The sequence below is a fragment of the Streptomyces sp. NPDC029296 genome, from assembly GCF_055569255.1.
The window spans coordinates 109,112-155,441 of the sequence record NZ_JBVHXT010000018.1; the positions used below are offsets into that span (position 1 = coordinate 109,112).

Sequence of the window (46,330 nt, forward strand, 5' to 3'; positions counted from 1 at the left end):
CGTCCGCGGCTTCGGCCCGCAGGTGGACCCGGCGGCCCTCGGCTATCCGGTCACCGCGTTCGCCACCCTCCAGATCCGGCAGGGCCAGGGGACCGACGTCCGCGCGCACCTGGCGACCGTGCCGGAGGTGCTGGAGCTGCTGACCACCACGGGCAGCGGGGACATGCTGTGCCGGCTGGTGGCCCGCTCGAACGCGGATCTGCAACGGGTGATCGACCGGGTGGTGGGCTTCGACGGCATCGTGCGGGCCTCCACCACGATCGTGATGGAGACACCGGTGCCGCTGCGGGTGATCCCGCTGGTGGAGCAGGCGGCCCGGGAGGGGAGGTAGGCGGGGGCGCGGCTAGCAGCCGGGGACCGGGCCCTTGCCCCTCTCCAGGGCCACCAGGGAGCCGACGGCGCTCTTGAGCGTGGTCACCGGCACCAGGCGCAGTCCCTCGGGCAGCTCGGCCTTGGCCTCGGCGCACTCCGCCTTCGGCACCAGGAAGACGGTGGCCCCGTCGCGGCGCGCGGCCTGTGTCTTCAGCGCCACCCCGCCGACCGCGCCGACCCGGCCGGCGGCGTCGATCGTGCCGGTGCCCGCGACCGTGCGGCCGCCCGTGAGGTCGCCGCCGCGGCCGTCGCCGTCCAGCTTGTCGATGATCCCGAGGCTGAACAGCAGGCCCGCGCTGGGCCCGCCGACGTCGGCGAGGCGCAGGTTCACCTTGACCTTGTCCGCGCCGAGCCCGAGGTACCCCAGCGCCGCCTGGGTCGCGGAGTCCTGGGACTGCCGCATCTGCGCCAGGTTGTGCTTCTCGATCTCCTTGACGGTGTCCCCGCTCGGGTAGACCGAGTCGCGGGGCATGACGGCCCGGTCGGTGCGGAACCAGTTGCCGACCACGTCGCCGAGGGAGATCCGGGCGTCCGGACCGGTCGCCATGATGGTGGTCATCCGCAGCTGCCCGCTGGTCTTCCGGGTCGCCGCGCCGGAGACGGTGATCACCGGGGTGCCCTGGTGCTCGCCGAGCACGTTCGTCGTCGCACCGGGCTGCGCCACCGAGAACGGCAGCGGCGCGAACCCCGCGGTGGCGAGCAGGGCCACGACGGGCAGCGCGCAGACGGCGAGGGCCTGGGGGCGTGTGAGACGTGAGAGCACGGGATCAATCTAACGCGAGGCCCGAAGGCCGCGGTGAGCAGCGGAGCGCAGCGCTTTTCGGGTGGGGGGTGGGGGTGGAGGGCCGGGGGTGGCACGGGTGCGCGGTGCGCGGTGGGCTGGCTTCCGCGCGGGCGGGGGTTGGCGTCTGTGCGCGGGGGCGCTCGCGGGGGCGTCTGTGCCTGGGGCGTCTGTACGTGGGGCGACTCGCGGGGGGCGTCTGCATGTGGGGGCGAGGGCGCCTTGCGCGCGGGCGAGGGCGGCTTGCGCGGGGGCGGGGGCGGCTTGTACGTGGGCAGGGTCGGCTCGCGGCGGCCAGGGCCGGCTTCCCCCGGACGGAGTTCAGCTCGCACGTGGGCAGGGTTGGACTCCGCGCGGGCGGTGCGGCGGCTTCCGCCCGCGGCGGGATCCGGCATCCGTACGCGGCGCGGGCGGGGTTCGCCTCCGCGTGCGGGCGGGGGCGGCGACCACGCGGACGGCATTGGCGTCCGTGCGCGGGCAGGATCAGCCCGCGACGGGCAGGGCCGGCTTCCACGCCGGCGGAGGTCGGCGGCTTCCGCCCGCGGCGGGAGTCAGCACCCGTAGGCAGGCGGCGTCGGCGTCCACGCGCGGGCGGGAGCGGCAGCCACGCGGCGGGCGGTCAGCTCGCGCGCGGGCGAGGCCGGCGTCCACGCGGGCGCCGGTCAGCTCGCGGGGGCGAGGACGGCTTTCCACCCGCGGCGGGAGCCAGCAACCGTACGCGGGCGGGGGCGGCAGCCACGCGCGGGTGGGAGCGGTGTCCACGCGGCGGGCGGGAGCGGCAGTAACGCGGCGGGCGGTCAGCTCGCGTGGGCGAGGACGGCTTCCGCCCGCGGCGGGAATCGGCAACCGTACGCGGGCGGGGGCGGCGGCCACGCTGGCCGGGGCGGCAGCCACCCGCGGACGGGGGTCGGCTCCGCGCCCGGCTGGGGCCGGGGTCAGCGCAGGGCCTCCGCGACCTCGCGGGCCGCCTCCAGCACCCTCGGGCCGACCCGCTCCGGCACGGCGTCCGCCAGCATCACCACGCCCACGCTGCCCTCGACACCCGTGACCCCGACCAGCGGGGCGGCGGCCCCGCTCGCGCCGGCCTCCAGTTCGCCGTGGGTGAGGGTGTAGCCGGGATCGGCGCACGGCGACTGGCGGGCGGCGAGGATGGCCCGGCCCGCCGCCCCCCGGTCGAGGGGGTGCCGGAAACCGGCCCGGTAGGCCACGTGGTAGTCGGTCCAGGTCGGTTCGACCACGGCGACGGCGAGCGCCTCCGTGCCGTCGACCAGTGTCAGGTGCGCGGTGGCCCCGATGTCCTCGGCGAGGGACCGCAGGGCGGGGAGCGCGGCCTCGCGTACCAGCGGGTGCACCTGCCGGCCGAGCCGCAGCACCCCGAGGCCGACCCGGGCCCGGCCGCCCAGGTCGCGTCGTACCAGGGCGTGTTGTTCGAGGGTGGCGAGCAACCGGTAGACGACGGTCCGGTTCACGCCCAGTTTGGTGGACAACTCGGTGACGGTCAGTCCGTGGTCGGTGTCGGCCAGCAGCTTGAGGACGCGCAGTCCCCGGTCGAGCGTCTGAGAGGTCTCCGCGGTCACGACGCCCACTCCTTCGGCGGTGAGGTCGGCGGGTCCCTGAGCGGCGGATGCGTCACCGAGTCCCGTCGGCGACGCGCCTCAGAGGCCGCCGGTCGGCAGGACGGCCCGGCAGCTCCGAGCCGATGTCGCTTCACGGCTGCGCTCCGCGGCGGCGCTGCCACGGGGCGTATGCGTAGCCGGACAGTAGCGAAGCCGGTTCGCTGAGCGGAAGTCTCAGTCCAGAATCCGGGCAAGGCCAGATCCGGCCTGCCTGCATTCGTCCGGATACGCACACCGGGAGGGCGTCGAAACGGACTCGAACAGGAGGGTGGGGGTTCACCCCGGCGCCGGGTGACGGCCTGCCGGGGGCGGCGGCGGAACGCCGTGGCGGGGCCTCACAGCCGGGCGAGCGATACCGGCCGGGGGTGCGCGGCGGCCTTGGTACGGCGCCGCTTCCGCCGACCGCCGCCACGGCCCACCGGAGCCGGGGCGGAGCCAATGGCGGCGCCCCCTCAGCCGACCGGGACGGATCCCCGCGCCGCCCTCTCCCCGGGGTCCGGGGCGGAGCGGCCGTCACTTCATTCGCGTCGCCCACTCCTGGACCTTGGCGATCCGCTGCCGCAGCTGTCCCGCCGTGGCCTCCGCACTCGGCGGCCCCCCGCACACCCGCCGCAGCTCGGTGTGGATCACCCCGTGCGGCTTCCCACTCTGGTGCACATACGCGCTGACCATCGTGTTCAGCCGCTTCCGCAGCTCCATCAGCTCCTTGTGCGACACCACCGGCCGCCGCTCCGCCGGCAGCTCCAGCAGGTCGGCCTCCGTGTCCGGCTTCTTCCGGCTGTGCGCGATCTGCCGGGCCTGCCGCTTCTGCAGCAGCAACTGCACCTGATCGGGCTCCAGCAGCCCCGGAATCCCCAGGTAGTCCTGCTCCTCCTCGCTCCCGGGGTGGGCCTGCATGCCGAACTCGGCGCCGTCGTACAGCACCCGGTCGAACACCGCGTCGGACTCCAGCGCCTCGAACGGCAGCATGTCCTGCTCGCCGGTGTCCTCGTCCTCCTGCTTGTTCGCCTCCTCCATCTCCTTCTCGGATTCGGCGTACGGGTCCTCCTCGCCCTCCTTCTTCGGCTTGTCGAGGGCGTGGTCCCGTTCCTTCTCCATCTCGTTGGCGAAGGTCAGCAGGTCGGGCACGGTCGGCAGGAACACGGACGCGGTCTCGCCGCGCCGCCGGGACCGTACGAAACGCCCCACGGCCTGCGCGAAGAACAGCGGCGTCGAGATCGTCGTGGCGTACACCCCGACCGCGAGCCGCGGCACGTCGACGCCCTCGGACACCATGCGCACGGCGACCATCCACCGGTCGTCGCTCGCGCTGAACTCGTCGATCCTCTTCGAGGCACCGGTGTCGTCCGACAGGACGAGCGTCGCCTTCGTCCCCGTGATCTCCCGGATCAGCTTGGCGTACGCGCGCGCGGAGTCCTGGTCGGAGGCGATGACGAGCGCGCCCGCGTCCGGGATGGCCTTGCGGACCTCGGTCAGCCGCTGGTCGGCGGCGCGCAGCACGCTCGGCATCCAGTCGCCGCGCGGATCGAGGGCCGTACGCCAGGCCTGGCTGACCGCGTCCTTGGTCATCGGCTCGCCGAGCCGGGCGGCGACCTCGTCCCCGGCCTTGGTGCGCCAGCGCATGTTGCCGCTGTAGGAGAGGAAGATCACCGGCCGGACGACGCCGTCCGACAGCGCCGACCCGTACCCGTACGTGTAGTCCGCGGCGGACCGCCGGATCCCGTCCGCCCCCTCCTCGTACGTCACGAAGGGGATCGGGTTGGTGTCGGAGCGGAACGGCGTACCCGTCAGCGCGAGGCGCCGGGTGGCCGGCTCGAACGCCTCCAGGCACGCCTCGCCCCAGGACTTCGAGTCGCCGGCGTGGTGGATCTCGTCCAGGATCACCAGGGTCTTGCGCTGCTCGACCCGGTTGCGGTGCAGCATCGGGCGCACGCCCACACCGGCGTACGTCACGGCGACGCCGTCGTACTCCCTGCCGAGCGGGCCCGCGCTGTACTCGGGGTCGAGCCTGATCCCGATCCGGCCCGCGGCCTCGGCCCACTGCTTCTTCAGGTGCTCGGTGGGCGCGACCACCGTGACCTGCTGCACGACGTGGTGGTGCAGCATCCAGGAGGCCAGGGTCAGCGCGAAGGTGGTCTTGCCGGCTCCGGGCGTGGCGACGGCGAGGAAGTCGCGCGGCTGCTCCTGGATGTACTTCTCCATCGCCCCCTGCTGCCAGGCGCGCAGCTTGCTGGCGGTACCCCAGGGGGCCCGGCCCGGGAAGGCGGGCGAGAGGTGGTGGGAGGAGGCGGAGGCGGAGGATGCGGCGGTGGTAGTCACGGTCTCCGTGGATCAGGGTCGGGCGGCTACGTACGACAACCGGGCCACCCTACCGGCGCCGTCCTCCGCGCACGGCGCGAACGAGCCGGGGTCGCCCCCGGGTGGGAGCGACATCACAGCGGCCCCCTCGCACCGGCCGTCACTCAGCTCGCGGGGGTACGTTCCCGTAGCCGCGTGGTCACCCAGGAGCCCGCCAGCGCGACCGCGGCCATCGGCAGGAAGACGGCGGCGAAGGCGGCGGGGTGGCCGCCGTCACCCGCGCCGGTGGCGGCGGTGCTGCCGCCGCCGAGGGCGGCGAAGGCCGCGCCGGTCGCCGCGAGCAGGACGACGTTGGACAGGGCGTCGGAGATCTGGAGCGCGGCGGAGTTGGCGCCGGCCTCCTCGGGGGCGGACAGCTTCAGCAGCAGCACGCTGGTGGAGGAGAGCACCAGTCCCATCCCGAAGCAGCCGACGCCCCAGGCGACGGCGACCGTCCACACGGGCACGGAGTGGATCAGCACGCCGGGCGCGGTCACGATCGCGGCGGCGACCAGCACCATGCCGAGGGTCATCAGCCGCTCCCGGTACGGCGCCAGGCGCGGCCGGGACTGCACGAACGAGCCCAGCGCCCAGGTCCCGCCGCCGGCCGCGAGCGAGAACCCGGCGAGCGTGGGCGACAGACCGCGCTGGGTGACCAGCATCAGCGGTACGAAGGACTCGGCGGAGATGAAGGACCCGGCCGCCACCCCGCGCAGCAGCACGACGGAGGGCAGACCGCGGGCGGCCCGGTAGGTGCCGCGGGGCAGCAGGCCGAGGACGGCGGGCACCAGCAGGGCGGCCCCGGCCAGCCCCGGGAGCAGGGAGAGGGGGCGCAGGTCCTGGGCGGCGTACTGGAGGAGCCCCGCGCCGAGGGAGATCGCGAGGGCGAGCCGGATGCGCCGCCGGTCGAGGGCGGCGGCGCCGGCCCGCTCGTCCACCGGGCCCGAGGCCCGCCGGCGTATCTGGGGCAGGGCGAGGGCGAGCGGGAACACGACGAGGACGGGGATGCCGAGGAAGACCCAGCGCCAGCCGAGCTGCTCGGTGACGGCGCCGGAGGCGAGGGGGCCGACGATGGACGGCACGACCCACCCCGCGGCGAACGCGGCCATGATCGCGGGCCGCAGCCGTTCGGGGTAGGCCCGGCCGACGACGACGTACAGCGCGACGATGACCAGCCCGCCGCCCAGGCCCTGCACGGCCCGGCCGAGGATGAACACCCACATGACCTGCGCGGTCCCGGCGACGACGAGTCCGGCGGCGAAGGCCGCGATGCCGCAGGTCAGCGCGGAGAACGGGCCGCGCCGGTCGGACCACTGCCCGGCGAGCACCATGCCGAAGAGGCTGGTCGTGAAGTACCCCGAGAAGGCGAACGCGTACAGCGCCACGCCGTCCAGCTCCCGGGCGGCGACCGGCATCGCCGTTCCCACGGCGGTCGCCTCGAACGCGATCAGCACGACGACGGACACGATCCCGACACTGAGCGCCCGGTAGGCCCGGCTCAACACGCCGGACGCCTGGTCGGACCGGGGATCAAGGACGGCGGGGTCGTGGGATTCGAGGGCGCTCATGCTCGTCAGGGTAAGTCCCACAACCGACTTTGACCCCTGTCAGGAGCCGCACCCGCTCTGGTCCCTTGGTCGTACGCCCGCCCCCGCTTCATGAACGCCGTGTGGCAGTCACATTGCAGCCCCCAACGCCCCCTTGAGCCCCGCCCCTCACCCCCCGTAGGTTCATCTCACCAACACGGCCGTGTGCCCGAGTGGTTCAGGGACTCGCCTGCGCTGCATCCAACAGCGGGCTCCGCCCGCGGGGAGTTACGCGGGTTCGATTCCCACCACGGCCGAGAACAACAACACAACACGGCCGTGTGCCCGAGTGGTTCAGGGACTCGCCTGCAAAGCGAGTTACGCGGGTTCGATCCCCGCCACGGCCTCCACTGCCTCGAGCAGGCAAAGCGACAGGGTGGCACCTCCATAAGGGGTGCCACCCTGTCGGCCGTCCGTCCACTTGCCCGCGCGCTTCCGCGTCCGTCCAGGGTCCTTCAAGGCCGACCGGACACCGTCAGAGCACCCCGTTCCTCTCGTCCTGGAACAGGTGGGTCCAGTAGTGCCAGGTCGTTTCCGGGAGGGTGCCTGTGGGGTCGATGGATTCCAGGGTGTGGAGCATGAGGGTGACCAGGTGGTCGTAGGCGTGGGTGGCCAGTTCGTGGTTCAGGTGGGTGTCGATCGTGCGCTCGTGGTGGATGAGCCACAGGGTGAACGCCAGGGTGGAGACGTCGGTGTTGAGGGGGTGGAGCGTGGCGTCCGGCTCGCTGAACGTCAGCACCGCGCCCGTTCTGCCGTCCACCACCAGGCTGGTCTCCTCCCTCAGGTGGCCGAGGCGGATCAGGTGGTCGCAGTGGGCCGGGAGGTCCGTGCCGGGGTGACCGGGGTGTTCCTCGGTGAAGTACTCCCGGAGCGTGGGCAGCCGGACGTCCGTGTCGGCGTGGTAGAAGACCGCCGACTCCGGCAGTCCCGTCTCGCGCAGGAAGCGGCGCGTGGGCTCGTGGGTGAGCGTCGGCGGGAAGTCGACCTCCTCGAAACGGGTCACCCTGCCGTGCCCGAACTCCTGCTCCAGCAGGCGCGCGGAGACGTCCAGGGCGAGCCCCGAGGCCGTACCGGGGCCGGCGGCCAGGGCGAGGGGGCGGATCAGTGCCGCCGCCTTCCAGTATGGCGGGACCGCGCCGTCCGAGCCCTCCTCGAAGAGGGTGAGCAGGCGGCGGGATGCCTCGGTCGCCGTCCGGGGGCCGTACCGGCCCGCCAGGGACGCGAACCGGCCGCGCAGGCCCGCCAGTTCCTCGGTGACCGCGGCGAAGCGCAGCAGGGTGTGCAGGGACGACGCTAACGGACGCGCGTCGTACGGGTCGCGCAGGTAGGCCGTGGTCAGCTCGCCCGTGGCGCCGTCCAGCAGGATCGACTCGCGCTCCCGGCCGGCCGGGGTGAGCAGTTCGCCTATGACCAGCCGGCCGCGCAGCTCCTCCGCCAGGCGCAGGGGGCCGTCGGCGGCGTCGGCTAGGGTGCGCAGGCCGTGCGTGCGCAGCGGGGAGAAGGTCAGCAGGTCGGTCACCGCGGGCAGGCCGGCGCCGGCGAGCAGGCCGCGCGTCGGCGCGTGGGTGACGTAGCGGTCCAGTTCCGCCTCGGTCAGCGTGATCGCCGGAACCCCGGCGTCGGTCGTGCTCATCGCTCCCCCGCGATCTTCCCCGTGCGTGACGGGCCCGCGCACACCGTCGTACGCGGCCCCGGGCAGGTGCCCCCACCGCTTCGCAGCCTATGCCGCACCACTGACAACGGCCGCCCTCAGGCAAGACGTCGGGCGGGCCGGGCACGTTGCCCGCCCGGCCGGATCGGCGTCCAGGGGTCCGCACGCCGGCCGGCCCCGGGTGGAGTAGACCCCACCGAGGTCAACGGCCGGTGCCGCCGCGGCGAACAGCGGGAGCCGCGGGGCCCGCCGGCCTCCCCCGCGCGGGAGGAGCTTCCCGGCGCGGTACGCCGGGAGCGTCCGGCGGGGTGCTCACCGGTCCGCGGCCACCGCCGCCTGCGGGCGGATCGGGAGGCGGTTGACCGGGCGGCCGGTGGCGGCGCGTACCGCGGAGGCGATCGCCGCCGGGGCCGTCACCACCGGGACCGCGCTGACCGACTTGGCGCCGAAGGGAGCCACCACGTCCCGTTCCTCGACCAGTTTGACGATCCGGATGTCGGGGGCGTCCAGGGCGGTCGGGAGGGCGTAGCCCGTCAGGTCGGGGTGGCGGACCAGGCCGCGGGGCGTGCGCAGGTTCTCGGTGAGGGCGATGCCCACGCCCTGGGTGACGCCCGCCTCGATCCGGGCGGCCAGCTGGGCCGGGTTGAGGACGCGGCCGACGTCCTGGGCGACCGCCAGCTCCACCACCCGCACCGAGCCCAGCTCCACGTCCACGTCCACCACCGCGCGGATCGCGCAGAACGCGAGGCCCACGAAGGCGTCGCCCTGCCCGGCGGCGTTCAGCGGCTCGGTCGGATGCGGCCGGCACTGGGCCGTGGCCCACAGCTCCTTGCCCTCCAGCGCCTCCATGACGGTGGTCGACAGCACCCCGTCGTACGAGGTGATCTTGCCGTCGGTGATCTGGAGCAGCTCCGTCGACATGCCGAACTTGTGCGCGAGCGGCTGGAGGAGCTGGGCGCGGACCATCTTCGCCGCGCGCTCCACCGCGCCGCCCGACACCCAGGTGTGCCGGCCCCGGCAGCCCGCGCCGGCCGGCGGCTGGTCGGTGTCGACGGGCGCGACGTGGACCTCCTCGATGCCGAGGGTCTCCTGGACGATCTGCCGGGCCAGCGTGGTGAAGCCCTGGCCGGTCTCCACGGCGGCGCACAGCACGGTGGCCACGCCGTCGTGGACCTTGACCGTGGCCGTGGACACCTCGTCGGCGCCCTCCGCACCCAGCATGTGCACCATGCCCAGGCCGTAGCCGACGCCCCGGCGCACCGCGCCCGGTTCGCCCGCGCCCTCCAGGCCGCCGGGCAGCAGCCACTCCTCCTCGGGCGTGTCCTTCGGCAGCGCGGGCAGCGGGAAGTCCCGCACCGCCTGGAGGAGTTCGGCGACCGGCGCCGGGCAGGTCACGGTCTGGCCGATCGGGAGGACGTCCCCGGTCGCCAGGACGTTGCGCAGGCGCAGCTCCGCCGGGTCCAGGCCCAGTTTCCGCGCCAGTTTGTCCATCTGGGCCTCGTAGGCGGCGCACACCTGCATGGCGCCCTCGCCGCGTACGTGGCCGGAGGGCGGGTTGTTGGTGCGCACGGCCCAGCCCTCGATGAAGGCGTTCGGGACGACGTACGGGCCGCACGCGAAGGAGACGGCGGCGGCCAGGGCGTCGGCGGAGGTGTCGGCGTACGCGCCGGCGTCCAGCAGGATCTGCGCCTCGACCTTGACCAGCCTGCCCTCGGCGTCGGCGTGGTGGCGGTAGCGCAGCAGGGTGGGGTGGCGGTGGGCGTGGCCGAGGAAGGACTCCTCGCGGGTCGCCGTCAGCTTCACGGGGCAGCCGGTCCGCAGCGCGAGCAGGCCGAGCGGGAGCTGGAAGCCCTGGTCCTCGCGGTCCGCCGTGGCGCCGGGCACCCCGGTGACGACGATCTTCACCCGTTCGGGGGACAGGCCGTAGCAGGCCGCGGCCGTGTTGCGGTCGGTGTGCGGGTCGGTGGAGGCGAGGTACAGCTCCACCCCGCCGTCCGGGCGCGGCACGGCGAGACCGGCCTCGGCGCCGATGGGGGCGGGGTCCTGGCGGCCGATGCGGTACAGGCCCTCGACCACGACCTCGCCGGCCGACTCCGGGTCGCCGTGGCGCAGCGGGATGTGCCGGATCAGGTTGCCGTCGGGGTGCAGCGGCTCGGCCTCGAAGGCGTGTTCCGGGTCGGTGACGGGGTCGAGGACCTCGTACTCGACGATGACGGCGGCGGCGGCCATCCGCGCGGTGTCCGGGTGGTCGGCGGCCACGGCCGCGATGGGCTCGCCGTGGTGGCGTACGACGTCGGAGGCGAACACCGGCCGGTCGGGCGTGCCGCGGCCGTGGCGGGGCGTGCCGGGGACGTCCTCGTGGGTGATGACGGCGCGGACGCCGGGCATCTCGCGCGCGTGGGTGGTGTCGATGGAGACGATGCGCGCGTGCGCGTGCGGGGAGCGCAGGACGGCCGCCCACAGCAGGCCCTCGGCCCACAGGTCGGCGGCGTACGGGAAGGTGCCCTCGGTCTTGGCGCGGGCGTCGGCGTGCGGCAGGGAGGCGCCGATGCCGTGCGGCGACGGGTCGGTCTCGGGGGCGGGTTCCGCGGCGGTGGCCGCGATGCCGGCTTCGTTGCTCACGCCTGGCCTCCGTCCTGGCCGTAGTGCTGCTGGTCCTGCGGTCCCGGGGGCGTCGTGCCGTACGGGTCCGGCGCGTCGTACTGCTCGGGTGACCGGGGGGCGGCGAACGCGCCCGGCGCCTCGAAGGCCGACGGGTGGACGCCGCCGGAGCCGGGGGCCGCCTGGTGCGGGATGTGGGCCTCGTCCGTGTCCGTCCCGGGGCCGGCGTGGGCAGCCTCGCGTTCGGCGACGACCTCCTTGACGGCCTCCAGGACGCCCCGGTAGCCCGAGCACCGGCACAGGTTGCCGCACAGCGCCTGGCGGGCCTCCAGGTCGGTCGGCGCCGGGTTGCCCTCCAGCAGGTCGTGCACGGTCATCGCCATGCCGGGTACGCAGAAACCGCACTGCACGGCGCCGCAGCGGGCCAGTGCGCGCTGGACGTCGGAGGGCTGTCCGTCGGCGGCCAGGCCCTCGACCGTACGGACCTCGCTGCCGGCCGTGGTGACCGCCGGGACCAGGCAGGACGCCACCAGGCGGCCGTCGACCTGGACGTTGCAGGCGCCGCACTCGCCCTGCGAGCAGCCGTCCTTGGCGCCCGCGAGACCGAGCCGTTCGCGCAGCACGTAGAGCAGCGACTCCCCGATCCAGGCGTCGGTGACGGGCCGGTCGGTGCCGTTGACCCGCAGGACGTAGGAGGCGAGGGGGTGGTCGTCGTGCGGCGGCAGGGGTGCGGCGGGGGGCTCTTCGGCGCCGTCGGGTACGGCGTCCCGGGCTTCCTGGTCCGCGTGGTCCTCCGGCGCCTCGCGGGCCGGGGCGGCGTCCTCGGACGGCTCCGCGGGGGCGGGTGCCCCGGCGGCTTCGGGTACGGCGGCCTCGGGTACGGCGGCCTCGGGTACGGCGGCCGGGGCCGGTTCCGCGGGCGCGCCGGGGTCGGCGGCGGGCGGGTCGCCGGCCGTGTCGTCGGCTGCCGCCGGGTGGGCGGCGGGCTCCGGGGCCACGGCCGTACCGGCGGCCGACTGCTCGGTGGACGCGGGGGTCTCGGGCGTGTCGGCCGGGTGTGCCGTCGGCGCCGGGTCCCCGGGGGCCGCCGGCGCGGCCGGGGCCGCCGCTGCGGCGGGCCCGGGCACGGGGGCCGGGCCGGTGGGCCGCTCGTGGCCCGCGGGGGCCTCGGCGGGGCGCTCGGGGGCTTCGGCGAGGCCGTGGGCGTCCGCGTCCGGGGCCGCTTCACGGCCGGCCGGCCGGTGCGCCGGGACGACCGGTGCGCCGGGCGCGGCGGACGTGACCTCGGCGCCGGGCGGGACCGTACCGCCGGGCGTGTCGCCGACGGCGGCGTCGGTGGGTCCGGCGTGGCCGTGCTCCGCCGCGACGGGGCCGGCGGCCACGAGACCGCCGTCGGCGTGCCCGCCCTCCGGCAGGGCGCTCCCGGAGCGGCCCGCGTCCCCGTGACCGCCCTCCGCGTGTCCGGCGTCCGGGTGGCCGCCCTCGGCGGCGTGCTCCGCCCCGGCCTCGACGGAACCGGCCCCGAAGGGACCGCCCTCGGCCTCCACAAGCCCGGCGTCCGCGTGCGCACCCTCGACGCGGCCGGCGTCCGCGTGACCGCCCTCCGCGTGAGCGTCCTCGGCGTACCCCCCGTCGACGTGACCGGCGTCCCCGTGGTCCTCCTCGGCGTACGCGCCGTCCCCGTGACCGTCCTCGGCGTACGCGCCGTCCCCGTGACCGTCCTCGGCGTACGCGCCGTCCCCGTGACCGTCCTCGGCGTACCCGGCACCCGGGTGACCGCCCTCGGCGTGCCCCGCGTCCCCGTGACCGCTCCCGGTGTGGCCGGGATCCGCGTACCCGGTGCCGTGGCCGTACCCGGGATCGGGGGCGTACCCCGCCTCGGGGGCGTACGCCTCCGGGGCCGGGCCCGACGGGTGGGAGGTGGTGTGGTCGGGGAGGGGGCCGTCCCAGGGGCGGGGGGTGTCCGGGGTCGCCCAGGGGGCCGGGGCGCCGCCGGGCAGGGTGGCCGGGGGCGCGCCGCCCCACTGTTCGACCAGCGAGGACGTGGTGTACTCGCCGGACTCGTCCGGAAGGTCGCCCCCGGCGACGGGGATGGACCACTGCCCGGTGACGTCGTGGCCCGGGGCGGCCGGGGCCGCGGGGTCCTCGTAGGTCCACTGCTGGGTGGCGCCGGGCTCGTAGGTGAACCGGTCGTCCGCGGCGTGCGACGGGGCCGGCGCGGTGTTCGGGTCGGGCCACTGGCCGCCCCCGGGCACCGGCCAGGCGGGCGCCGCGTCGGTGTGGGCGGCCGTGATCGGCGGCGGCACGTAGCCGTGGCCCGGCGCGGCCAGCGGGCTGTCGCCGGCCAGCAGCGCGTCGATGCCCCCCTCGGGGAGCTGGACGAAGGCGGTGGCGCCGTCGTCGTAGTCGCCCTGGGGCAGCGGGTTCCAGCGTCCGCCGCCCTGGGGCGTGCCCTCTCCGTGCTGGTCGTCGGTCACGACAGCGCCCTCCCCAGTGCTCGTCGGGCCAGCGCGGCGACGGTGCGCCGCAGGTGCAGTACGGCGGGCGGAAGCGGGACCACCGTGCCGTCGGCCTCGGGGGCCGGGTCGGGGATGCAGGCCGCGGCGACGTACTCGCCGAAGGCGTGCAGGGCCTCCGGGACGAGGGCGCGGTCGTTGTCCCAGTCGATGAGTCCCGCGATCCACTGCTCGGCCTCCAGGGGCCTCAGCGGCATCGGCGCTATGGCGCCGACGGCGCAGCGCACGCCGCGCCGGGCGGGGTCGAGGACGAGGGCCACGGAGGCCAGCGCGCGGCCCGGGCCGGTGCGTCCGGTGGCCTTCAGGAAGACCTGCGGGGCGTGCAGCAGCGGCACGCGGACGTAGCCGATGAGTTCGCCGCCGCCCAGCATCTCCACGCCGGCCAGCAGGTGGGACACCGGGATCTCCCGGCGGGCCCCGTCCGGGCCCGCGATGATCAGCGTCGCCTCCAGGGCGGCCAGCACCGGCAGCGCGTCCCCGGTGGGCGCGGCGGAGGCGATGTTGCCGCCCAGGGTGCCCGCGTTGCGGATGTGCGGCGGGCCGGCGGCGCGCGCGGCGGCGGCGAGCGCCGGGATGAGGGCCGCGAAGTCGGGGCGGCCCATGCGCGCGTGGGTGAGGCCCGCGCCGAGCAGCGCGTGGCCGTCCTGGTACTGCCAGCCCCGGATCTCGCTGATGCGGCCCAGTCCCACCAGCGCGGCGGGCCTGAGCTGGCCGGAGTTGACGGCGGCCATCAGGTCGGTGCCGCCCGCCACGGGGACGGCGGTGGGCGTGGCCGCGAGGGCCGCCACCGCCTCGTCCAGCGTCGTGGGCAACGTGACGGCCTGCGCCGTCCGCGGTGCGTGCGTGGTCAAACCGGCTGCCCCTTCCCGCTGCCCCACCTGGTCCCGCCCGTGTTGCCGTACGGTACGTGCTGACAGGGCGGACGACGCAACTCTGGCACATCTTCGCAACGCCCGAACGCGGGGGTCCGCTAGGAGGCTTTCGCCCACCTCATCGGGGGGATGGTCCGGTTTCGCACGGCATCACCGGTGCGTGCGGATTGCCACTCTTCGGTGATCCTGCCGGGGTTTTTCCGGTACTTGTTCGGGGTGGGGCGGTGCGGGGCGGGGCGGCCGTGCGGTCAGCGGTTCGGGGGCGGTCCCTCGATCGGGCGGCCGGGCACGCCGGGGCGGCGCTGCCACGGGCGGGGTCCGGTGGGTGGCCGGTAGGCGACCCCGAGGGCGTCAAGTCGCCGGTAGTGGGCGGTCATCCGGCGTTCGAAGTCGGGGTAGTCCCGGTCGGCGGGGGCGGGCAGCGGGCTCCAGGCGACCTCGGCCAGGGCGGCGAGGCGGGGGAAGGCCTGGTAGTCGACGCGCGCGGAGTCCTCCAGCACCTCGGTCCACACGTTGGCCTGGGTGCCCAGCACGTGCCGGGCCTCCTCCTCGGTGAGCCCGGCCGGTACGGGTTCGAACCGGTAGACGTCCTCCAGGGTGCGCACGAAGCCGATCGGCACCGGTTCGTCGTCGCCGGGGGCCTGCCGGTGGTCCAGGTACACGTACTGCTCGGGGCACATGACCACGTCGTGGCCGGCCCGGGCGGCGGCGACGCCGCCCGCGTAACCGCGCCAGGAGGCGACGGCCGCGCCCGGCGCGAGCCCGCCCTCCAGGATCTCGTCCCAGCCGATGAGGCGGCGTCCGCGCGCGGCGAGCCAGGCGTCGAAGTGGCCGATGAACCAGGACTGGAGCGCGTCCTCGTCGGTGAGGCCGAGGTCGGCGATGCGGGTCTTGGCGGTGACGGACTCGGTCCACTGCTCCTTGCGGCACTCGTCGCCGCCGACGTGCACGAACGCGGAGAACTCGGCCGCGTCGGCGGGGAACAGGTCCAGGACCTCCTCGAACACCCCTTCGTAGAAGCGCAGGGTGGTGTCGGTGGGGGCGAGGACGTTGGACGAGATGCCCCACGTGTCCCAGACGGAGAGCGCGGAGGTGTCGACGACGTCGGTGTTGCCGAGTTCGGGGTACGCGGCGATCGCGGCCTGCGAGTGGCCCGGTACGTCGATCTCGGGGACGACGCCGATGTGCCGCTCGGCGGCGTAGGCGACGATCTCCCGGATGTCGTCCTGGGTGTAGTAACCGCCGTGCGGTTTCTCGTCCCACAGCGGTGAGGCGCGGTGGCCGAATTTGGTCCGCGCGCGCCAGGAGGCGGTTTCGGTCAGTTTCGGATACCGCTTGATCTCGATCCGCCAGCCCTGGTCGTCCGTCAGGTGCAGGTGCAGGACGTTGAGTTTGTGCGCGGCCATCAGGTCCAGATAGCGCAGCACGCCCTCCTTGGGCATGAAGTGCCGGGCGACGTCGAGGAGCAGGCCGCGCCAGCGGAACCGGGGGGCGTCCTCGACGGACTGCCGGGGCACGCGGTGGGCGGCGCCCGGACGCAACGGTGCGCGGCGGAAGGCGTCGGCGCCGAGCAGCTGGCGCAGGGTCTGGGCGCCCCAGAACACGCCGGCCGGCCCGCCGCCGCGGATCTCCACGCCGTCCCCGGCATCGGCGGTGAGCCGGTACGCCTCGGGGGCCAGGGTGTCGTCCAGCAGCAGCCGTACGCCGTCACGGGCGCCCCTGGGCCCGGGACGCAGCGGCAGGCCCAGGGACGCGCCGAGGGTGGCGCGCAGCCAGCGTTCGGTGCGTTCGGTGCCCGGGCCGGCCCACAGCGTGGTGTCCGGGCCGAGCGGCACGCCCGGTCCGGTCGGCTCCTCGACGGCGCGCGGCGCCGGAATCAGTTCCACGTCCTCAGCCCCCAGAGAGAGGTCGTTGCAATATGCGCAACGGTCGTTGCACAAAGCGACACCTCGAAGGCTAGGCACTGCGCCCGGCCCCCACAAGAGGTCTGGACCAGTCGGCGGCCGGAAAACGCGAAGATCCCCGGGACGCGCCGCTTGCGCGTCCCGGGGACCTCACCGCCTCCGGCCGGACCGGGGACCTACTTGTCGCCGCCCTTGCCCTTGTCGTCGCCGCCGCTGCCCATGGATTCGTAGATCTCCTTGCACATCGGGCAGACGGGGTACTTCTTCGGGTCGCGGCCCGGCACCCAGACCTTGCCGCACAGCGCCACGACGGGGGTGCCGTCGAGGGCGCTCGCCATGATCTTGTCCTTCTGGACGTAGTGGGCGAAGCGCTCGTGGTCGCCGTCACCGTGGGACACCTGCGGCGTCGGCTCTACGAGGGTCCCCGTACCAGTCCCGCGCTCGGGCTCGAGAGTGCTCATAACAGCCAGGGTACTGAAAGCCCTGGCGCATCAGTTGAGCGAAGGGTCGTCCGGGTACGTGGCCACCATCGCCAGCTCGCTGCGCTGGCGGCGCAGCACCTCGCGCCACAGCCGCTCCGGGGCCGGCGAGGAGACGTCGCCGGGCTCGGACTCCACCACGTACCAGGCGCCCTCCACCAGCTCGTCCTCCAGCTGGCCGGGGCCCCAGCCGGCGTACCCGGCGAAGATCCGCAGACTGCCCACGGCCGAGGCGAGCAGCTCCGGCGGGGCCTCCAGGTCGACCAGGCCGATCGCGCCGTAGACCCGCCGCCAGCCGAGCGGCGCCCGGTCGCCGTCGGCGCCGCCCGGGATGACCGCCACGCCCAGCGCCGAGTCCAGCGACACCGGGCCGCCCTGGAAGACCACACCGGGCTCGCCCGCGAGGTCGGCCCAGCCCTCCAGGATGTCGCCGACGACCACCGGGGTGGGCCGGTTCAGGACGACACCGAGGGAACCCTCCTCGTCGTGGTCGAGGAGGAGCACCACCGCACGGTCGAAGTTCGGGTCCGCCAGGGCGGGAGTGGCCACGAGCAGCCGCCCTGTGAGCGAGGACACCTCGGTCATGCCAGACATGATCCCGCATCTTCCCCGGGTGTGGGGACCCAATCGGGGGCACGGGGGTGAAGCCGCCCGGGGGTGGACACCACCCCGGCGCGCACCGGGGCGCCGGTGACCCCATGTGCCCGAAAGGGAACGGTTCGTGTTGTGACACAGCTATGACGGAGTGGCCGGGTACTGGGCTTACGGGAGGGGGGTAATCGGCGATTACCCTGTCTTCCCGGCCCCCGCGCACAGTGATCGGCCGGCCCCTGACCAACTCATCGGAACGCGAGATTCATGACCGTCAACGACGATGTCCTGCTTGTCCACGGCGGAACCCCGCTGGAGGGCGAGATCCGTGTCCGCGGTGCGAAGAACCTCGTGCCGAAGGCCATGGTCGCTGCCCTGCTGGGCAGCGAGCCGAGCCGACTGCGCAACGTTCCGGACATCCGTGACGTGCGGGTCGTCCGCGGCCTGCTCCAGCTCCACGGGGTGACGGTCCGTCCGGGCGAGGAGCCCGGCGAACTGGTGATGGACCCGACGCACGTCGAGAGCGCCAACGTCGCCGACATCGACGCCCACGCGGGTTCCAGCCGCATCCCGATCCTCTTCTGCGGCCCCCTCCTGCACCGTCTCGGCCACGCGTTCATCCCCGGTCTCGGCGGCTGTGACATCGGCGGCCGGCCCATCGACTTCCACTTCGACGTGCTGCGGCAGTTCGGCGCGACGATCGAGAAGCGGGCCGACGGGCAGTACCTGGAGGCTCCGCAGCGGCTGCGGGGCACGAAGATCCGGCTGCCCTACCCGTCCGTCGGCGCGACCGAGCAGGTGCTGCTGACGGCCGTACTGGCCGAGGGCGTCACGGAGTTGTCCAACGCGGCCGTCGAGCCGGAGATCGAGGACCTCATCTGCGTGCTGCAGAAGATGGGCGCGATCATCGCGATGGACACCGACCGCACGATCCGCATCACCGGTGTGGACAAGCTCTCCGGCTACACCCACCGCGCCCTGCCGGACCGCCTGGAGGCCGCCTCCTGGGCCTCCGCGGCGCTCGCGACCAACGGCGACATCTACGTCCACGGCGCCCAGCAGCGCTCGATGATGACGTTCCTGAACACCTACCGCAAGGTGGGCGGCGCCTTCCGGATCGACGACGAGGGCATCCGTTTCTGGCACCCCGGCGGACAGTTGAAGTCCATCGCCCTGGAGACGGACGTGCACCCCGGTTTCCAGACGGACTGGCAGCAGCCGCTGGTGGTGGCCCTGACCCAGGCCACGGGCCTGTCCATCATCCACGAGACGGTGTACGAGTCCCGGCTCGGCTTCACCTCCGCGCTGAACCAGATGGGCGCGCACATCCAGCTCTACCGCGAGTGCCTGGGCGGCTCCGCCTGCCGCTTCGGCGCGCGCAACTTCCTGCACTCCGCGGTCGTCTCCGGCCCCACCCGGCTCCAGGGCGCCGATCTGGTCATCCCCGACCTGCGCGGCGGCTTCTCGTACCTCATCGCGGCGCTCGCCGCCGAGGGCACGTCCCGCGTCCACGGCATCGACCTGATCAACCGCGGCTACGAGAACTTCATGGACAAGCTCGTGGAACTCGGCGCGAAGGTCGAGCTCCCGGGCAAGGCGCTCGGCTGACGGTCCGGGAACACCAAAGGGCGGCCCCCCTCGGCGGAAGGGGGGCCGCCCTTTGCGGTGTCCTCAGCTGATGCGCGCGAGAAACGGCGCCTCAGCGGGCCGGCGCTCGAAGCGGAGCGCTTACTTGCCCTTGGCGGCTTCCTTGAGCTTGCTGCCCGCGGTGACCTTCACGCTGTAGCCGGCCGGGATGTTGATGGGCTCGCCGGTCTGCGGGTTGCGCGCGGTACGAGCGGCACGGTGGGTGCGCTCGAAGGTCAGGAAGCCAGGGATGGTGACCTTCTCGTCGCCCTTGGCGACGATCTCGCCGACGGTCTCGGCGAACGCGGCCAGCACGGCGTCGGCGTCCTTGCGGGTCACCTCGGCGCGGTCGGCCAGCGCGGCCACCAGCTCACTGCGGTTCATGTTGTTACTCCCGTATTTTTCTTGCCGTTGGGGTGTGCCACGCGGCGGTGCCGCCCGAGGCACTGCGATGCCGATGCGCTCGCGCCCTTGGGGGTGCCCCCCGGGACGTAGTCCCTGGGGGAGCATCCTGCCCCTACCTGCGGCGGGAAAGCCAATCCGGCACCCGTAGGAGTCGTGAGAACACCCTGGGGAGTCACACGAAAAGCGCCTGCTCGGCCGTCACCCTAGAGTGCGCCCGGCATCCGGTGGTTCCACGACGCGCCGGTACGGGGGGCCGCGTGGCGATGCTCACAGCCCCCGCGCCGTACGGAACGCCGTCTCAGGCCGTGACGCCGGCCGCCTTGGCGGCCTCCCGGACCGCCCCGGCCACGGCGCCCGCGACCTTGTCGTTGAAGACGCTGGGGATGATGTAGTTCGGGTTCAGCTCGTCCTCGCTGACGACGTCGGCGAGGGCCTTCGCGGCCGCGAGCATCATCTCGGTGTTGACCGTGCGGGACTGGGCGTCCAGCAGGCCGCGGAAGACGCCGGGGAAGACCAGCACGTTGTTGATCTGGTTCGGGAAGTCGGAGCGGCCGGTGGCCACGACGGCCGCCGTCTGCCGGGCGATCGCCGGGTCCACCTCGGGGTCGGGGTTCGCGAGCGCGAACACGATGGCGTCGTCGGCCATGGCGGCCACGTCGGCGCCGTCCAGGACGTTCGGGGCGGAGACGCCGATGAAGACGTCGGCGCCGCGCACGGCCTCCTTCAGGGTGCCGGTCAGGCCCTCGTGGTTGGTGTTGTCGGCGATCCAGCGCAGCGGCGAGTCGGCCGGGGCGTTCACCAGGTCCTCGCGGCCGGCGTGCACGACGCCGTGGATGTCGGCGACGACGGCGCTCTTCACGCCGGCCGCCAGCAGCAGCTTCAGGATGGCCGTGCCGGCCGCGCCGGCGCCGGACATGACGACCCGGATGTTCTGGATGGGCTTGTCCGTCACGCGCAGGGCGTTGGTCAGGGCGGCGAGCACGACGATGGCGGTGCCGTGCTGGTCGTCGTGGAAGACCGGGATGTCCAGGGCCTCGCGCAGCCGGGCCTCGATCTCGAAGCAGCGCGGCGCGGAGATGTCCTCCAGGTTGATGCCGGCGAAGCCCGGGGCGATCGCCTTGACGATCTCCACGATCGCGTCGCTGTCCTGGGTGTCCAGGCAGATCGGCCAGGCGTCGATGCCGGCGAAGCGCTTGAAGAGGGCCGCCTTGCCCTCCATGACGGGCAGCGCGGCCTTGGGGCCGATGTTGCCGAGGCCCAGCACGGCGGAACCGTCCGTCACGACCGCGACGGAGTTGCGCTTGATGGTGAGGCGGCGGGCGTCCTCGGGGTTCTCGGCGATGGCCATGCAGACGCGGGCCACGCCGGGCGTGTAGACCATGGACAGGTCGTCACGGTTGCGGATGGGGTGCTTCGACGCCATCTCGATCTTGCCGCCGAGGTGCATCAGGAACGTACGGTCGGAGACCTTGCCGAGCGTGACGCCCTCGATGCCGCGCAGCTTCTCGACGATCTCCTCGGCGTGGGCCGTGGAGGTGGCCGCGATGGTGACGTCGATACGGAGCTTCTCGTGGCCGGACGCGGTGACGTCGAGGCCGGTCACCGAGCCCCCGGAGGACTCCACGGCGGTGGTGAGCTGCGATACGGCCGTTCCGCTCGCGGGCACCTCCAGCCGGATCGTCATCGAGTAGGAGACGCTGGGCGCCGTTGCCATGGCCGACTTCCTCTGCTTTCACCGTGTCGCGAGTTGTGCCGTCCGATCGTCGCACCTACCGCTCAGTACGTGGTAGTCGCCCTGGGTTGCGGACGCTTTGTTCACGCGTCGTTTCCTGCGGGGTGCACGGTTTCGGAAAACCACTTCCACCATACGAGAAACGAACGGAGGAGGAAAGAGGCCGCCGGGGCAAAGAAAGAGGCCCACGTCACATCCGTGACGTGGGCCTCCCACGTTGATGACACCGACCCGCCATGCTCGCCTCGCGGCAAGTGGTCGCTCGCGGCGACTAAGGTTGGGCCCGGGGGCTTGGATCGGGCCGGTGCCACGTCAAGGCTAACAAACCCTCGCCCAGGACCATTCCCGGTGCGCGGATTCGCCGGAAAATCAGTCCCTGAGCAGGTCCGGCACCCCCGCCGCGTCCGGCTCGTCGCGGTCCGCCGAGACCACCGTCAGCTGCTGGGTGGCCCGGGTCAGCGCCACGTACAGCACGCGCAGGCCGGCCGGCGACTCGTCGGCGATCTCCGCGGGCGACACGACGACCGTCGCGTCGTACTCCAGGCCCTTGGCCTCCAGGCTGCCCAGGGCCACCACCCGGTCGCCCAGCCCGGCCAGCCAGCGCCGGGCCTCCTCGCGCCGGCCCATCGCCACCACCACGCCGACCGTGCCGTCCACCAGGCCCAGCAGCCGCTCGGCCTCCGCGCGCACCGTCCGCCCCAGGGAGTCCGCCACGACGGTGAAGCGCGGCTCGACGCCGGTGGACCGTACGGCGGCCGGGGACTCGGCGCCGGGCATGGCGAGCGCGAGCACCCGCGCGGCCAGCTCGGCGATCTCGGCCGGGTTGCGGTAGTTCACGGTGAGCCGGAAGCGGCGCCTGGGCCGGGTGCCGAGCGCCTCGTCGCGGGCCTCGGCCGCCTCGTCCGGGTCGGACCAGGAGGACTGCGCCGGGTCGCCGACGACCGTCCAGGTGGCGTGCCGGCCGCGGCGGCCGACCATCCGCCACTGCATCGGCGTCAGGTCCTGCGCCTCGTCCACGATGACGTGCGCGTACTCGGTGCGCTCCTGCGCCAGCCGCTCGGCCCGCTCGCGCTGGGTCTCCTCGCGCACCGGCATCAGCTCCTCCAGACCGGTGAGCTGGTCCAGCGGGTCCAGTTCGCGCTTCCTGCGGGGCCGGGCCGGGGCGCCGAGGATCGCCTGGAGTTCGTCCAGCAGGGCGATGTCGTGCACCGAGTGGCCGTCCCGCCTGAGCGAGCGGGCGACCTTGCGGACCTCGCCGGGGTTCAGCACCCGCCGGGCCCAGCGGCCGAGCCGCTTCTCGTCGGCCATGGCGGCGAGCACGCCCTTCGGGGTCAGCTCGGGCCACCAGGCGTCGAGGAACGCCAGGAAGGAGTCCTCGCCGGTGACGTCCTCGTCGAAGGAGGAGCGCAGCTCGGCGGCCAGCTCCGGGTCGGTGTGCCGGCCGGCGGCGCCCGACCGCTCCCACAGGGCGTCCAGCAGCAGCTTGCGGGCGCGCGGGCGCAGCAGGTTGACCGGCGCGGTGCCGCCGAGCGCGGTGCGGCGGATGCGTTCCAGCTCGTCGGCCTCCAGTTCCAGCCGGCGCCCGAAGGCGACGACACGCAGCCGGGAGGGCGGGCCGTCGTGCGGCCGGCGCTCGTCGTCCCCGGGGCTGGCGGCGGGGGCGGCCGGGCCCAGCTCCAGGGCGCCCCGGGCGGCCTTGCGCAGCACCTTCAGCATCCTGGCGGAGCCCTTGGCGCGGGCCACGGACGGGGAGTCGTAGACGGTGGCCTCCGCGCCGTCGACCAGCGAGCCGATGGCGCGGATCGCGACCTGGCCCTCCTCGCCGAGGGAGGGCAGCACGCCCTCGGTGTAGGCGACCAGCAGCGGGGTCGGCGAGACGATGAGGATGCCGCCCGCGTAGCGTCTGCGGTCCTGGTAGAGCAGGTAGGCGGCGCGGTGCAGGGCGACGGCGGTCTTGCCGGTGCCGGGACCACCCTCCACGTAGGTGACGGAGGCGGCGGGGGCCCGGATGACCAGGTCCTGTTCGGCCTGGATGGAGGAGACGATGTCCCGCATCGTGTGCCCGCGGGCCTGGCCGAGGGCCGCCATCAGGGCGCCGTCGCCGATGACGGCCAGTTCGCGGCCGTCCAGGAAGGCCGTCAGCTCCGGCCGCATCAGGTCGTCCTCGACGCCGAGCACCCGGCGGCCCTTGGACCGGATGACGCGGCGGCGCACGACCCGTCCCGGCTCCACGGGCGTGGCCCGGTAGAACGGCGCGGCGGCGGGCGCCCGCCAGTCGATGACCAGCGGGGAGTAGTCCTCGTCGAGGACGCCGATCCGGCCGATGTGCAGCGTTTCGGCGATGTCGGCGGTGTTGTCCTCGCGCACCGCTCCCTCGGCGGGCTCGACGGCCGTGTAGGCGCCGTCGGGGCCCTTCTTGCCGTCCTTGCCGGTCAGCAGGTCGATCCGTCCGAAGAGGAAGTCCTCGAACTCGTTGTTCAGCCGGTTCAGATGGACACCGGCCCGGAAGACCTGGGCGTCCCGCTCGGCGAGCGCGCCCGGGGTGCCGACCTGGCCGCGCTGGGCCGCGTCGTGCATCAGGAACTCGGCCTCGTGGATCTTCTCCTCGAGCCGCCGGTACACCCGGTCCAGGTGTTCCTGTTCGACGCTGATCTCCCGGTCACGGACGGAATCGTGTGTCTCGTGTACCGAGTCGACCGCGGACTGCTGAACCTGAGCGGCCACCGGGCCCCCTTCTGACGTGCTGGGCAGCCGTCAACCGTACGCGAAGGGGGCCCGACAAAGCTACGGGGCGGTCACCCGGGGCGCGCCCGCGCTACGCGTCGGCCTCCACCGGCTTCCTCCCCTCGAACGTCACCACCTCGAAGTGGTCGATCTCGTCGGGCCGGAAGGCCGCGGCCCTGCCGCTGACGTTCTTCAGCTCCAGCACCGCCTGGGCGCCCCGGTCCTTCCCGGCCAGGGCGACGGTCGCGCTGACGTGCGTCGAGGCGTCCGTGGCGGACGTGCGGTCGGACACGGTGCGGAACGCGGACTGGGCCGGTGCCGCGGCGACCCGGCCGCCCCCGTCCGAGCCGCCGCCCGCCGCCACCGCTGCCGGCGGGCCCGCGACGACCGGCGCCGCCGCGGCGGCGATCACGCGGAAGCCGCGCCGGCGCTTGCGGGCGCGCCGCTCGGCGACCTCGTCCACCGGCTTCTCCACCAGCCGGGGGCCGGGCCGGGCGGCCAGCGACCCGCCGATGGCGGGGGTGCCGCCGGAGCCCGGCAGGTCGGCCGGCGCGGCGAGCATCGGCTCCCTCCCGGCCGGCTCGTCCAGCCGCCGGGCACACCACTCGCAGTCGGCGAGGTGCGCCTCGAAAGCGGTTGCCTCGGCGTCGTCGAGGATCCCGGGGGCTTAGGCGCCCACGGTCTCGTGTCCGCCCGGCACCGGAGATCCCTGGCTGGGGTTCACGGGCCAGGCTCACCCGGACCACCCGGTCCGAATCCCTGCACTCCCCCGTCTCCGCTCCGCGGACGGTGCGGGCACGCGCGGTTCCGCGGGGTGGGAGGACAGGCGATGCCGGGCCCTCGATCCACGGTCCTTGGCCACGGCCGCATCCTTGCGCACGCCCACCTCCGGTGCCCGGGGGCTCCCCCAGTCGGTCGCTCGCCCACCCGTACGCGGCGGGGCGGCGCGGTGTTCACACCGGAGGCACGGATTTCCCCGGGGCGCCGTGCCAAGCGGGACATACCCGCACATTTCCGCCCCGGGTTCTTCATCCGGGCGCCACGGTGGTGCCGGGTGACCGCGCGCGGCCCGGTGGTTTCGCGTCAGGTGCGGGCGGGCGCGACGGGGAGGGGGTACGTCGGGCGCGGGTGAGCGCGGCGCGAAGTCCGCGGGCCGGGCGCGCGGAGTCCGTACATCAGGCGCGGGCGAGCGCGGCCCGGCGCCGGTGCCGGGCGACCCGTTCGCGGTTGCCGCACACCTCGCTGGAGCACCAACGGCGCCGCCGCCCCCGGGAGGTGTCGAGGTACACCAGGGGGCAGTGGTCCCCGGCGCACCGCCGCAGCGAGGCCCGGGCGACGGGGTCGGTGAGCAGGTCCACGGCGTCCCGGGCGACGACGGCGAGCAGCGCGGCGCACCCGGGAGCCGCCGCCAACTCCCGTACCAGGCGCCCGTCCTCCCCGGCTACGGCGACGGGCGCGGACGGTGTCCCCCGGGCGGCCTGGTTGACCCGCGCGAGCGCGTCCCCGTACCCGCCCTCCTCCCCGCCCAGCACTCCCCGCACCAAGTCCCCGACGTCGGCGCGCAGTTCGCGGAAGGCGGCCGGCCAGGAGGGGTCCGCGTGCCCGAGCGGCGTCCCGGCCGGCACCAGCCCGGCACCGCCGATCCACCCGCACAACGCGCCCACCCCGTCCAGGCGTTCGTCCGGGTGCCGGGTGGCGAGCAGGTCGAGACACACCCGCCCGGCATCGAACCGCGGCGGGTACGCGGACGGGTCTGCGCCGAGTGCCATGTGCCAGTCACCGCCTAGGCAGAAACCGCGCGGGGACGTACGCCCCCGGACGCGGACGGCATACGGGGCCACCGGGCCCCGCCTCCTCCACAGTGCCCGGCGGCGGGTCGGGCCGGAAGCCCTCGCGCGGGGAACGGGTCGAGCGGCACGTCCCGGGCCCCGCACGGCGATGGCTGAATCCCGCGCCGCTCCGGCGGGCCGAAGTCCCCGCAGGACGGCGTACGGGGCCGCGGCCGGGGTCCGTCCTACGTGTCCGCGTACTTCGAGTCCGCCGCCGGATCCAGTGCCAGCCGGTACCCCCGTTTCACCACCGTCTGGATCAGCTTCGGCGCGCCGAGGGCCGTGCGCAGACGGGCCATGGCCGTCTCCACGGCGTGCTCGTCGCGGCCCGCGCCGGGCAGGGCCCTGAGCAGGTCCGCGCGCGGGACCACCCAGCCGGGGCGGCGGGACAGGGTGCGCAGCAGGGACATGCCGGCCGGCGGGACCGGCTTGAGTTCGCCGTCGACCACGACCGCGTGACCGCGGATCTCCACCCGGTGCCCCGCGACGGGCAACGTGCGCGCACGGGACGGGAGTTCCTGGCACAGCAACTGCACCAGGGGGCCCAGGCGGAACCGTTCCGGCTGGACCGTGTCCACCCCGTGGGCCTGGAGCGGCAGCGCGGTGACCGGGCCGACGCAGGCGGGCAGGACGTCGTGGGCCAGCGCCGCCAGCAGCTCGTCCAGCAGTCCGCGGTCCTCCGCACGGGAGAGCAGGGAGGCGGCGGCGGGGGCACTGGTGAAGGTCAGGGCGTCCACGCCGCGGCCGACGGCCGCATCCAGCAGGCGGTCCAGCGGGCCGGTGTCCTCCGGGGGCATCCAGCGGTAGACCGGCACCGCGAGGACCTCCGCCCCGGCGGCCCGCAGCGACTCCACGAAGCCGGGGAGGGGTTCGCCGTGCAGCTGGACGGCGACGCGGCTGCCGTCGACGCCCTCCTCCAGGAGCCGGTCGAGCACCTCGGCCAGGGACTCCGAGGAGGGCGACCACTCCTCGGTGAGACCCGCCGCCCGGATCGCGCCCTTGACCTTCGGACCGCGGGCCAGCAGCCGTGCCCCGCGCAGCCGGCCCACCAGCTGTTCGCCGAGGCCCCAGCCGTCGGCGGCCTCGACCCAGCCCCGGAAGCCGATCGCGGTGGTGGCGACGACGACGTCCGGTACGTGGTCGATGATCTCCTTCGTGGCGGCGAGGAGTTCGCCGTCGTCGGCGAGCGGCACGATCCGCAGCGCGGGAGCGTGCAGGACGGTGGCGCCGCGCCGCTGGAGCAGGACGGACAGCTCCTCGGCCCGGCGCGCGGCGGTGACGCCCACGGTGAATCCGGCGAGGGGTCCGTGCTCGGGTTGCTGCTCTTCGTCGTACATGGGCTCTCCTAGCTGACCGGCGCGCCGGACGAGCCTGTCAACTCTGCGTGACAGGCTCGGTTCGGCTCGATGACGCCGGTGTTACGTCACACCTCGGCATAGCTGAGCTGGGCCTTCTCCTCCGCCGCGGACGCCGTGGCCGAAACCTTGCCAGCCGGGCGGCGAAGGTATACGGCCCAGGTGACCACGAAGCAGAGGCCGTAGTAGGCGAGGAACGCGACGAACGCGCCGGTCCCGGAGCCGTACGCGAGGAAGGACTGCCGGAAGGCCAGGTTGATGCCGACCCCGCCGAGCGCGCCGACCGCGCCGATCAGCCCCATGGCCGCGCCGGACAGCCGCCGGCCGTGGGCGACGGCCGCCTCGCCGTGGAGCCCCTTGGCCACCGCCTTGGCCTGGAAGATGCCGGGGATCATCTTGAACGTCGATCCGTTGCCGAGGCCGCTGAGGACGAACAGGACGACGAACACGGATACGAACAGCGGCAGCGACTTCTGCATGCCGGCGACGATGAGTAGGGCGGTGGCGGCGGCCATGCCGACATAGTTCCACAGGGTGATGCGGGCGCCGCCGTAGCGGTCGGCGAGCCAGCCGCCGAGGGGACGGATGAGGGAGCCGAGCAGCGGGCCGATGAAGGTGAGGTAGGCCGCCTGGAGCGGGGTGCGGCCGAACTGGTTGGTCAGCACCTGGCCGAAGGCGAAGCTGTAGCCGATGAACGAGCCGAAGGTGCCGATGTACAGCACGGCCATGATCCAGGTGTGGCCGTCCCGGGCCGCGTCCTTGGCCGCGCCGGTGTCGTTCTTCACCGAGGCCAGGTTGTCCATGAACAGCGCGGCGAGTACGGCGGCCACGACGATCAGCGGGATGTAGATCCCGAGCAGCACGCGGGGGCCGCCGCTCGCGCCGATGATGGCGAGCGCGACGAGCTGGATGACGGGGACGCCGATGTTGCCGCCGCCCGCGTTCAGGCCGAGCGCCCAGCCCTTCTTCCGCAGCGGGAAGAAGGCGTTGATGTTGGTCATGGAGGAGGCGAAGTTGCCGCCGCCGATGCCGGCCAGCAGGCCCACCAGGAGGAAGGTGGAGAAGGACGTCCCGGGTTTCATCACGGCGAACGCCACGATGGTCGGGACGAGCAGCAGGCTCGCCGAGACGACCGTCCAGTTCCGGCCGCCGAAGACGGCCACGGCGAAGGTGTACGGCACCCGGACGACCGCGCCGACCAGCGTGACCACCGAGGTGAGCAGGAACTTGTCGGCTGGGGTCAGCCCGTATTCGGGGCCCATGAACAGCACCAGCACGGACCACAGGGTCCACACGGAGAACCCGATGTGCTCCGAGAGCACGGAGAACCACAGGTTCCGGCGGGCGATCCGTTCCCCGGTCGCGTTCCAGAACGCCTCGTCCTCCGGATCCCAGCGCTCGATCCAGCGGCCACTGCGACGGGTTGGGACTGGGGCTGTCATCACGCCTCCACGGTGCTCCGGCTGCTCGGTCTGCCGACCACTGACTCGGTTGACTCGGTCCGAAGGTAGGAAGGGCGCGTTTCCGCCCTGTGGCAGCGGGTGACCGGAAGGGAACGTTGCTCTCACTCGGGCGGGGGGTGGCCGGTGAGGGCGCCCGGGGAGCGGGACGACCTCCCGCTCCCCGTCCCGGGTCAGTCGTTCGACTGCCCCGGGATCCCGTCACGGCGGTGAACCCGGTGTCAGCCCTTGAGTGCGTTCGCGTCGACGACCTCGTCGGCCGGCGGGGCCGCGACGGTCACGGGCTTGTTGAACGCCGAGTACTCCAGCGAGCCCGGCTCCTTGCCGCCCTCGGTCGTCATCTTCAGCGCGTAGGGCTCGCCCTCGGCGGCCACGAGGAGCGTCTGCCGCTCCGCGCCGTCCTTGCCCGTGAGCGTCAGGGCGCGCGTGCCGTCGACCTCGGTCTCCGGGCCCCGGGCGAGACGGGGCTCGTCCTCGTCCTTCTCGAACATCACGCCGGCGTCGCAGAAGGGGAACTCCTCGCTCGCCTCCGCGCCCGAGCCCAGCTTGAACCAGCGTCCCTTGACGAGCTGGGTGAAGGCCTTCGTGTCCTCGGGCGACGAGCCGTCCTCCTCGCCCGACTGCTGCCAGAACTTCTCGTCGCCCTTCATGTACATCACGCCGCCGGCCTTGCGGATCTCGGCGGATCCGCCGGCGCGGGTGAGGGTTCCCTGGCAGTCACCCTTGGTGGCGACGGCGAAGTCGAAGCTCATGTCCGCGCCGTCGATGGTCATGGCGCCCTTGACCTTGAACGACTTCAGTTTGGTCATGGCCACGCGGGCCTTCTCGGAGATCTGGTCCCCGGTCAGCCCCTCGAACGGCTTCCCGGGCGACGACGTCGCGGAAGCGGAAGCAGGGGCGGAGGCGGAGGCGCCCTTCTCCTTGCCGTCGGTCTTCTCGTCGTCGCCCCCGCACGCGGTCAGCGTCAGCGCCGCCGTCGCACACAGGGCCGCCGTGGCCAGAAGGGTTCGCTTGGTCACCTTTGCATCTCCTTTGCATTCCCGGTCCGCTGGTGTGACTCGGCAACCGGGCAAAGAGATGCGGCGACCGGACAGTGATCCGCCTCACTCGGGGGCGGGCTGACCGGGGCAACCCTCTGGAAGTGCTCAAGTGGTTTGGAGGGCGTCGCCCGTCGCGGCCACCATGGTCCGTGTGAAGGGACTCGCGGGATTCGGCAGGAAGCAGGACTGTGTGCTCGTCATCCGGGACGCGGATGTCGTTCTGGCCGCCTTGCGGGAGGTCCTGGACGGGGCTCCGGAGGAGGAGCGGGCCGGGCTGGAGCGGGCCGTCGCGGTGGCCGGGGGTGTCGCGGCGGCGGACGAGGGGCCGCTGCGGGCCGCGTGGGTGCGGGAGCGGCTCGCCGCGGCCGGGTTCGCCGGGGACGTCGGCTCCGTCGCCGCGATCAAGGCGCTGCGCCAGGCCGAGCCGGACCTGAGCCTGCTGGCCGCCGTCCAGTTGCAGCGGGACGCGGTCGCCCACCCGGCGTAGGGCCGGCCCCCATGGTCTCCTCGTCCGCCGCCGGGATCCAGCCGTCTGCCGGGCGGCGCAGCCAGCCCTCCGTCCGCGCCGTCTCCGCCGCCGCCCGTCTCAGCGCCGTCAGGCCGGGGTGGACCAGGCCCCTGCGCCACACCAGGGAAACGGGCGACAGCGGGACGGGGGCGACGAGGGGGCGCAGGACCGTGCCGGGCATGGGCGGGAAGTCCACCACCGCCAGCACCGGGTTCCCGGTCTTCGCCATGACGCGGGCGAACTCCTCGTCGCCGACGGCCATCGGCAGCGGCGGGGCGAGCCGGATGCCCCGGTCCTCGAACAGGCGCCGGGCCAGGTCGGTCCACTCCCGGGTGCGCGGGTTGCCCGCGCCGGCGTACACCGTCTCCCCGGCCAGCGCGGACACCGGTACCTCGGGCGAGGACGCCAGCGGATGGCCGCCGGGCAGCACGACGGCCATCGGCTCGTACCGCACCGGCTGCTGCGCGAGACCGGAGCGGAGCGCAGGGTCGAGTCCGGCGAAGCGGCCGAAGGAGACGTCCAGGCGGCCGGCCAGCAGGTCGGCCGCGGCTCCGGTGAGGCCGCTCTCGTAGCGGGCCATCAGTTCGCAGTCGGGGGCGAGTTCGCGGGCCCGGTACAGCACCCGGCGGCCGGTGGCCAGGCCCGCCGAGTTGAGGTCGACCAGCAGCGGGCGGGATTGGCCGGCCGCGAACGCGGCGAGCAGGTCGCCCTGGGCGGCGAGGACCCGGCGCGCGTGCGGCAGCAGGCGTTCCCCGTCGGGGGTGAGGGTGACCTGCCGGGTGGTGCGCACGAACAGCTCGGCGCCCAACTCCCGCTCCAGCCGCCGCACATCGCGGCTCAGCGCCTGCTGGGCGACGTAGAGCCGGGCCGCGGCCCGGGTGAAGTGCAGGTCCTCCGCCACGGCCACGAAGGCGCGCAGCAGGCGCGGGTCTATGGAAGCGGGCACGGAGCGAATTTACAACGCGGGTGCGTCAATCGGCGCCCGGCAGGTGTTGGACCCCGTGATCCGCTCCGGGTGACCGTGGACCCATGCCGCAGCAGACCACCGGCCGAGACGGCCGCGTTCGCGCACACCGCACACAACTCACCGGATACGGGCGCCTGTTCGCCCTTCCCGGGGCCCGCGCCTTCACCACCGGCAACCTTCTCGCCCGTCTTCCCACGGGCATGTTCAGCGTGAGCGCGGTCGTGATGATCGCCGGTTCCCGGGGCTCGTACGCCCTCGCCGGGGCCGTCACCGCGACCGGGCTCGCGGCGACCGCGGTGGCCGGGCCCTGGGTCGCCCGGCTGGTGGACCGGCACGGGCAGGCCCGGATCGCGCTGCCGGCCACGGCCGTCGCGGTGCTCGGAAGCCTCGCGCTGCTGCTGTGCGTCCGCTACGACGCCCCCGACTGGACCCTGTTCGCGGCCTACGCCGGTACCGCGGCCACCCCGAACATCGGCGGCCTCTCCCGCGCCCGCTGGGCCCATCTGCTGCGGGACGAGCCCGGCGCGCTGCACACGGCGAACGCGTTCGAGCAAGCGGCGGACGAGCTGTGCTTCATGCTCGGGCCGGTGCTCGCCTCCTTCCTGACCGGGACGTTCTTCCCGGAGGCGGGCACGCTCGCGGGGGCGGTGCTGCTGCTCGCCGGGATGCTGCTGTTCACCGCCCAGCGGGCGACCGAGCCGCCGGTGACGGCCCGCTCCCAGGCGCCCTCGCCGCTGCGCAGCCCCGGGATCCGGCCGCTGCTGGTCTGCTTCCTCGCGACCGGGGCGGTGTTCGGTGCGATGGAGGTCGTCACGATCGCCTACGCCGACGCGCGGGGACAGCGCACGGCGGTCGGCCTCGTGCTCGCGCTCCAGGCGGCGGGCTCGTGCGCGGCGGGACTGGCGTTCGGGGCGCGGGGGCCGGCCGGTCCCCGGCTCACCCGGTGCCTGGCGGCGATGGCCGTCCTCATGGCGCTGCCCTGGGCGGCGGCCGGCACCGGCTCGCTCGTGGTGCTCGCCGGCGCGCTGCTGGTCGCGGGCATGGCGACCGCGCCGACCATGGTGACGGCGATGGCCCTGGTGCAGCGGCGCACGCCGGCGGACCGGCTGAACGAGGGCATGAGCCTGATGGTGACCGGGCTGCTCGCCGGGATCGCCTGCGGCTCGGCGACGGGCGGCTGGGCGACCGAGCACCTCTCCCCCGTCACCGCCTTCGCCGTACCGGCAGCGGCGGCCTCGCTGGCGCTGCTCGCGGGCCTCGCGGGCGGGCGGCGGGCATGACGAAGGCCCCGCCGCACGAAGCGACGGGGCCTTCGCCCACATGGGGCCGACCCCCGGAGGGGTCTCGTGGAGATGGCGGGAATCGAACCCGCGTCCAACGGTGCGGAATCAGGGCTTCTCCGTGTGCAGTCCGCTGCGATTTTCTCGGCCCCGGAGATCACGCGGACAAGTCTCCGACGGGCTCAGTCACTGTTTGATTTCCCTCTACACCCCGTGACCGGGTTTAGAGGTTTAGTTCCCTAGCTGATGCCAGGATCCGGGTCGGGAACAGCCCCGGGCTGACACTTCGCAAGTCGCTGATCAGGCAGCGAGGGCGAAGGAATCGCGCTTGGTGTTGGCGATTATTTTTTGCGACATATGGTTTACGAGATCATTGCCGCTTCCTCGACACGCTTCCCCTGCTTCGACAGCCGCTGTCGAAACCGATCATCCCCATGTTGATTTTTCAAACCCCTCCGAGGAGGGTTCGCACACCCTCTATGGGGTGCATGCCCATCGTACGTGACCAACGCCCGACGATGCCAGCCTATTCCCCCCGGCCGGTCCGCTAGACGCCGCGCTGCCTGCGCTTGGCCGCCGCGATCGCCCGGGCCGCCTCCCGCCGGTCCTGCTGCTCCCGCAGCGTCTGCCGCTTGTCGTACTCCTTCTTGCCCCGCGCGAGCGCGATCTCGGCCTTCGCCCGGCCGTCCTTGAAGTAGATGGCGAGGGGCACGATCGTGTGGCCCGTCTCCTGGGACTTCGCCTCCAGCTTGGCGATCTCCTCGCGGTGCAGGAGCAGCTTGCGCTTGCGGCGCGCGGAGTGGTTGGTCCAGCTGCCCTGGTGATACTCGGGGATGTGGGCGTTGTGCAGCCACGCCTCGCCCCGGTCGATGTGGACGAAGCCGTCCGTCAGCGACGTCCGTCCCTCGCGCAGCGACTTGACCTCCGTGCCCATGAGCACGAGCCCGGCCTCGTAGGTGTCGATGATCGCGTAGTCGTGCCGGGCCTTCTTGTTCTGGGCGACGATCTTGCGCTTGCCGCCCTTCTCGCCGTCCCTGGCCTTGCCGGCCCCGCCGCCCTGCTTGGGCTGGGACTCCTTCGGTACGTACATTCCCTTGCTCATAGTGCCGACCATTTTCGCACCACACAGGGGGGGTGGGTACAGCCGTTTACGCGCGGCCGGCCGGCGTGGCTACGACGGGTCGCCCAGCCCGGTCAGCACCGTCTGCGCCCGTGGCAGGGCCTGCTCCGGTCCCGCCTCCAGGTCCGGGGTGATGCCCCGGCCGTCGACCGCGCGGCCGGCCGGGGTCCGGTAGTGGCCGACGGTCAGCTCGGCCACCGAGCCGTCGGGCAGCTTCGTCGGCATCTGCACGGAGCCCTTGCCGAAGGTGCGCGAGCCGATCACCACCGCGCGGCCCCGGTCCTGGAGGGCACCGGTGAGCAGCTCGGCCGCGCTCATCGTGCCGCCGTCGACGAGGACGACCAGGGGCCGGGTGGTGTCGCCGCCCGGGTCCGCGTGCAGGGCGCGCTGGGCGCCGTCGACGTCGTAGGTGGCGACCAGGCCGCCGTCCAGGAAGGCGGAGGCGCAGGCCACGGCCTCGGTGACCAGACCGCCGGAGTTGCCGCGCAGGTCCAGGACGGTACGGCCGCCCGCCGGGGCGGCGCGCAGGGCCGCGCGGACGGCGCCGGCGGAGCCCTTGGTGAACGCGGAGACCTTCAGCACGCTCACCCCGCCCGGCAGCCGGCGCACGGTCACCGGGTCGGTGGACAGCCGGGCCCGGTGCAGGGTCTTCGTCCACGTGCGCGTGGAGCGCGCCAGCCCGAGCGTGACCGTGGTCCCGGCCGGGGCGTCCGCCGTGCCGTCGCCGGGCGCGTCGCCGCGCAGCAGGGCGATCACCTCGGTGACCGGCCGGCCCTCGGTCTTGTGGCCGTCGACGCTGCGCAGCCGGTCGCCGACGCGGATCCCGGCCTCCGCGGCGGGCGAGCCGCTCCGCACACGGGTGACCTCGATCCCGCCGTCCGCCTCCTGCCGCGCCCACAGGCCGACGCCGGTGTAGCGGCCGTCGAGGGCGTCCCGGAACTCCTCGTACTCGCCCTCGGAGTAGACGGCGGCCCAGCGGTCGCCGCTGCGGCTGACGGCCCGTTCGGCGGCCTCCATGGGGGACTTGCCGTCGGCCATCGCCTCGGCGGCGGCCCGGCGCACGGCCTCGTGCCGGGCGGCCGGGTCCGCCGGTCCGGCTTCGGCCCGGCGCTGGGGGGTGCCGGGTCCCGGGAAGGCGCCGGTGGCGGCGCCGGTCACCAGCACGCCGGCGAAGACCAGTGTCAGGGCGGCGCCGCGGCGGACGCGGCGGGGACTACAGAGGGGGTCACGGCCTGACATGGCGGTGAGTCTAGGACAACGCGAAGGGCCGTACGGGCGGTTGCCCGTACGGCCCTCCTTGGTGTGCGTCACACCTTCAAGTACTTGCGGAGCGCGAAGAACGCCGCCAGGGACGGCATCAGCACGCTCGTCGCGAGGATCAGCGGCAGCTTGGTCAACACCGCGTCCCAGCCCACGAAGTTGATGAGGGTGAGCTTGTGGGAGAGGTCCATGCCGTGGTCGATGGTGAAGTACCGGCCGAGCACGAGCGCGACACAGGCCAGGCCGCCGCCGATGAGCCCGGCGACCGCGGCCTCGGCGATGAACGGCGCCTGGATGTAGAAGCCCGAGGCGCCGACCAGGCGCATGATGCCGGTCTCGCGCCGACGGCTGAACGCCGAGACGCGCACGGTGTTGACGATCAGCAGCAGGGCGACGATCAGCATCATCGCCATCACGCCGAGCGCGCCCCGGTTCATCAGGTTCAGCAGCTGGAAGAGGTTGTCCAGGATGCCCTTCTGGTCCTGCACCGACTGCACGCCGTCCCGCCCGTTGAACGCGGTCGCGATCACCTGGTACTTCTGCGGGTCCTTGAGCTTGATCCGGTACGACTCCTGCATCTGGTCCGGTGTCAGCGAGCCGGCCAGCGGGGAGTTGCCGAACTGCTCCTTGTAGTGCTTGTACGCCTCGTCCTGGGACTCGTAGGTCACCTGCTCGACGACCGGCATCTTCTTCAGGTCCGCGGAGATCTGCTTCTTCTGGTCCTCGGTGACCGCGCCCTTGGCGCAGTGCACGTCGTTCTCCGCGTCGTGCTTGTTGCACAGGAAGATCGAGACGTTGACCTTGTCGTACCAGTAGCCCTTCATGGTGCCGACCTGGTCGCTCATCAGCAGCGAACCGCCGAACAGGGCCAGGGACAGGGCGACGGAGACGATGACGGCGAAGGTCATCGTCAGGTTGCGGCGGAGACCGACGCCGATCTCCGACAGGACGAACTGGGCGCGCATGGCTACTTCTTCAGGCCTTTCGGGAGCTGGGGGCGGTCAGTGCTGGTAGCCGTAGACGCCGCGGGCCTGGTCGCGGACGAGGCGGCCCTTCTCCAGCTCGATGACGCGCTTGCGCATCTGGTCCACGATGTTCTGGTCGTGCGTCGCCATGATGACGGTGGTGCCGGTCCGGTTGATCCGGTCGAGCAGCTTCATGATGCCGACGGAGGTCTGCGGGTCGAGGTTGCCGGTGGGCTCGTCGGCGATGAGCAGCTTGGGCCGGTTGACGAACGCCCGCGCGATGGCGACGCGCTGCTGTTCACCGCCGGACAGCTCGCCGGGCCTGCGGTCCTCCTTGCCGCCGAGTCCGACGAGGTCGAGGACCTGCGGCACGGACTTGCGGATCTCGCCGCGGGACTTGCCGATCACCTCCTGGGCGAAGGCCACGTTCTCGGCGACCGTCTTGTTCGGCAGCAGCCGGAAGTCCTGGAAGACGGTGCCCAGCTGGCGGCGCATCTGCGGCACCTTCCAGTTGGACAGGCGCGCGAGGTCCTTGCCGAGCACGTGCACCTGGCCGTGGCTGCACCGCTCCTCGCGGAGGATGAGCCGCAGGAAGGTGGACTTTCCGGAGCCGGAGGACCCCACGAGGAAGACGAACTCGCCCTTCTCCACCTCCAGGGAGACATCCCTGAGTGCGGGGCGGGTCTGCTTGGGGTAGACCTTGGAGACGTTGTCGAATCGGATCACGGATGCACCACGGGTCGCCGGGGGTAGATGAGCGTGACCATACGCGAACCGGGTGCGCAAGCGCAGGCGCGGGCTGAGGTTGGGCAAGACTTGTACGTTTTTGTACCGCCCGCTGTCCGGACCTCCCCCCACGCGGGCCCCGCGCACGCTCCGCGGGAACCTGGCACAGTGGAAGGAAGACGAAGGACGACGGGAAGGCCGGGGAACGTTCCCGTTCCCGTGAGCGTTGTACAGGTGATGGCCGGTGCGAGGAGGGCGAGCGCATGACGTACGACCGGTTGGTGTGCGCGAACTGCGCGGCGCCCGTGAGTGAGGGCCGGTGCCCGGTGTGCCGTGCCAACCGCGAGCGACTGCAGCAGGAGGGCTTCCTCTCGGGCCTGAACGGGCTGAACCCGATGGCGCTGATCGCGCTGCTGGCGGTGCTGATCGCCACGGTGGCGCTGCTGGCGCACCAGACCGTGTGACCGGTTGAGAGAGATCGCCGAAGCGTCGTGAAGGGCCCGGAGCGCCAGGCTCCGGGCCCTTACGGGTGTGCTCGCGTGCGAGCGGTGAGCGGGTGGCTACGCTCAGGCCGCAGCGCCGCCGCGGGCGTTGACCAGGCGCGGCAGCACGCGGAAGCCGATACCGCCGGCGATCATGGTTGCGGCGCCGACGAGCAGGAACGCGGTTTGGCCGGCACCGGTCTCGGCGAGCTGCTTGTCGCCGCCCTGGGCCACGGTGTCGGAGCCGGTGTCGGTCAGGGCCGAGGAGCCGGCGTCCTGCGGGACGCTGTTGTTGCCGCCGCCGTTGGGCGTGTTGTTGTTGCCGCCGGTGCCGGTGCCGCCGTCGGTGGAACCGCCGTCGGTGGAGCCACCGTCACCGGAGCCGCCGCCCGTGCTGCCGGAACCGCCGTCGGTCGAACCGCCGTCGGTCGAGCCCCCGTCGACGGAGCCGCTGGTGCCGCTGTCGCCGCCGGAGTTGCCGTTGCCGCCGGAGTTACCGCCGGAGTTGCCGTTACCGCCGGAGTTGCCGTTGCCACCGTCGGTGCCGCTGTTGCCGCCGTTGCCGGTGCCGCCCGAGTTGCCATTGCCACCCGAGTTGCCGTTGCCGCCCGAGTTGCCGTTGCCGCCCGAGTTGCCGTTGCCACCGGAGTTGCCGTTGCCGCTGTCGCCGCCGGTCGCCGCGCCGCCACCCGTGGCCGCGTCGCCACCGGTCGCCGCGCCGCCACCCGTGGCCGCGTCGCCACCGGTCACCGCACCGCCACCTGTGGCCGCGTCACCGCCGGTCACCGCACCGCCACCCGTGGCCGCGTCACCGCCGGTCACCGCACCGCCACCCGTGCTCGCGTCACCGCCGGTCACCGCACCGCCACCCGTGCTGGCGGCGCCGCCGTCGGTGCAGATGCCGATGGGGCAGTCGCCGCCGCCCCCGTCGGTGTTGCCGCCGTCGGCGCCGACACCGCTCACGCCGAGGCTGATCGGACCCGCCTGGACGTCGAGGTCCAGGGCGGAAGCCGCGCCCGCCGCGGTCAGCGACGCACCGGCCGCGATCACGGCGCCGGCGGCTATCCGCGCGACCCGGATCCGCGTCTTCTTCGTCATATGGTTGCTACCCCCAGTAGCTGTTCGTCAGAGAGGCGGCGCATGGGGCGTACCGTGATCGACGGAGGTAGCTGGTGACGAAGTGTGCGTCAACTCGATCCCCCGGTTCACATGCGCCCCGTTGAGTACGCATGCCGCCGCCCCACCCTTCCGATTTTTCAAAGCAACGTCAAGGGCGTTGCGGGCGCATTGCCCGAAGGGGTGACGTTTACGGGGAATTGGAGCCTGTGAGTGTGATGTAAAACCCGGACAAAAGAACAACTGCCGCCCACGGGACGGCAGTTGTCATGTCGACAAAGTTACTTCTCCCGCTGCTTGCGCCAGCGAATCCCGGCCTCCAGGAACCCGTCGATCTCGCCGTTGAACACGGCCTCCGGGTTGCCCACCTCGTGCTCGGTGCGCAGGTCCTTGACCATCTGGTACGGGTGCAGGACGTAGGAGCGCATCTGGTTGCCCCAGGAGTTGCCGCCGTCGCCCTTGAGGGCGTCCATCTTGGCCTGCTCCTCCTGCCGGCGCCGCTCCAGCAGCTTGGCCTGGAGGACGTTCATCGCGGTGGCCTTGTTCTGGATCTGCGACCGCTCGTTCTGGCAGGAGACCACGATGCCGGTGGGCAGGTGGGTGATGCGGACCGCGGAGTCGGTCGTGTTGACGCCCTGGCCGCCGGGGCCGGAGGAGCGGTAGACGTCGATCCGCAGCTCGGACTCGTCGATCTCGACGTGGTCGGACTGCTCGACGACCGGCAGCACCTCGACGCCCGCGAAGGAGGTCTGGCGGCGGCCCTGGTTGTCGAAGGGCGAGATGCGCACGAGGCGGTGCGTGCCCTGCTCGACGGAGAGGGTGCCGTAGGCGTACGGCGAGTGCACGGCGAAGGTGGTCGACTTGATGCCGGCCTCTTCGGCGTACGACGTCTCGATCAGCTCCGTCTTGTAGCCGCGCTGCTCGGCCCAGCGCAGGTACATGCGCTGGAGCTTCTCGGCGAAGTCGGCGGCGTCGACGCCACCGGCCTCGGCGCGGATGTTGACGAGCGCCTCACGGGAGTCGTACTCGCCGGACAGGAGGGTGCGGACCTCCATCTCGTCCAGCGCCTTCTTCACCGAGGTCAGCTCGGACTCGGCCTCCGCGCGGGTGTCCGGGTCGTCCTCCTCCTCGGCCATCTCGAACAGGACCGCGAGGTCGTCGATCCGGCCGCGCAGCGCCTCCGCCTTCCTGACCTCGGCCTGGAGGTGGGAGAGCTTGCTGGTGATCTTCTGCGCCTCGTCCGGGTTGTCCCACAGGGACGGGGCCGCCGCCTGCTCCTCGAGCGCGGCGATATCTGCCCTCATCTTCCCGAGGTCCAGGACGGCCTCGATCGACTCCATGGTCGAGGAGAGGGACTTCAGCTCTTCGGATACATCGACGACTGCCACGCCTTCCAGCGTAACGGCTGTGGCAAGCGTCCTCGGCCGTACCGCCTCCGGCACCGGAACTCAGGGGGCCGGCGTGCTGTGGGTGTCCCGCGGCGCCTGGTCCTCCCCGTCGGCGGAGGCGAGCCACGCGCCGACGCCCACCGCGGCGGCCACCACCACCCCGGCCACCCCGAGGGTCACCCGGCGCCGCCGCACCGCGGCCCTGTGGCGGGCCGAGCCCGGCCGGGGCGCGCCGGCGGCCCGGGGGGCGCGGGCGGTCCCGTGGGCGCCCCCGGCCAGCTCGTCCGGCGCGGGCATCCGCATCGAGGTGTGCGTGTCCCGGTTGGAGTCCGGCTTGGCGCCGGGGACCAGGGACACCGCGCCGCGCCGCCGTACCGGCTCGCCCTCGGGCGCGGGCGCGGGGGCGGCTTCCTCGGCCTCGTCCTCGGCGGGCCCCGGCTCGTCCACCTCCAGCGGGGGCAGCCCGGCCAGCGTGGGCAGCTGCTCGCGCAGCCGCGCCGCCAGCTCGGAGGCGCGCAGCCGGGAGGCGGGCGCCTTGGCCAGGCACTGCACCAGCAGCTGCCACAGCTCCTCGGGGATGCCGGGCAGCGGTACGACGGTCTCGGTGACGTGCCGGCGCAGCACCGCGCCGGGGTGTCCGCCGCCGAAGGGGGTGAAGCCGGCCAGCAGCTCGTACAGGACGGTGGCCAGCGCGTAGATGTCCACGGCGGCCCGGGGCGGCAGGCCCTCCACGATCTCCGGGGCCAGGTAGTCCGGGGTGCCGATGATCTTCGTGGCGCGGGTCCGCCGGGGCGAGTCGATCAGTTTGGCGACGCCGAAGTCGGTGAGCAGCGCCGGGTGGGCGCCGCCCGGTCCGAGCGGGCCCTGCATGTCCAGCAGGACGTTCTCGGGCTTGACGTCCCGGTGGACGACGCCGGCCGCGTGGGCCGCGGCCAGCGCGTCGGCGACGTCGGCGACGATCGCGACGGCCGCCTCGGGAGCGAGCCGCCGTTCCCGTTCCAGGCGGGTGCGCAGGTCGGTGCCGCGGACGAGGTCCATGACCAGGGCCAGGTCGTTGCCGTCGACCACCAGGTCGCGCACGGTGACGATGCGCGGGTGTTCCAGGCCGAGCAGCGCGGTGCGCTCCTGCACGAAGCGGCCGACGAGCTCCTGATCGGAGGCGAGGTCCTCACGCAGCAGCTTGATGGCGACGGGGCCCTCCGGTCCCTCGCCCAGCCACACCGTCCCGGCGCTCCCCCGCCCCAGGATCTGGTTCGCGGTGTACCGGCTGCCGATCTTCCGTGCCAAGACTGCTCCTACAGACGCGTGTTGTCGTTAAAAGTACGCGTCCGGCGGGTCGGCCTTCTCCGCCGAGGCGGAAATCACCCGGCAGATGTCGACAAATCTCCAGCCTCGCGGTCAGTTCCCGGAGGAGCCGCCCAGGTCCTTGACCCAGCCGCCCACCGTGCCGGCCCAGTCGGTCAGCTGGTCCCAGTAGCCCTTGCCGGTGCCGATCCAGTCCTGCAACGGGGTCAGCTCCCAGATCAGCCAGCTGACGACGACCAGGATGACGATCGTGAACAGGCAGCCCTTCAGGCAGCCCAGCCCGGGGATCTTCATCGGGTTGGCGCCGCGCCGCCGCGGCGCCCGGGGCTCGCGCGCGGGCCGCTGCGGCTCGGGCGGGGCGGGCGGCGCGTACCGCTGCGGCTGCTGGGCCGGCTGCGGCGGCTGGGGCGTGGAGTACCGCTGGGGCTGCTGCTGCGGATAGCCGTGGCCGGGGGCCTGCTGCGGGCGCTGCCGGCCGCGCGGCTGGGGCTGCTGCGGGCGGGGCTGGGGGGCCGGGCGCGGCTGCTGCTGGGGCCGGGGGGCGACCTGCCGCTGGGGGCGGCGGCGCAGCGGGTCCTCGTCCGGGTCGAGGTACTGGATCTGCGTCTGGTCGTTGCGGTCCCGGGCGGCGCGCAGCTGCGTCTGCCAGGGGTGCGGCTGCTCGGGCTGCTGCCCCTGCTGTCCCTGCTGGTCCGGCGGTACGGGGGGCAGGACGGCCGTGGGGTCCGCGGCGCCCGTGTGGGGCAGCACGGCCGTCGGGTCGGCGGCGCCGGCCGGGCCGCCGGTGTGCGGCAGCACACTGGTCGCGGCGTTCGGGTCGTACGCCCCCTGCGGCGCGTTCGCCGGCAGCACCCGGGTGGGGTCGGCGGCGCCGGGCGCGTCCGGGACGGCGGCCGGGGCCGGGTCCGGGGCGAGGAGCGCGCCGACGCCGTCGGCGGCGGCGATCTGCGCGGCGTTCGCGTGCACCCCGACGCCCTCGGCGACGACCCGCAGGGCCCGGGCGAGGTTCTCGGCGCCGGGCCGCTCGTCCGGGTTCTTGCGCAGGCAGCGCTCTATGACCGTCCACAGCGGGTCCGGGACGGTGGAGGGGCGGCGCGGCTCGGCGCTCAGGTGCTGGTGCAGCACCTCCAGGGCGGTGCTCCCGGCGAACGGCGGGCGGCCGGTGACCAGCTCGTACAGCAGGATGCCGGCGCCGTAGACGTCCACGGCGGAGGTCTGCGGGCGGCCCTCGGCGGACTCCGGGGCGACGTAGGCGGGCGTGCCGACGAACTCGTGGGTCCGGGTCAGGCCCGGGGAGTCGGCGAGGCGCGCGATGCCGAAGTCGGTCAGCATCGGGTGCATCTCGCCGCCGTGCTGCCGGAGCAGCACGTTGGCGGGCTTCAGGTCGCGGTGGACGACGCCGTCGGCGTGGCTCGCGGCGAGGGCGTCGGCGATCTGGGCGGTCAGCAGGGCGGCGCCGACCGGGGTGAAGGGGCCGTTCTCGCGCAGGTGGCGATGCAGGTCGGGGCCGTCGACGAGGTCCATGACCAAGGCCAGCAGATCGCCCTCGACGACCAGGTCACGGACCCGGACGATGTTCGGGTGGGTGAGCCGGAGCAGTACGGAGCGCTCGCGCAGGAAGCGCATCACGATGTCCGGGTCGCTCGCCAGCTCCTCCTTGAGGACCTTGATCGCGACCGTTTCCCCCGGCTGTCCGGGCACGGCGGCCTCGGCACCCGCCGTCTCCCTCTGGCGGGCACGCCAGACGGTGCCTGTGGCGCCGCGTCCGAGCGGCTCCTCAAGCAGGTACTTGCTGCCGACTGGCCGCACGTCACGCGCTCCCTGCTGGTTGCTGTCGCTTGCTCCCCGGTCCCGGAGTCCCGGTGTTCCGCCCCACTGTAGTGCCGTGCTACGGGGCACCACGTACGCGTTCCCGGGCATCCTCGGGGCGTTCGGGACGGGGTTCGACGGAAAGACGCGGGACGCGGTCCTCCGGTTGCCCGGGACCGGACGTGACCGATCTCAACTGATCGCCGACGGGTTCCGGGTCCGGCACTTTTGGGGGCAGAGCCGACCAATCAAGATCACTTGTCACCGGGTTCCGGGCGCGTGGCCGACGGCAGGTGCGAGGATGCCTCCAGCAGTCCGCCGGGACGGTGCCGGCGGCTGCTGGCCGACGTGCTCGTGTGGGGTGGGGGGAAGTCCGCGCCCGCGCAGACCCGCGCAGAAGGGACCGCTGACGCCGATGCAGATCCGGCTGACCGTCGTAGACCCGCTCGGTCCGCCCCCGCAACGGGGCCGCGCCGTGTGCCGCGACGTGCTGGTCACGGCGCCCGTGGGCACGGAGCTGGGCGCGGTGGCGTCGGCCCTGGCCGGGGCGGTCGCGGGCGAGGGGGGCGCGGGGCGGGAGGCCGGCGCGTCCGTGGTGCTGTACGCGGGCGAGGAGCGCCTCGATCCGCGCCGGTACACGCTCGGCGAGCCGCCGCTGGTCGACGGGGCGGTGCTGTCCCTGGGCGTTCCGGCGGCGCCCGAGCCGCGTCCCGAGCTGGACGACGCGCCGACGCGGCTGCACGTGGTGGCGGGGCCGGACGCGGGCGGGGTCCATCTGCTGCACGGCGGGCGGATCACCGTGGGCCGCTCCGCCGACGCGGACGTACCGCTGGACGACCCCGACGTCTCCCGGCTGCACTGCGCGGTCACCGTCGGCGCGGACGGCCGTGTCTCGGTCGCCGACCTCGGCTCCACGAACGGCACGTCCCTGGACGGCACGCGGGTGACCGACCGGCCGGTACCGGTCCCCGCGGGCGGCCTGCTGCGGGTCGGCGAGTCCGCCCTGCGGGTGACCGCGTCGGGCGGGGCGGCGACACGGGTGCGGGCGGTGCCGGACGGGGAGGGGTGCGTACGGGTGGCCGTGGGCGGGGCCGGGGTCTCCCCGGCGGACGCGGACGGCCCCGGCGGAGGGTCCTCGCCGTCGGCGACCGCCGCTCCGGGCGTGGACACGGTGTCGTCCCCGGGTGCGGGGCATCGCGGTGGGGCGGCGGGCGGCGGCAGCCGGACTCCCTCCCCCGCCGGGGAGGCCCACCACGGCTACGGCTCGTGGGGCGCCGCGGCCGGGGCGCAGGAGCACCGGCGCGGGCAGTCACCGGTGGTGCCGGGGCAGGCCGGGGCGCCGGAGGCGGAGAACCGGGGCACGGGCTCCGCCGCGCCGGGCAGGGCATCCGGTCGTGACACCACCCACGCGGGACGCTTCGGGGTGGCCGGCGGGGCGCCCGGAACGGCGTACGCCGGAGCACCCTGCGTCGAGAACGCGCGCGTGGACCGGGACCCGCGTCCCGGCGCACGCAAGGACACCCCGGTCAGAGGCACGGACGCCCCCCGGGGCACCCACCCCGCGCCCGCCGGCCCCGTCCAAGGACCCCACCCCGGCTCCCCCGACGCGCGGTACGGCGGCCACCCCGGTCACGCCGACCCGTCGTACGGCACCGCTCCCGCGCCCGCCGCCGGGGCACAGGGCACGTACCCGGGCCCCGCCGACGCCGGGCCCGGCCACCACTCCGGATACGCCGACCCCGCGTACGGCACCCGCCCGGGATACGCCGACGGGTCCCAGGGCACCGTCCCCGGCCCCGCCGGCGCAGCACAGGCAGCAGCCCGCCCCGGATCCGCCGACGCGCGGTACGGCGTGCTCCCGGGTCCCGCCGACACGCCGTACAGCGGGCGCCCCCGGTCCGCCGACGCCGGGCCCGGCGGCCACCCCGGATACGCCGGCCCCTCGTACGGCGCCGCTCCCGTGCCGGCCGCCGGGCCGCGCGGCGCGTATCCGGGGCCCGGCGACGACCCGCAGGGAACCCGTGCCCGGTCCGACGCCCCGCAGGGGACCCGTGGCAAGCCGGCCGGCGCCCCGCACGGGGTCCGGCGGCGGGGGTTCGGGGCCTGGGCGCGGCGGCTGGCCGGCGGCCGTGGGGAGCAGGCGGCCGGTGCCGAGGTGGACGAGAACGCCCCCGGCCCCGCCGCCGACGGCGCCCCGGCCGCCGATGCCGCGGGCCGGCCGGACACCTGGCCGGACCCGGCGGCGCTGCTGCTGACGGCGCTGGGGCCCGGGCCCCGGCTGTGGGAGCGCGGGCCGGGCCACCCGGAGGCGCTGACCGTGCGGCTCGGTACGGCGGACCGGAGCGCGCCGGACGGCTCGGGTCTGCTGCCCGCCGTACCCGTGACCGCCGCGCTGCGGGAGGCCGGCGCGCTGGGCCTCGCCGGTCCGCGCCCCCGGCTGTCCGGGCTGGCCCGCGCCGTGCTGGCCCAGCTCGCCGCGCTGCACTCCCCCGACCTGCTGGAGATCGTGCTGATCAGCGCGGACCACTCCCGGCCGGTGGAGGACCGTACGGCGGAGTGGGCCTGGCTGGGCTGGCTCCCGCACGTCCGGCCGGGCCACGGCCAGGACTGCCGCCTGCTGCTGGCCTACGACCGCGAGCAGGCCGCGGCCCGCACGCAGGAGCTGCTGCGCCGGCTGGAAGACCACACGGCGACGGCCGGGGAGTTCGGGGCGGCCCGGGACCGGGACGCCGCGACGGGCCCGGCCGGCATATCCGTACCCGCTCCCGCTCCCGTCCCGGGCCCCGGCGGTCCCGACGCCCTGCCCCGCACCGGCGCCCCCGCCGGTTCCCCCGGCCCGTTCACCCTCGTCGTCGTGGACGGGGACCCGGGCGGCTCCGCCCTGCGGGACGCCCTCGCCCGGCTGGCCGTGGCCGGGCCGGAAGCCGGGATCCACGTGGTGTGTCTCGCCGAGACCGAACCCGCCTCGCCCGTCTCCCCCGTGGCGCGGACCTACGAGACCGCGTGCGCGGTGTCGCCCGCCTTCCGCCACTGCGGTGCCGTCGCGCTGCTCAGCGGGGACGTCGCCACCGCGCTGCAACTGCTGCGGGTCGGTCCCGGCGGCCCGGTCGGACCCGGCACGCACGCCACCGTGGACGCCGTCTCCGCCGCCTGGGCGCAGCGGTTCGCGCGGGCCCTGGCTCCGCTGCGCCCGGACGGCCCGGACGACGAGCCGCACGTGCGCGTGTCGGCGCCGCTGCCCCAATCGGCCCGGCTCCTGGACGAACTGGGGCTGGCCCGCGCCACCCCGGCGTCGCTGATGGCGCGCTGGGCGGACGCGGCGGACGACACCGAGTCGCCGGGCGGCCGGGCGCGGGCGGTGCTCGGTGCGGGGCCGCGCGGCCCGGTCACCGCCGACCTCGTGGCGGACGGGCCGCACCTGCTCGTCGAGGGCCCGCCCGGCAGCGGCCGTACCGAGCTGCTGCGGACCGTGGTCGCCTCGCTGGCCGCCGCCGAGCGGCCGGACCGGCTGGCCGTGGTGCTGCTCGACGGCCGGGACGGCGTCGGCACGGGCGCCGGGCGCGGCGAGGGGCTGCGGGCGTGCACGGACATCCCGCATGTGACCACCCACCTGATCGCGGGCGACCCCGTGCGCATGCGGGAGTTCGCCCAGGCGCTGAGCGCCGAGCTGAAGCGCCGCGCGGAGTTGCTGGGCCGGACGGACTTCGCCCGGTGGCACGCGGGACGCGAGGTGTCCGGCCGGCTGGTGGCCCAGCGCACCCACACCCCGGCGCCGGCCTCCGGAGACATAGAGGCACCGCCCAGCTCCACCATCCGGCTGCGGCCGGGCGGGGGGGGGGGGGGGGGGGGGGGGGGGGGGGGGGGGGGGGGGGGGGGGGGTGGGGGGGGGGGGGGGGGGGGGGGGAGGGGGGGGGGGGGGGGGGAGAG

Annotated in this window: 34 protein-coding genes, 2 tRNA genes and 1 other RNA gene (1 of these 37 only partly in view); 8 read left to right on the forward strand and 29 right to left on the reverse strand. The window is 74.1% G+C overall.

The features are described from left to right. On the forward strand, positions 1–331 hold the 3' portion of the coding sequence (locus ACZ4W9_RS18040) for an Lrp/AsnC family transcriptional regulator (protein WP_467936729.1). 143 nt of this gene lie to the left of the window's left edge; the window shows 331 of its 474 coding nt (coding positions 144–474); its start codon lies off the left edge, out of view; the stop codon is at positions 329–331. Between the two features lie 12 nt (positions 332–343). Here ACZ4W9_RS18040 and ACZ4W9_RS18045 read toward each other — a convergent pair whose 3' ends face one another. The 4 genes from ACZ4W9_RS18045 to ACZ4W9_RS18060 form a co-directional block, all read right to left on the reverse strand. Further along, positions 344–1,135, reverse strand: coding sequence for a S16 family serine protease (locus ACZ4W9_RS18045; protein ID WP_467936731.1), 792 nt, complete (start codon positions 1,133–1,135; stop codon positions 344–346). A 953-nt stretch (positions 1,136–2,088) separates the two neighbouring features. Further along, the gene (locus tag ACZ4W9_RS18050; protein ID WP_467936733.1) at positions 2,089–2,730 is read right to left on the reverse strand and encodes an IclR family transcriptional regulator; all 642 of its coding nucleotides are present in this window, start codon (positions 2,728–2,730) and stop codon (positions 2,089–2,091) included. Between the two features lie 552 nt (positions 2,731–3,282). After that, the gene (locus ACZ4W9_RS18055; protein WP_467936735.1) at positions 3,283–5,088 is read right to left on the reverse strand and encodes a DEAD/DEAH box helicase; all 1,806 of its coding nucleotides are present in this window, start codon (positions 5,086–5,088) and stop codon (positions 3,283–3,285) included. Between the two features lie 143 nt (positions 5,089–5,231). Further along, positions 5,232–6,674 carry an MFS transporter gene (locus ACZ4W9_RS18060; protein ID WP_467936737.1) on the reverse strand — a complete coding sequence of 481 codons (1,443 nt, stop codon included), beginning with the start codon at positions 6,672–6,674 and terminating at the stop codon, positions 5,232–5,234. A 177-nt stretch (positions 6,675–6,851) separates the two neighbouring features. Between ACZ4W9_RS18060 and ACZ4W9_RS18065 the strand changes: the two genes are divergently transcribed. Beyond that, a tRNA-OTHER gene (locus ACZ4W9_RS18065) sits at positions 6,852–6,949 on the forward strand. A gap of 18 nt (positions 6,950–6,967) precedes the next feature. Continuing rightward, positions 6,968–7,042 (forward strand) — tRNA-Cys (locus ACZ4W9_RS18070). A 125-nt stretch (positions 7,043–7,167) separates the two neighbouring features. Here the strand turns inward: ACZ4W9_RS18070 and ACZ4W9_RS18075 are convergent. The 7 genes from ACZ4W9_RS18075 to ACZ4W9_RS18105 all read right to left on the reverse strand — a co-directional run bounded on the left by ACZ4W9_RS18075 (position 7,168) and on the right by ACZ4W9_RS18105 (position 17,300). After that, the gene (locus ACZ4W9_RS18075; protein ID WP_467936739.1) at positions 7,168–8,325 is read right to left on the reverse strand and encodes an SUKH-4 family immunity protein; all 1,158 of its coding nucleotides are present in this window, start codon (positions 8,323–8,325) and stop codon (positions 7,168–7,170) included. A gap of 330 nt (positions 8,326–8,655) precedes the next feature. After that, the gene (locus ACZ4W9_RS18080; RefSeq protein WP_467936741.1) at positions 8,656–10,965 is read right to left on the reverse strand and encodes a xanthine dehydrogenase family protein molybdopterin-binding subunit; all 2,310 of its coding nucleotides are present in this window, start codon (positions 10,963–10,965) and stop codon (positions 8,656–8,658) included. Continuing rightward, positions 10,962–13,421: a (2Fe-2S)-binding protein gene (locus ACZ4W9_RS18085; protein ID WP_467936743.1), complete on the reverse strand. Its 2,460-nt coding sequence runs from the start codon at positions 13,419–13,421 to the stop codon at positions 10,962–10,964. The genes ACZ4W9_RS18080 and ACZ4W9_RS18085 overlap by 4 nt, the downstream gene beginning before the upstream one ends. Beyond that, positions 13,418–14,311 carry an FAD binding domain-containing protein gene (locus ACZ4W9_RS18090; RefSeq protein ID WP_467936745.1) on the reverse strand — a complete coding sequence of 298 codons (894 nt, stop codon included), beginning with the start codon at positions 14,309–14,311 and terminating at the stop codon, positions 13,418–13,420. Before ACZ4W9_RS18090 ends, ACZ4W9_RS18085 begins: the two co-directional genes overlap by 4 nt. 269 nt (positions 14,312–14,580) lie before the next feature. Further along, positions 14,581–16,218, reverse strand: coding sequence for a beta-N-acetylhexosaminidase (locus ACZ4W9_RS18095; protein ID WP_467936747.1), 1,638 nt, complete (start codon positions 16,216–16,218; stop codon positions 14,581–14,583). A 194-nt stretch (positions 16,219–16,412) separates the two neighbouring features. Then, positions 16,413–16,697 carry a DUF3039 domain-containing protein gene (locus ACZ4W9_RS18100; protein WP_030610517.1) on the reverse strand — a complete coding sequence of 95 codons (285 nt, stop codon included), beginning with the start codon at positions 16,695–16,697 and terminating at the stop codon, positions 16,413–16,415. A 30-nt stretch (positions 16,698–16,727) separates the two neighbouring features. Then, a complete protein-coding gene (locus tag ACZ4W9_RS18105) occupies positions 16,728–17,300 on the reverse strand; it encodes a YqgE/AlgH family protein (RefSeq protein ID WP_030610520.1) in 573 nt (190 codons plus the stop codon). 273 nt (positions 17,301–17,573) lie between these two features. Between ACZ4W9_RS18105 and murA the strand changes: the two genes are divergently transcribed. Further along, the gene (gene murA, locus ACZ4W9_RS18110) at positions 17,574–18,914 is read left to right on the forward strand and encodes a UDP-N-acetylglucosamine 1-carboxyvinyltransferase (RefSeq protein ID WP_467936750.1); all 1,341 of its coding nucleotides are present in this window, start codon (positions 17,574–17,576) and stop codon (positions 18,912–18,914) included. Positions 18,915–19,034: 120 nt separating this feature from the next. Here murA and ACZ4W9_RS18115 read toward each other — a convergent pair whose 3' ends face one another. The 8 genes from ACZ4W9_RS18115 to ACZ4W9_RS18150 form a co-directional block, all read right to left on the reverse strand. Beyond that, the gene (locus ACZ4W9_RS18115) at positions 19,035–19,316 is read right to left on the reverse strand and encodes an HU family DNA-binding protein (RefSeq protein ID WP_023550134.1); all 282 of its coding nucleotides are present in this window, start codon (positions 19,314–19,316) and stop codon (positions 19,035–19,037) included. Between the two features lie 319 nt (positions 19,317–19,635). Continuing rightward, on the reverse strand, positions 19,636–21,051 hold the full coding sequence (locus tag ACZ4W9_RS18120) for an NAD-dependent malic enzyme (RefSeq protein ID WP_467936752.1): 1,416 nt from the start codon (positions 21,049–21,051) through the stop codon (positions 19,636–19,638). Between the two features lie 387 nt (positions 21,052–21,438). Further along, positions 21,439–23,793, reverse strand: a complete 2,355-nt coding sequence (locus ACZ4W9_RS18125) for a HelD family protein (protein WP_467936754.1) — start codon at positions 23,791–23,793, stop codon at positions 21,439–21,441. Positions 23,794–23,884: 91 nt separating this feature from the next. After that, positions 23,885–24,451, reverse strand: a complete 567-nt coding sequence (locus ACZ4W9_RS18130) for an RNA polymerase subunit sigma (RefSeq protein ID WP_467936792.1) — start codon at positions 24,449–24,451, stop codon at positions 23,885–23,887. A 517-nt stretch (positions 24,452–24,968) separates the two neighbouring features. Further along, complete coding sequence (locus ACZ4W9_RS18135) at positions 24,969–25,562, reverse strand: CGNR zinc finger domain-containing protein (protein ID WP_467936756.1); 594 nt, start codon at positions 25,560–25,562, stop codon at positions 24,969–24,971. Positions 25,563–25,807: 245 nt separating this feature from the next. After that, positions 25,808–26,959, reverse strand: a complete 1,152-nt coding sequence (locus ACZ4W9_RS18140; protein ID WP_467936758.1) for a uroporphyrinogen-III synthase — start codon at positions 26,957–26,959, stop codon at positions 25,808–25,810. An 86-nt stretch (positions 26,960–27,045) separates the two neighbouring features. Then, entirely contained in the window at positions 27,046–28,419 is a 1,374-nt protein-coding gene (locus ACZ4W9_RS18145) for a nitrate/nitrite transporter (protein ID WP_467936760.1), read from the reverse strand. Positions 28,420–28,658: 239 nt separating this feature from the next. Then, positions 28,659–29,456 (reverse strand): hypothetical protein, encoded by a 798-nt coding sequence (locus ACZ4W9_RS18150; protein ID WP_467936762.1) that lies wholly within the window; start codon positions 29,454–29,456, stop codon positions 28,659–28,661. A 163-nt stretch (positions 29,457–29,619) separates the two neighbouring features. On the opposite strand from ACZ4W9_RS18150, the gene ACZ4W9_RS18155 reads away from it, so the two are divergent. Next, positions 29,620–29,964 (forward strand): hypothetical protein, encoded by a 345-nt coding sequence (locus ACZ4W9_RS18155; RefSeq protein ID WP_467936764.1) that lies wholly within the window; start codon positions 29,620–29,622, stop codon positions 29,962–29,964. Here ACZ4W9_RS18155 and ACZ4W9_RS18160 read toward each other — a convergent pair. Beyond that, positions 29,879–30,931, reverse strand: coding sequence for a LysR family transcriptional regulator (locus ACZ4W9_RS18160; protein ID WP_467936766.1), 1,053 nt, complete (start codon positions 30,929–30,931; stop codon positions 29,879–29,881). The two genes, ACZ4W9_RS18155 and ACZ4W9_RS18160, sit on opposite strands and share 86 nt — an antisense overlap. A gap of 83 nt (positions 30,932–31,014) precedes the next feature. Here ACZ4W9_RS18160 and ACZ4W9_RS18165 point away from each other — a divergent pair, with 83 nt between their 5' ends. Next, positions 31,015–32,232: an MFS transporter gene (locus ACZ4W9_RS18165; protein ID WP_467936768.1), complete on the forward strand. Its 1,218-nt coding sequence runs from the start codon at positions 31,015–31,017 to the stop codon at positions 32,230–32,232. Between the two features lie 64 nt (positions 32,233–32,296). Here the strand turns inward: ACZ4W9_RS18165 and ssrA are convergent. The 5 genes from ssrA to ftsE all read right to left on the reverse strand — a co-directional run bounded on the left by ssrA (position 32,297) and on the right by ftsE (position 36,303). Further along, positions 32,297–32,666, reverse strand: a transfer-messenger RNA (tmRNA) gene (ssrA, locus tag ACZ4W9_RS18170). Positions 32,667–32,779: 113 nt separating this feature from the next. After that, positions 32,780–33,322 (reverse strand): SsrA-binding protein SmpB, encoded by a 543-nt coding sequence (smpB, locus tag ACZ4W9_RS18175; protein WP_467936795.1) that lies wholly within the window; start codon positions 33,320–33,322, stop codon positions 32,780–32,782. A gap of 81 nt (positions 33,323–33,403) precedes the next feature. Further along, entirely contained in the window at positions 33,404–34,591 is a 1,188-nt protein-coding gene (locus tag ACZ4W9_RS18180) for a S41 family peptidase (protein WP_467936770.1), read from the reverse strand. A gap of 68 nt (positions 34,592–34,659) precedes the next feature. After that, complete coding sequence (ftsX, locus tag ACZ4W9_RS18185; RefSeq protein WP_467936772.1) at positions 34,660–35,577, reverse strand: permease-like cell division protein FtsX; 918 nt, start codon at positions 35,575–35,577, stop codon at positions 34,660–34,662. Between the two features lie 36 nt (positions 35,578–35,613). Beyond that, positions 35,614–36,303: a cell division ATP-binding protein FtsE gene (gene ftsE, locus ACZ4W9_RS18190; protein WP_030610589.1), complete on the reverse strand. Its 690-nt coding sequence runs from the start codon at positions 36,301–36,303 to the stop codon at positions 35,614–35,616. Positions 36,304–36,566: 263 nt separating this feature from the next. Between ftsE and ACZ4W9_RS18195 the strand changes: the two genes are divergently transcribed. Next, on the forward strand, positions 36,567–36,767 hold the full coding sequence (locus ACZ4W9_RS18195) for a hypothetical protein (protein WP_467936775.1): 201 nt from the start codon (positions 36,567–36,569) through the stop codon (positions 36,765–36,767). 102 nt (positions 36,768–36,869) lie between these two features. On the opposite strand, the gene ACZ4W9_RS18200 is transcribed toward ACZ4W9_RS18195, so the two are convergent. The 4 genes from ACZ4W9_RS18200 to ACZ4W9_RS18215 all read right to left on the reverse strand — a co-directional run bounded on the left by ACZ4W9_RS18200 (position 36,870) and on the right by ACZ4W9_RS18215 (position 42,403). Continuing rightward, positions 36,870–37,883, reverse strand: coding sequence for a hypothetical protein (locus ACZ4W9_RS18200; protein ID WP_467936777.1), 1,014 nt, complete (start codon positions 37,881–37,883; stop codon positions 36,870–36,872). A gap of 299 nt (positions 37,884–38,182) precedes the next feature. After that, positions 38,183–39,289 (reverse strand): peptide chain release factor 2, encoded by a 1,107-nt coding sequence (gene prfB / locus ACZ4W9_RS18205; RefSeq protein ID WP_467936779.1) that lies wholly within the window; start codon positions 39,287–39,289, stop codon positions 38,183–38,185. A gap of 60 nt (positions 39,290–39,349) precedes the next feature. After that, positions 39,350–40,576, reverse strand: coding sequence for a serine/threonine-protein kinase (locus tag ACZ4W9_RS18210; protein ID WP_467936781.1), 1,227 nt, complete (start codon positions 40,574–40,576; stop codon positions 39,350–39,352). A 111-nt stretch (positions 40,577–40,687) separates the two neighbouring features. After that, positions 40,688–42,403, reverse strand: a complete 1,716-nt coding sequence (locus ACZ4W9_RS18215) for a serine/threonine-protein kinase (RefSeq protein ID WP_467936783.1) — start codon at positions 42,401–42,403, stop codon at positions 40,688–40,690. Between the two features lie 415 nt (positions 42,404–42,818). On the opposite strand from ACZ4W9_RS18215, the gene ACZ4W9_RS18220 reads away from it, so the two are divergent. Next, a partial coding sequence (locus ACZ4W9_RS18220) for an FHA domain-containing protein (protein ID WP_467936785.1) occupies positions 42,819–46,330 on the forward strand: 3,512 nt, incomplete at its 3' end.

What these genes read in the sequence shown, in the direction of transcription:
- ACZ4W9_RS18155 (WP_467936764.1), top strand. Translation starts at nt 29,620, where the DNA reads ATGGTCCGTGTGAAGGGACTCGCGGGATTCGGCAGGAAGCAGGACTGT.
- ACZ4W9_RS18180 (WP_467936770.1), bottom strand. Translation starts at nt 34,591, where the DNA reads ATGTCAGGCCGTGACCCCCTCTGTAGTCCCCGCCGCGTCCGCCGCGGC.
- ACZ4W9_RS18075 (WP_467936739.1), bottom strand. Translation starts at nt 8,325, where the DNA reads ATGAGCACGACCGACGCCGGGGTTCCGGCGATCACGCTGACCGAGGCG.
- murA (WP_467936750.1), top strand. Translation starts at nt 17,574, where the DNA reads ATGACCGTCAACGACGATGTCCTGCTTGTCCACGGCGGAACCCCGCTG.
- smpB (WP_467936795.1), bottom strand. Translation starts at nt 33,322, where the DNA reads ATGTACGTACCGAAGGAGTCCCAGCCCAAGCAGGGCGGCGGGGCCGGC.
- ACZ4W9_RS18145 (WP_467936760.1), bottom strand. Translation starts at nt 28,419, where the DNA reads ATGACAGCCCCAGTCCCAACCCGTCGCAGTGGCCGCTGGATCGAGCGC.
- ACZ4W9_RS18100 (WP_030610517.1), bottom strand. Translation starts at nt 16,697, where the DNA reads ATGAGCACTCTCGAGCCCGAGCGCGGGACTGGTACGGGGACCCTCGTA.
- ACZ4W9_RS18195 (WP_467936775.1), top strand. Translation starts at nt 36,567, where the DNA reads ATGACGTACGACCGGTTGGTGTGCGCGAACTGCGCGGCGCCCGTGAGT.
- ACZ4W9_RS18120 (WP_467936752.1), bottom strand. Translation starts at nt 21,051, where the DNA reads ATGGCAACGGCGCCCAGCGTCTCCTACTCGATGACGATCCGGCTGGAG.
- ACZ4W9_RS18140 (WP_467936758.1), bottom strand. Translation starts at nt 26,959, where the DNA reads ATGTACGACGAAGAGCAGCAACCCGAGCACGGACCCCTCGCCGGATTC.
- ACZ4W9_RS18115 (WP_023550134.1), bottom strand. Translation starts at nt 19,316, where the DNA reads ATGAACCGCAGTGAGCTGGTGGCCGCGCTGGCCGACCGCGCCGAGGTG.
- ACZ4W9_RS18105 (WP_030610520.1), bottom strand. Translation starts at nt 17,300, where the DNA reads ATGACCGAGGTGTCCTCGCTCACAGGGCGGCTGCTCGTGGCCACTCCC.
- ACZ4W9_RS18135 (WP_467936756.1), bottom strand. Translation starts at nt 25,562, where the DNA reads ATGGCACTCGGCGCAGACCCGTCCGCGTACCCGCCGCGGTTCGATGCC.
- ftsX (WP_467936772.1), bottom strand. Translation starts at nt 35,577, where the DNA reads ATGCGCGCCCAGTTCGTCCTGTCGGAGATCGGCGTCGGTCTCCGCCGC.
- ACZ4W9_RS18200 (WP_467936777.1), bottom strand. Translation starts at nt 37,883, where the DNA reads ATGACGAAGAAGACGCGGATCCGGGTCGCGCGGATAGCCGCCGGCGCC.
- ACZ4W9_RS18060 (WP_467936737.1), bottom strand. Translation starts at nt 6,674, where the DNA reads ATGAGCGCCCTCGAATCCCACGACCCCGCCGTCCTTGATCCCCGGTCC.
- ACZ4W9_RS18165 (WP_467936768.1), top strand. Translation starts at nt 31,015, where the DNA reads ATGCCGCAGCAGACCACCGGCCGAGACGGCCGCGTTCGCGCACACCGC.